This window comes from Thalassococcus lentus (genome assembly GCF_028023555.1).
GTDB lineage: Bacteria > Pseudomonadota > Alphaproteobacteria > Rhodobacterales > Rhodobacteraceae > Thalassococcus_A > Thalassococcus_A lentus.
On record NZ_JAQIOY010000001.1, the window covers coordinates 961177 to 1017158 of the forward strand.

Below are 55982 nucleotides of genomic sequence, written 5' to 3' on the forward strand. Positions count from 1 at the left end.
TCTCGCTCTACGCCGAGATTGAGATCGTCAGCCGGGGTAACGGCAACAAAAACCTGCCGTACTACATCGGCGAGCTGGTCAATAACAACATCGGTGCTGCATCTGCCACGGGCATCTTCGCAGTCATTCTCGCCAACATTGTCGCCATCTTCCTGCTTCGGATGATCGGCAAGACATTGATGGAATAAGGGGGCCACCATGGCTATCGTTGCACAACACACGAAGTTCTCGAAAATTGCCTGGCCGGTTCTGGCTTGGGTGGTGGCGCTGATCTTCTTCTTCCCGATCTTCTATATGGTCCTGACCAGCTTCAAGACTGACGCGGATGCGGTGAAGCCTGAATTCTTGTTCTCGTTCACGCCAACGCTCGAGAACTACGCCAACATGACCGAAAACTATGACTACTGGCGGTTTGCCCGGAATTCGGTGATCACGGCTGTATCGGCTACGATCTTCACGTTGGTTGTCGCCGTGCCCTGCGCCTACGCAATGGCCTTTAACCCGACGCGGGCGACAAAGGACATCCTGATGTGGATGCTGTCCACCAAGATGCTTCCTGCGGCAGCGGTTCTGTACCCGATGATTTTCATGACCAAGGCGGCTGGGCTGTATGACACGCATTTCCTGATCATCATGGTGTTGAGCCTGATCAACCTGCCAATCGTGATCTGGATGCTCTTTACCTACTTCAAGGACATCCCCAAGGACATCATCGAGGCTGGCAAGATGGACGGTCTGAACACCTGGGGTGAAGTGCGCGAGATCTTGATCCCGCTGGCTTGGGGCGGCATCGCATCGACCGCTTTGCTCTGCTTCATCTTTTGTTGGAACGAGGCGTACTGGACTGTTCGACTGACGACAACCGACGCCGCGACATTGTCCAAACTCATCGAAGGCAACCGTGCTCCGGAAGGGCTGTTCTTTGGACGCCTCTCTGCGGTGTCTACCGCCGCTGTTGGCCCCATCGTTGTGCTGGGCTGGTTCTGTCAAAAACAATTGGTCCAAGGCCTGACCTTTGGCGCTGTGAAATAAGGAACGATCATGGGACGCATCGTACTAAAAGACGTAAAAAAGAGCTTTGGCGAAACCAACGTCATTCCGCCACTGAACCTTGAGATCGACGATGGTGAGTTCGTGGTTTTTGTGGGCCCATCGGGCTGCGGGAAATCGACTTTGCTCCGGATGATCGCCGGGTTGGAAGATCTGACCGCAGGTGATGTCGAAATCGACGGCAACGTCGTGACCGAGGTGCCGCCTTCGAAACGTGGGCTTGCCATGGTGTTCCAGTCCTATGCGCTTTACCCGCATATGACGGTCCGCAAGAACATCGCATTTCCTATGCGCATGGCTGGCATTGATGAAGAGACCCAGAAAGCCAAGATCGAGGCAGCGGCCACATCGTTGAACCTGACCGACTATCTGGATCGCAAACCGGGCCAGTTGTCAGGTGGTCAGCGCCAGCGTGTTGCAATTGGCCGTGCGATCGTACGAGAACCTGCGGCGTTCCTTTTTGACGAACCACTGTCGAACCTTGACGCTGCTTTGCGTGTCGGCATGCGTCTTGAGATCATGGAGCTTCATGAAAAACTGAAGACGACCATGATTTATGTGACACACGATCAGGTCGAGGCCATGACAATGGCGGACAAAATCGTTGTCTTGCAGGCCGGTGTGATCGAACAGGTTGGTTCTCCGCTGGATCTCTACCATGCGCCGCGCAACAAGTTTGTGGCTGGTTTCATCGGCTCGCCAAAGATGAACCTGTTCGAAGGCGAAGAAGCGACGAAGCGGAACGCCCACACAATCGGCATCCGGCCCGAGCATATGACCGTTTCCAAGACGGAAGGCCTGTGGGAAGGCACCGTTGGTGTCGCCGAGCATCTGGGCTCAGATACATTCCTTCATATCCATGAAACCGGGTTGATGGACATGATGACGGTTCGGGTGAATGGTGATTTTGCAGCCCGCCATGGCGACAAGATTTTCCTGACACCAGACGAAAACCAGATCCACCGCTTCGATGCAGAAGGAATGCGGATCGAATGAAGAGACTGGACGGCAAAATTGCGTTGATAACCGGTGCCGCGCGCGGCATCGGTCTGGCATTCGCCAAGGCTTATGTGTCCGAAGGCGCGCGTGTCGCGATTGCGGATATCGACATTGCACGCGCCAAGACTGCTGCGGCAGAGCTTGGTGAAAACGCAATTGCCGTCGAATTGGATGTCACGGATCAGTCCAGCATCGATGGCGCCGTGGCTGCGACGATCGCGCAATTTGGCCAGATCGACGTTCTGATCAACAATGCGGCGATCTTCACTGCAGCCCCGATCGCAGAGATTAGCCGCGACGACTACGCACGCGTGTTCGATATCAATGTGTCGGGAACTCTGTTCATGATGCAGGCTGTTGCCAACCACATGATCGAACGTGGTGGTGGTGGAAAGATCATCAATATGGCTTCGCAGGCAGGCCGCCGAGGTGAGCCTTTGGTCGCTGTCTACTGCGCCACCAAAGCCGCTGTGATCAGCCTCACGCAATCGGCAGGTCTGAATCTGATTCAGCATGGAATCAACGTAAATGCGATTTCGCCGGGCGTTGTTGATGGCGAACACTGGGATGGCGTCGACGCTTTCTTTGCGAAGCACGAAGGAAAAGCACCTGGTCAGAAAAAGTCGGAGGTCGCGGCGGGCGTGCCTTTCGGGCGCATGGGAGTGGCCGAAGATCTGACTGGCATGGCCGTGTTTCTGGCAAGCGATGATGCGGAATATGTGGTCGCCCAGACGTACAACGTCGATGGCGGACAATGGATGAGCTGATGGACGACTTTTCCCAAGGACTTATGCCCATGAAACTGAGTGACTCTGCCCTGAGCCGGTTGCCGGATGCCATCGAGTGTCCGCGCTATGATCGCTCTCGTTTGCGTCCTGGGATTGTGCATATCGGATTGGGCAATTTTCACCGGGCCCACCAAGCCTGGTATCTGCATCGTTTGATGCAAAAGGGGCAGGCGTTGGATTGGGCTATCATTGGCGCCGGCGTCCGGCCTTATGATGCCAAGATGCGCGACAAGCTTCTGGAGCAGGATTGCCTGACGACGCTGATCGAACTCGATCCCAAGGGAACCCGTGCCGAAGTGATCGGCTCCATGATTGACTATCTTCCGATTGAAGAGGGCAATGGTCCTTTGATCGCTCAAATGGCGGATGCGTCTATTCGGATCGTTGCTCTTACCGTGACCGAAGGCGGTTATTTCCTCGATGCAGCCACGGGCGATTTTGACGCTGATCACGAAGACATTCGCCATGACGCCCAAAACCCCGAGCAGCCCAGAACCGTCTTTGGTGCAATCGTCGCGGCCCTTCGGTTGCGCCGAGCCAACGGCCTTCCGCCGTTTACAGCGCTGAGCTGTGACAACCTGCAGGGCAATGGCGAAATTTTGCGATCCTGCGTGGTTGGTCTGGCTTCGATGACAGATCCGGAACTGGCCGAATGGATTGACAGCACCGGCGCTTTCCCCAATTCCATGGTGGATTGCATCGTCCCGGCCACCAGTGATGAATTGATCGAACTGGCGCAGGACATGGGGATTGAAGATGCCGCGCCAGTTAGCCACGAGAGCTTTCGTCAGTGGGTTCTGGAGGACGTGTTTTGCAACGGACGCCCAGCATGGGAAGCTGTGGGTGCGACGATAACCGGTGACGTTCATAGCTATGAGACCATGAAAATCCGGGTTCTCAATGGTGGGCATCAGGTCCTTGCGAATGCTGGAGAGATCCTTTCGCTGGACACGATCGCGGACTGCATGCAGGACGAACAACTGCCCGCGTTTTTCCGCAAGATTCAGCAAGACGGAATTCTACCTTACGTGAGTGCGGTGCCTGAAATGGATCCGTCTGACTATTTGACACTGATCGAAGAGCGCTTTGCCAATCCGCGCATTCACGATTCCGTCCGGCGCGTGGCCTTTGACGGATCTTCACGCCACACCGGTTTCATTCTGCCGGTGCTGCGTGACGCAATCGCATCCGGTGCATCGGTTCAGGCGCTTGCACTGGTCGAAGCACTGTGGGCCCGCATGTGCACTGGTCTGCGCGAAGATGGCAGCGAGATCGAACCAAATGATCCCAACTGGGATGCACTGCAAGCGGCAGCACTCAAGGCCAAGACCAATCCGGTTGTCTGGCTGGAGCAATCCGAGATTTATGGCGCGCTGGTTCAGGAAGAAGCCTTTGTTGCAGCCTTTGGCGGTTGGTTGACCAAGCTGCACGACCAGGGATGCCGGGCGACGCTGAGCGAATACCTAAGCTGACGCAGCTGCAGTGAAAGCAAAGAAAAAGGCTTGCACTGGTGCAAGCCTTTTGCCGTTTATTCTGGTGTGTCCAAGGTCGCCCAGGTTTTGTCTTTTGCAGGCGGGGGCGGTGTTTCGCAGGTTTTGTGATGTATCGAAACCTTGGCGATAAAGTTGGCGGAAATGGGTGCTGTGACAAACAGGAACACAACGATCAGCAACTGATGCATTGACCCGTCGCCATAGACCCAAGCGTGCAGAACAGCGGCCAGCAACAAGGACCCGACGCCCAGCGTGCCAACCTTTGTTGGGGCGTGCAGCCGTGTCATGGGGTTGTCGAATTTGACCAGCCCAATCGCACCGACAACGGAAAACAGCGCTCCGAAAAGGAGGCAGGCGATGATGGCAAACTCTCCGATTGATGTCGCGGTCATTCGATGATGTCCCCCCTCAAAACAAACCGGGCGTAGGCCACGGTCGAAACAAAGCCGAGCATCGCGATGATCATGCTCGCTTCGAAATAGATCGACGTGCCTTGTGCGATGCCCAGCAATACGATCAATCCAATGGCGTTCACGGTCAGTGTATCCAAAGCGAGAATGCGGTCCGATGTCGTCGGGCCGATAATCAGTCGGACCAGCGACAGAATTTTGGCAACGGCCACTGCGCCAAAGGCAAAACGGATGGTCCAATCAACAAGCGTGGGATCAGGGGTCATGCAAAGATCTCCTTCAAACGGCGCTCATAGCGGTCTTTGATCTGATCGCGCACTTCATCGGGGCTTTCGGCATCCAGGGCATGCACCAACAGGCTATGGCCTTCGCTGGACAGATCTGCAGTCACCGTTCCGGGGGTCAGGGTGATTGTCCCGGCCAAAATCGCGATTGCTTCTGGTGTCCGCAGTTCGAGAGGAACAACAACCCAACAAGGGCGCAGCTTGGAATTGGGCCGGGTCAGTACGATCCATGCGACCTGAACATTGGCAACGATGATGTCCCAGACGACCAGAAAGAAATACAGTATGAATTTACCCAGCTTGATGCCGCGGGGCCGATCGGGCCACCACGCCGCTGTAACTGCGGGGATGATGATCCCGAGGATCAGCCCGAAAACGGCCATTCCTGCGGAGAAGTCGTTCTGTAGCAATATCCAGACCACGGTCAGAAAAAGGGTCAGGATTGGGTGCGGCAGGATGCGTCCTGCAAGCGTACTCATGTCAGTGATCCTCCTCGCTGCTGTCTTTTGGTTTGCTCAGCTTGCCCGGCGTGTCGAGAACCTTTTCCATATAGGCATCCGGCGCAAACAATTGTGCTGATGTGGCCTGCATGTAGCGTGTCATTGGGCCAGCCAGAACCGTGTGAAGCGCGATCAGAGCCAGTAGCCCCATCACTGCGCCATAGGCCAATGCGCTTGGTGCCTGCTGGTCATCCTCGGATACTTCTTGGCTGTCGTCGTCGTCTTCATCCACCTCGGGGCGCAGGCTTTCGGATTTCCAAAACACAACACTGCCTGCGCGGGCAAATCCAACAACCGAGATCAAACTTGAACCAAGAATGATGGCCCAGATCCACGGCATTGCCCCTTCGCTGAAACCGGCGTTCAGGATGAGCAACTTGCCGACGAAGCCTGACAATGGCGGCAAACCGGCCATGGCAATCGCCGCGGCAAAGAACAACCCAGCCGTTAAGGGCGCGCCTGCGATGGGGGGCTGTGTGGTTAGCTGCAGATCGTTGCGGCTTTGCTCGACCAGATCGACAATCAGGAAAAGAGCGGCGGCGGCGAATGTCGAATGCACGATGTAGTAGAGCGCAGCCGAGATGCCGGCCTCAGAGAACATCGAAATGGCAACCATGACCATGCCCATGGACCCGACGACCGAAAAGGCGACCAGCCTGTCCAGTTTCTTTGCCGCCAGTAGGCCGATCATACCCAACGCCAGCGAAAGCAGCGCAAAGGGCATGAGCCAAGTGTGGTGCAATCCGGCCGTGGCCTCGAGGCTTTCGGGAAAGATCATTGTGTAGACACGGATGATCGCATAGGCGCCGACTTTGGTCATGATCGCAAAGAGTGCGGCAACAACTGGGGGCGCTTCGGCATAGCTGGAGGGCAGCCAGACATGAAGCGGGACCAACGCGGCCTTGATTGCGAATACCAACAACAGCAACACGGCAGCCACACGGATGCCGACAGTTTGCTCCGCGCCGACCATTTGCGCCCTGGCCGCCAGATCCGCCATGTTCAGAGTGCCGGTTTCCGCATAGATCGAACCCAGAGCGAACAGGAACAGTGTTGATCCGATCAGGTTGAAAGACACGTATTGCACGCCAGCCTTGAGCCGGACATTGCCACCACTGTGTATCATCAGGCCGTAGGACGCGATCAGCAGGATTTCGAAGAAAACAAACAGGTTGAAAAGGTCGCCGGTCAAAAAGGCGCCCATGATCCCCATGATCTGGAACTGGAACAGGGCATGAAAATGCCGTCCGCGTTCATCCCATTTCGATCCGATTCCATACAAGAGCACCATGAGTGCCAGAATGGAGGTCAGCAGAACCATCATGGTCGACAGTCGGTCCGCAACCAGTACGATCCCGAAAGGGGCTGCCCAATCGCTGAGCTGATACAGGGTGACTGTCCCGTCAGACGCCTGCCAGACAAGACCTGCCGCGATTGCGATCAGTGCCAAGACACCAGCGACAGAGAACACGCGCTGAATGCCCATATGGTAACGCGCTGCAAGGACGATGAACGGTGCCAGAAAAGCAGGCAGAACGACGGGCGCAATAATCCAGTGGGTCATACTGCATCCTCCGTCTCGGTGGCTTGCTCATCCGGACCATCATCCACGGCATCATCATCGGCGCCCAGGAAGGCACCCAGCGCAATCATCACCACGACCGCTGTCATCCCAAAGGAAATCACAATCGCGGTCAGAACCAGAGCCTGAGGCAATGGGTCGGTGTACCGTGTTACGTCATCCATCAACACCGGCGGCGCGCCGATAGTCAGACGGCCTGAGGCGAACAGGAATACGTTCACAGCATATGTGATCAGCGAAAGCCCGAGGATCACGGGGAATGTCCGCAAGCGCAGGATCAGATAGATCCCTGCTGCGGTCAGAAGGCCAATGGCCGAAGCGACAAGCAGTTCCATATCAGCCTCCTGCCTTCATGATGTTTTCCGGATCGTCGCGTGATGGGTCGATGTCAATCGGATGTTCCGTGTCCGGACGTTCAGACCGGCGCGCCAGTCTCGAATAGCTTTCCAGCGACAGCATGACCGCGCCGACCACAGCCAGAAAAACGCCGAGGTCAAACAACGCAGCGGTCGCCAACTCGAACTTCTCGAATGGCGGTATGCGCACATATGTGAAATCCGAAGTCAGGAAGGGCTTGCCCACGAACCAAGACCCGATACCGGTTAGCCCAGCGATCAGGACACCGGCCCCGATAATGCCGTGATAAGGATACCGCAAACGGGCGGCGGCCCAGTTAAAGCCGCTGGCCATGTACTGCATCACCACGGCAATGGACACGATCAGTCCGGCGATGAACCCGCCGCCGGGTTCGTTGTGGCCGCGCAGGAAGACATAGAAACCAACCATGAGCACAACAGGCATCATCACCCGCGTCAGCACGACCATCATGCCGGGGTGTGCGTCACCTGCCTGTGGCATGTCCGGCTCACGGTTCAGCAAGCGTGCACGAACAGGCCCCCCCAAAAGCGCTTCGGTCAGCGCAAAGATCAGCAGGGCGGCAATGCCCAGAACGATGATTTCGCCGTAGGTGTCGAATCCCCGGAAATCCACAAGGATCACGTTAACGACGTTGGTCCCGCCGCCACCTTTGTAGGAATTGGCCAGATGGAAGGCAGAAATACTCTGATCGACGGCGTCGCGCATGAGGAAGTGATAGGTCAAACCCATGGCTGCCAGACCACCGGCCACAGCGACGACCGTGTCCCGCGACCGGCGCAAGACCGAGCTTTCGATTGGCGACGATTTTGGAAGGAAGTTCAACGCCAGCAACAACAGTACGATCGTGACCACTTCGACTGTGATTTGGGTCATCGCCAGATCAGGCGCGCTGAGGAAAATGAAACCGACCGAAACCATCAGACCGATCACCCCCATGAACACCAGCGCCAGCAGGCGGTTGCGGTGCAGGAAGACCAGACCGATGGTGGCGGCTACCAATGTCGCCCAACCCGCAACAGCGATTGCTGTCACCGGCTGTAGGGTGCGGGTCGCGTCACCAACTGTTCCCGTCGTCCAGGCGTAGTATCCGGCAAGGATGATGAACGACATGGCCAGAGCGGCGTAACGTGAAAACGCGCCGTTGTGGCTGCGCAGGATCAGGCCTTGGGCCAGCTTCACGACGTTTTCGATCAAGGCTTCGAAAATCACCTTGGCCTCGGGGCGCGGCGCGGCGTCCCACAGTCGCAGGGCAGGGCGGTAGACAGCCAACAGGATCAATCCGCCGACAACCGCTGCAATCGACATATAAAGCGCGGGCACAAGCCCATGCCAAATCTTGAAGTACGCCTTGGGCACTTCTGCGGCCTCACCCAAAAGCGATGCCGTCACCATTTTAACGAATGGTTCGGCCAAAAACGGCGCCACACCGATTGCGACGACCAGTACGACAAGGATCACAGGCGGCAACCATAGGCCGGGACCCGGGTCATGAGGCGTGGTTGGATAGTCATCACGCTTGGGCCCGAGAAAGACATGGCCAACATAGCGGAAGGAATATGCTGCCGAGAAAAGCGATCCAAAGACCGCCAGCGCTGGCACCAGCCAAGGAGAGCCGAACAGGACGGTGTGGTTGGCCTCTTCCAGCATCATTTCCTTGGACAGGAACCCGTTCAGGAACGGAATCCCGGCCATGGAAAGGGCTGCCAAGGTCGCAAAGATGAAGGTGATGGGCATTAGGTGGCGCAATCCGCCCAGACGTCGAATGTCGCGTGTGTGCGCTTCGTGGTCGATGATGCCGGCGGACATGAATAGCGCGGCCTTGAAAGTCGCGTGGTTGAGAATGTGAAACACCGCTGCCATGGCACCAAACGCAGTGCCGGTGCCCAGCAGCATGGTGATCAGCCCAAGATGCGAAACAGTCGAGAAGGCCAGCAGCGCTTTGAGGTCGTGCTTGAACAGGGCGATCACTGCGCCCAGAACCATTGTGATCAGTCCGGCTGTTGTGACGATCGCGAACCATTCGGGTGTCCCTGACAGCACCGGCCAAAGACGGGCCATCAGGAAGATGCCAGCCTTAACCATAGTGGCAGAGTGCAGATAGGCAGACACCGGAGTGGGTGCGGCCATGGCGTGCGGGAGCCAGAAGTGGAACGGGAACTGCGCAGACTTGGTAAAACACCCCAGCAGGATCAGCAGCAGCGCAGGCAGGTAGAGCGGGCTGGCCTGAATGGCCTCGCGGCTTTGAAGAATGTCCGAAAGATTGTAGCTGCCAGCGATTTGACCGAGGATCAGCATGCCGCCGATCATGGCCAGTCCGCCCATACCCGTTACGGTCAAAGCCATCCGCGCACCCTGACGGCCTTCGGGCAGGTGTTTCCAAAATCCGATCAGCAGGAACGAAGACAGCGATGTCAGCTCCCAGAACACAAGCAAAAGCAATATGTTATCGCTCATGACGATGCCGACCATGGCTCCTTGGAACAGCAGAAGGTACGTGAAAAATGCCCCCATGTTGTCTTTGCGCGAAAGGTAGTGCCGCGCGTAGGCGATGATCAGCAGGCCAATGCCAAGGATCAAAAAGGCAAAGAAAAACCCAAGCCCGTCCAGCATGAGCGAGAAATTCAAACCGAGCAGGGGAATCCAATCAATGCTGGCTTTGACGGTTTCACCGGCCAGAACGGCAGGCAGGTTGGTCAACAGTCCGATGAACGCGGCCAGCGAGACCACGAAGGTGATCCCGGCGCAGGCCGCGCGTCCAGCTTGGTTCATCAGTCCAGGCAGCAACGCTCCGAGAAATGGCAGGGCGACGACGAGAAAAAGAGACACGGCAGCTCCGCAATTTGTTCACAGTGTTCGCCCGATAGAAAAATGGGCGTTCGGATCAGATCGGCCCGTTTGCAAGCAAAGCAGCTCTGCCGGGGGTGCACGCTGTGCGTCATCCCGATTGTGTCATGGACAAATAGGCCCACGTTGCTGCGATCCCAGAAAAAGACCGGCTTCGGAACGTGGTAAGCCAAGCGGCGTCCGGCAGCAAGCCAAGCGCATGTGGTTTTGTCGTGTGAGTTATCCCCGCCCCGGTTTTGCATCTGCGCTTTGTCATGCGTTTTTCAAGAGCAAAACGGATATCCGGGATATTGATTTTATGGGAATGCCGCGAAAAGCGTCGTTGAACGCGGCCACGCCGTGAATAGGCGCGCATTTCGGCAGAGATTTCGTGATGTGCTGCCGCGAGGATCGGAGCGCCTGTTGGCGCCCCGATATTATTTTGGTCAGGCTGCTTTGGCCTGCGGGCCGAAACGGCCGTAGAAATTTTGGTTCTTGGCGGCCATGTCCCGCAGCAAATCCGGGCATGCAAACCGGTCGCCATGAGCGGCTTGCAACGCGTCGCAGCGTTCGGATGCATAGGGTGCACCCAGCATATCGAGCCAAGAGAGCGGACCACCGGACCAAGGCGCAAAGCCCCAACCCAGGATCGCGCCAACGTCGCCTTCGCGGATATCCATCAGAACGCCTTCTTCCAGCGCGCGGACTGCCTCCAGCGATTGCACAAAGAGCAAACGATGCTGAACTTCGGTCAGATCCGGTTGTTCGTCGGCCTGTGGATACTGCGCCGCAACAGCTGCGGAAAGACCGGTGCGATTTCCCTTTTCGTCGTAGTCGTAGAACCCGGATGCCGATTTGCGGCCAAGACGCCCCTGTTCTTCCATCCAAAAGATCACTTCGTCGACTTCGCCATCCGGATAGGCGTCGCCCATCGCGGCACGGGTCGCGCGGGCGATCTTGGCACCCAGATCGATCGAGGTTTCATCCACGAGCTGCAGCGGTCCCAAAGGCATACCCACCATCTTTGCAGCATTTTCGATCAATGCCGGGGCAACCCCTTCTTTGACCATGCGGATGCCTTCGTTGATGTAGGGAATAATGCAGCGGTTCGCGTAGAAGAAGCGCGCATCGTTGACCACAATTGGCGTTTTCCGAATTTGGCGCACATAGTCCAACGCTTTGGCAACGGCGCGATCACCGGTGCCGCGGCCCTTAATGATCTCGACCAGCATCATCTTTTCAACGGGGCTGAAGAAGTGGATGCCGATGAAGTTCTCGGCATTTTTGGATGCCTTGGACAATTCGGTGATCGGAAGAGTCGATGTGTTGGTTGCAAAGATGCAATCTGCGTCTGTGACTGCATCGACTTGCGCGGTCACTTCGGCCTTGATCTTGGGATCTTCGAAGACAGCTTCGATGATCAGATCACATCCCTTAAGTGCAGCGTAATCTGTGGTTGCCGTGATCCGGCCAGCCATGGTTGCGGCCATCTCTTCGCTGATTTTCTTGCGTTGTACACCTTTGGCAAAATGCGCTTCGGCATAGCCTTTGCCTTTGTCTGCCGCGGCTTGATCGCGATCGAGCAGCACGACTTCGATGCCGGCCTGCGCCGACACGAGCGCGATACCCGCACCCATCATGCCCGCGCCAAGAACGCCAACTTTGCTGACGCGCTGATCCGCAACATCAGCAGGACGCACGGCGCCTTTTTCCAGGGCTTCTTTGTTGATGAACAGCGAACGGATCATATTGGCCGAGCTGGGGTTCATCAGCACGTTGGTAAACCAGCGCGCTTCGATTTTGAGGGCGGTGTCGAATGGAACCAGCGCACCTTCATACACTGCGCTGAGCAAGGCCTTTGCGGCAGGATAAACGCCCTTGGTTTTGCCGTTGACCATAGCGGAGGCACCAACAAACGTCATGAAACCTGCTGGATGATAGGGCGCGCCGCCGGGCATCTTGTAGCCTTTGGCGTCCCATGGCTTCACGATGTCGGCGTCTTTCGCGCTCAGAACCCATTCACAGGCCGCGGCTACCGGATCGGCGGCGATTTCGTCGACGATCCCAGCCTTCTGCGCAGCAACCGGATCCATCAGTTTGCCTTCCAACAGATAGGGGCTGGCGGCCATGGCACCCATCTTGCGAACCAGTCGCGTGGTTCCGCCGGCCCCCGGGAAGATGCCAACCATGATTTCCGGCAGACCAATCTTGGCCTTGGGGTTTGGCGCTGCGAAAATGCGGTGTGTCGAAAGCGGAATTTCCAGACCAATGCCAAGCGCGGTGCCGGGCAGCGCCGTTGCGATTGGCTTGCCGCCTTTGTTGGTCTTTGCATCCATGCCAGCCCGTTCGATTTTGCGCATGATGCGATGGGCGTTCATGATGCCATCAAACAAACCGCGCGCAGGATCGTCGCCAGCCATTTCTTTCATTTTGGCGATGACATTCAGGTCCATGCCGCCTGCAAAACTGTCCTTGCCAGATGTGATGACCACGCCCTTGACGGCATCATCTGCCAAAGCCTGATCCACAAGCCCATCCAGAACGTCCCATGCCTCGAGGGTCATGACATTCATGGATTTTTCTTTGACGTCCCATGTGATGATCGCGACGCCGTCGTCGCGTGTCTGCATGCTAAAATCGGCCATGTCTCTTGGTCCTTTCCAGGTACTGGCTGTGCGCATTCAGCGCTTTTTATGTGATGTTTGCGGGGGCACAGTGGATTCAGTTTGCGCTGAACAAGGCTGTGCCGGTGTTATTGTAGGCTGGCTCGCGTTCATCGTGCCGCATCCCCTGAATTCAGATCGGCCTGCAAATCAGAACCGAGTGGATGCAATGACAGCACTTCGTTTGGCACGGATGAGCGGATGCCATTGGCTTTCCAAGTGCCATCCTCAAGCGTCAAAGCCATTGTGTTTTCATAAGGTGGTACAACGTAACCGCCGCCATTTAGGGCATAGGTTTTATGCACACCTGTGATCGAATGCCGGGCGTGCTTGTCGAACTCGGCACGCAGGCAAATGCGATGGAACTCGGTTGCTCCGTTGCGCTGCAGGCTTTCGTGTTGTGTCCTAAACGTCTCGATCAGTTCTGACTGGGTGCTGACATGGTACGTGCCATTGGGAGAATGGATAGCGCCCGGCAAGACAATTAGACCCGCAAGGTCATCCCACTGCTTGGACCAGAACAGGCGTGTCGCAACGTCCAGATATTGTTGGTAAATCGTATCGGCTGTTGTTTGGGTCATGACAGATCGCTGTGTACCATTTTGTCGAGTGTCATGTGCTCGATCGGATGCATCACCGATGTGATCCGCCAAACCGCGTCCTCGCCCTGTTCCAGAGTCATGGCGCTGTCATAACCTTCAGAAAGCAGAGTTTTCCCACTCAGAAGGTACGTTCGATAGGTTCCCTGCATTCTCTTGGAGCCGATCATATGAACACTTCGGATGGTCCGGATCATGTTCGTGATGCCCTTGATCTTGAACTCTCGCTGGTACTGCTCGAAATCAATCTGCAATCGATGGGCGTCCGGAAATATTTCGGTGCCATGCGCTTTTTGCACCAAGACCGGAAATGAGGTCAGTTCTTCAAACGTGGCGAAGTCTTTTTCCAGATAACTTTTTGTTATCCGGTCCAACAGGTTCTGAAAAACGGCATAGCCCGGCGATTCCAGCCCGCCGGGTATGGATCGTTCATGTTGAGCACCCAAGAGCGCTTCTTCGTGATCCGTTTCGTCGCGCAGTGCGTATTGGGTGTCCGCGATCTTCCATGAGCCATCTAGGTGAATCATTCGGCACAAGCAGGGAAACGGCGGTTGCACAAGCGATCCATCGGCATCGAGCATGCGTGTCAAATAGGAATACCGAATGGCTTCCGGGCCGTCGAAGATCAATCGATCAACGCGGCGGTCCAGCTTGGTTATGCCCAAGTCTTTGATCCGCTTGCACACACGGTCAAATACCTTCCGGATGTCATCGGTGCTTTCGAGCCAAACAATTCCATCCATCGTCGAAAGTGACTGAGGCAGATGGAAAAGCTCCTCAAAAACCGAATGGTTCCCGGTCAACAACGCATCCTCGGTCCTGTCCAAGGCTTCCTGGGCTATCTCGTAAGCGCGTTGTTGATCGATGATGCTGTACATGTGCCGGCCTTACTGTTCAGACCCGCTCGATGATCGTGGCAGCGCCCATACCCGATGCAATGCAAAGAGTGGCGAGGCCGGTGCCTTTTCCGGTGCGCTCCAGCTCATCAAGCAAAGTGCCGATGATGATTGCACCAGTAGCCCCAAGCGGATGTCCCATTGCTATGGAACCACCGTTCACATTGACGCGGTCGGCGTCAACGTCAAAGGCCTGCATAAAACGCAAAACCACAGATGCAAAAGCTTCATTCACCTCAAACAGATCGATATCCGAGATGGACATGCCGTTGTCGGCCAGAATCTTTTCGGTCACCGGGACCGGACCGGTCAGCATAATTGTCGGATCGGTGCCGATCTTTGCAGTCGCTTTGATGCGCGCGCGGGCTTTCAGTCCGTGCTTTTCGCCAAAGGCCTTGTTTCCGATGAGGACCGCAGCCGAGCCATCCACGATGCCCGAACTGTTGCCCGCGTGGTGGATGTGGTTGATGCGCTCGAGATGGGGGTACTTCATAAGTGCGATCTTGTCGAAACCGGGCATGACTTCGCCCATGTCCTTGAAGGAGGGTTTCAGGCTGCCAAGGCTTTGCATGTCGGTGCCGGGGCGCATGTATTCGTCCCGATCCAGAATTGGCAGGCCATTCTGATCCCGCACGGTGATGACCGACTTGTCAAAGCGACCGTCCTCCCATGCCGCGGCAGCGCGCCGCTGGGATTCAACGGCCAGACCATCGGCGTCATCGCGGCTGAAACCGTACTCGGTTGCAATGATGTCTGCGCTGATGCCTTGCGGTACAAAGTAGCTGTCCATGGCAAGGCTGGGGTCGACGGCGATTGCAGCGCCATCGCTGCCCATGGCAACGCGGCCCATCATCTCGACGCCGCCCGCGATATAGGCATCACCCGCACCACCGCGAACCTGATTTGCAGCAAGATTGACCGCTTCCATGCCCGACGCACAGAACCGGTTGATCGCCAGACCGGGGATCGATTCATCCAGATCCGATGCGAGTACTGCTGAACGCGCAAGGCAGCCGCCCTGTTCTCCGACCTGGGTCACGTTCCCCCAGATGACATCCTCAACGGCATGTCCTTCGAGGTTGTTGCGTTCCTTGACGGCATTCATCGTCAGTGCGGACAAGCGCAGGCTGGTCAGCTCGTGCAAGCTGCCATCCTTGCGACCCTTGCCGCGGGGTGTTCGAACGGCGTCATAGATATAGGCTTCGGTCATCGTCGGGTCCTTTGTCGGAACATGTCTTTGATAAAGAGGTGGGGTATCACACCCCACTCGCGCAAGGGTGACGTTGGGGCGTCATACGTAAACTTCGTAACGTCACACCCCCGCATGGCTGTGCTAACCCCGATCAGCCGGACTGCCTGGCATCAGATCGTAGGGGTGTTTCCAGCCATCCAAGTGTTCGATATTGCCAAGCCAACGGTCGATGTTGGCCCATTCCTTGCGCTCGAACCCAAAGGGTTCAGGGTAGAAAAGATAACCGCAGCAAGAAAAGTCAGCGTTGGTGGGACCCGAGCCGACAATCCATTCCCGGCCGTCCAAATGGGCATCAAGTACCTGATAGGCCGCCTTCAAGCGTCCTTGCATAAAACCGATGACGTCAGCAGGGCGTTTGTCTTCTGGCAGAAAGTTCATCAGAAAACGGGTCATGCCAGCTTGTGAGCTTAGCTTGTGATTGTCCCAGAACATCCACCGCATCACTTCTCGGGCGTCCTCGGGAGTCTGTCCGCCGAATTTCCCGGACTTTTCGGCGATATACATCTGAATGACACCAGACTGGCTGATTTTGGTATCGCCATCCAGCAGGACCGGCGCCTCTCCCATGGAATTGACCGTGTCACGATACTCAGCCGTTCGGGTCTCGCCTGCGAAGAAATCGACTTTGACGGCCTCCCACTCGAGCCCGGACAGAGACAAAGGCAGAGCGGCCTTGTAGGCGTTGCCCGATTCACCAAAGCAATAGAGTTTCATGGTCATGTGTTTGCCCCTCCCAAGGCGCGTGTGATCCGGTGAGCCGTGGGGGCCAGCCCCCACACCCCCGGACGTATTTGCACAGAGAAGAAACAGCAAATCGGCTTCTCTGGTAACCGGGCATTAAGGTTAATGCCGCCATTGTGACAACGCGGTACAGGCTGGAGAGCCGATGACCGCCAGAGGAGAAGACCCGATCTCACCAAAGGTCCGGGCAAGACAGGGGGATGCGACGCAGTCCTGCGGTTGGACCCGAGGCGCATCGCCCCTGTTTCTTCTCTGCTGAAATACTCAATTCCAAAGCCCGCGGAATAGCGCTCGTTCACAAGCTGCGCGCAATCAGCTCCTTCATGATTTCATTTGTTCCGCCATAGATGCGCTGCACGCGGGCGTCGGTCCACATCTCACCGATGGCATATTCCTGCATGAAGCCATAACCGCCGTGCAACTGAAGGCATTCGTCCAGCACTTCGCCTTGCGTGTCGCTTAGCCAGTATTTTGCCATGGCCGCCTTTTCCACGGTCAATTTTCCCTGCAAGTGCTCTGCCATGCAGTCGTCCAGAAATGCGCGGGCGACCTTTGCCTTGGTCTGGCATTCCGCAAGTTTGAAGCGGGTGTTCTGGAATTGTGTAAGCGGGCCGCCAAAGGCTTCGCGTTCCTTGCAATAGGCTATAGTTCGTTCAACCGCGCCTTCGATTGCGCCAACCGCGCCGCAGGCAATGATCAGGCGCTCCTGCGGCAGTTGCTGCATCATCTGGTAGAACCCCTGACCTTCTTGCTGGCCCAGAACGTTCTCAGGCGGGACTTCGACATTATCAAAGAACAACTCGGATGTATCCGCTGCATGGCAGCCGATTTTTTCCAGATTGCGCCCGCGTTGGAAGCCTTCGGCGCCATCAGTTTCCACAACAACCAGCGACACACCTTTTGCACCTTCGGATGGGTCGGTCTTGGCGGCGACTACAATCAGGTTTGCATGCTGGCCGTTTGTGATGAAGGTCTTCTGGCCGGACAGCCGGTAGGCGTTGCCCTCGCGCAGGGCGCGGGTCTTGATGGCCTGCACATCTGAGCCGGTCGAGGGCTCGGTCATGGCCAAAGCGCCCACCATTTCGCCTGAAATCATCTTGGGCAACCAGCGTTTTTTCTGGTCTTCGGTTCCATAGGCCAGAATGTAGTGCGCGACGATCCCGGAGTGGATGCCGTGCCCCCAACTGGCGAGATTGGCGCGTGAGGCTTCGATCAGGATCGTGGCTTCATGTCCAAAGTCACCCCCGAGGCCGCCGTATTCTTCTGGAACAGAGGGGCACAAGAGGCCCAGTTCGGCGGCCTGTCCCCAGGTGTCGCGGTCCATCTGCCCCTGTTTGCGCCAGCGTTCAAAATGCGGTTGCCACTGCTCTTCGATGAACTTGGCGGTCATTTCGCCCAGCATGGCGTGTTCTTCGGTCATCCACGTCATTGGATGGGTCTCTCCTTCAGCGCTTGCGCGCTTCCAAATCGGAATTGAACTGCCGCAGTTTGACTGCGAGCACTTCGTCGTCCGTTACACTTTCAAAATTCTCAAAGAGAAAAGACAAAGCCTCTCCCTCATCCAGCCCCGCCTCCGTGGCGAAACGCTTGAGGCCACGATACCCATCTTCGGTCATGGCAACAGGAAAACGCCGCGTCAGACGAAAACGTTTGGGCATAGTGAAACTCCGGGCAGATGGAAAAAGGGCGGGGCATCGGCCCCGCCCAGCAGCTTAGAAGTTTGCCGCTTCCAGCGCCATCACCGGTTCTGCACCCGATTGGATGCGCGACAAGTGTGTCGCAGTCATGGGCAACTGGCGGGCCATGTAATAGCGGCCGGTCGCAATCTTGGTCTGGTAGAAGTCGTCATCGCCACCGCCAGCCTCGAGACGTGCCTTGGCCGCCAGAGCCATCTTGGACCACATCAAGCCAAGGCAAACGTGCCCGAACAGGTGCATGAAGTCGTACGAGCCGGACAAGGCGTTGTTCGGGTTCTTCATGCCGTTCTGCATGAAATACATGCCTGCCGCCTGAAGATCTTTGGACGCATTCTTGAGCGGTTCAATGAACTGGGCGTCAAAATCGGCGTCCTGTCCCTTGTTCTCGGCAATGAAGGTTTTGACCATTTCGAAAAACGCCATCACATGCTTGCCACCATCCTGGCCGAGCTTTCGCCCGACAAGATCAAGCGCCTGCACGCCGTTGGCGCCTTCGTAGATCATCGCGATGCGTGCATCGCGTGCGAACTGCGACATGCCCCATTCTTCGATGTATCCGTGACCACCGTAGACCTGCTGGGCATTGGTCGCCATCTCAAAGCCTTTGTCGGTCAGGAAACCCTTGATGACCGGGGTCATCAACGAAATCAGCCCGTCCGCTGCATCGTCTTCCAGCTTGTGTGCCCGATCAATCAGCGATGCGCCCCAAAACGCGAAGGCGCGGGCGCCTTCTACAAAGCTTTTCTGGTCCATCAGGTTGCGACGAATATCAGGATGCACGATCAGCGGATCGGCAGGTCCCTCCGGGTTTTTGACGCCGGTGACATCGCGGCCCTGCAAACGGTCCTTGGCGTATTCCAGCGCGTTCTGGAACGCCACGTCCGCTTGGGCATAGCCCTGCAGGCCAACGCCGATGCGGGCTTCGTTCATCATCGTGAACATCGCGCGCATGCCCTTGTGTTCCTGACCCAGCAGGTAGCCTGTGGCTTCGTCGTAGTTCATCACGCAGGTCGAATTGCCGTGGATACCCATTTTCTCTTCGATCTTGCCGACAGAAACAGCGTTGCGCTCTCCGACCGAGCCGTCGTCGTTCACGATGAACTTGGGCACGATGAACAGAGAAACGCCTTTGATGCCGTCGGGGCCACCGGGGATTTTGGCAAGGACGAGGTGAATGACGTTGTCCGACATGTCGTGATCGCCGGCAGAGATAAAGATCTTCTGGCCGGTCACTTTGTAGCTGCCATCATCCTGTGGGACGGCCTTGGTGCGCATCAGGCCCAGATCGGTGCCGCAATGCGGTTCGGTCAGGTTCATGGTGCCGGTCCACTCACAGGTCACCATCTTGGGCAGATAGGTTTCCTTCTGGGCGTCCGAGCCGTGCGTATGGATTGCCGAATACGCGCCATGGGTCAGGCCGGGATACATGTTGAAGGCCATGTTCGCCGCAGAGAACTGTTCGCCCACGGCTGTTGCCAGCACGTAAGGCAGGCCCTGACCGCCGTATTCCGGATCACAATCAAGGGCAGTCCAGCCGCCTTCGCGCATCTGGTCAAATGCCGCCTTGAAGCCAGTTGGCGTGCGCACGACGCCGTTTTCAAGCACGCAGCCTTCGGTGTCACCAATAGAGTTCAGCGGAGCCAGAACATCCTGCGCAACCTTGGCAGCTTCGTCCAGAATGGCCTCGGTTGTCTCGCGGTCCAGTTCGTCATAACCGGGAACATCCTGCTCTGCGATCTTCAGCACATCGTGCAAAACAAACATTTGGTCAGTGACCGGGGCCTTGTAACTGGGCATCGAGTAACTCCGTCGGTTCTTTGGCGCGACCTATTCCGCCGCGCGCTTTTGGTTGTTCATCGAGGCGAGCATTTTTTCGCCCCACTTCATTTGTTCACGCAGCTCTTCGATGGCGACGTTCAGCTCATCGCGCTGGCGCAACATGTCGTTCAGCCGCTCCTGAGCAATCGCATAGGTCTGGGCGAGCTGTGTTTGCTGCTGGTCGCCTACATAGTAGAGGTCGAGCAGCTGCCGGATTTCTTCGAGGCTGAAACCAAAGCGTTTGCCACGCAAAATCAGTTTCAACCGTGCTCTGTCTTTCCGTGTGAACAGGCGTTTCTGGCCTTCACGGATCGGGAACAAAAGCTCCTTTTGTTCATAGAAACGCAGTGTGCGCGGCGTCACGTCAAAGGCGTCGCACATTTCACGGATCGTCATTACTCTGTCTTCACTCATCATCTCAGTCCTCACAGATCACGCTCTCATAAAGAGTGAAGTGCGGATTTGAGGCTCATCATACAATGGGAAATTTTGTTGACGTAACTCATACGCCACGTCACTTTCAGGGTGACGTAAGATCAATTTGCGTAAACAGCTGAATTTGGAATTTTCTGTCGCACCGGGTTGGAGCATGGCACGCGGACTCAGATCCCGACTGACTTTCCGGGGCGTCTGATTCTCGGTTTAGCCTACAAAAACAGCGTTTATCTGGATTCCAGATCCTTGGCGGTTTCGTTGCGCAAGTCGCTCAGCTCTTCGATTGCTTGGTCGATCTGACTGCGTTGTTCTGCCAATTCACCCAACTGCCGATCCGCGAGGTCGATCCAAGCACGCATTTGCGCCTCCGACCCTTCTTTTTCGTAGATCAAAAGCCATTGGCGTATGTCTTCGAGAGGAAAGCCCCATTTGCGGCCGCGAAGAATCAGCGTCATCCGGGCCACTTCGCGCGGGCCATAGAACCTTGACCGGCCTTCTCGGTCCGGGCTCAGCAGCTCGATATACTCATAGTAGCGTAACGTGCGCGGCGTTACGTCGAATTTCGCGCACATTTCTTTAAAGCTGAGACGCTGATCCGTCATGCCATCCCCTCCGATGATTGAACTTTAGGCGCTCGGTAAGCCGCTGACAACCACGGCTTGCGCCCTGCTTGGCCGCGCAGCATAAAGCAGGGCAAGGAGTCCAAAAATGACAGCCGACACGACCGAAACGAAAGCCCGCATCGCCCGACAATTCATTCAGACGATTCCACATGCGGAAGCGCTGGGCATGGAAATCACTCAGATTGGTGACGGGCTTGCGGTCATTACAATGCCCTATGACGAACGCCTGATTGGTGATCCTGAAACCGGCGTTGTGCACGGTGGTGCGGTTTCTGCTCTTATGGACACATGCGGCGGCGCCGCCGTCATGTCCCATCCGAAGTCTCCGGCTGGAACTGCAACGATCAATCTGAGGATTGATTACATGCGCGGGGCAACGCCGGGACAGAGCATTACGGCGAAAGCAGAGTGTTATCATGTCACCCGTTCGGTCGCCTTTGTGCGCGCAACCGCCTATGACGAAGACGAAAGCCGACCTGTCGCAACAGCCACCGGTGCCTTCACCGTGGAAGGAGGCTGATCCATGCCACGCAAAAAGCCCGAACCGATTCAGGTTATCAAGCAACGCCGCGATGCTGCGCTTCATGCGCTGGCCGGCGGGGTGCCATACATCCAGTATCTGGGAATCCAGTTTGATCGCCGCGGCGACGAGCTGACCGCAGTTTTGCCTTTTGCAGATCAGTTGATCGGCAATCCCATGCTGCCAGCAATCCACGGAGGCGTCACCGCCGCATTTCTAGAGGTAACGGCGCTTATTTCGCTGAGCTGGTCCTATCTTTGGGACGACATCGAAACCGGTGTTCTGGAAGTCGAAACGCTCGAAGAAGGGCGTTTGCCGCGTCTTCCAAAGACAATTGATTTCACCGTGGATTACCTGCGATCAGGCCTGCCACGTGATGCATATGCACGCGCGCGCATCACCCGGTCAGGCAGACGTTATGCGTCGGTTCAGGCTGAGGCGTGGCAAGACAACCGGGATCGGCCCATGGCGCAGGCGACAGCGCATTTTCTGATGCCGCGCCCCAAAAGCTGATTGCGCCAAAGTCCGGGTTGCATGACCCATGAGGCAAGGCTGGAGCAATTAACCGGCTTATTTGAAAGACGCCATTTGGCATGACCGAAACTGAAACGATCACCCATCGACGCGTGCTTCGCATTGCGATTCCGATTTTGCTGGCCAATGTCACGGTTCCGATCCTTGGCGCTGTTGATACGGCTGTGGTCGGTCAGATACCGCGGCCCGAACCGATTGCCGCGGTTGGCGTCGGTGCGGTCGTAATCTCGGCGGTTTATTGGATATTCGGGTTTCTGCGGATGGGGACGGTCGGCCTGACCGCACAGGCCGCCGGCGAGGGCAAGAGTGGAGAGGTTGCCGCGCTGCTGACCCGCGCGCTGATGATTGGTTTGGCTGGTGGTGTCGGGCTTATCCTGTTGCAGGGCTGGGTTTTCGCCGGGGCCTTTGCCGTCAGCCCCGCCAGCGCAGAGGTCGAAACGCTTGCGCGTGCCTATATGCAGATCAGGATTTGGTCCGCGCCTGCCGCGATTGCAATCTATGGCGTGACGGGGTGGCTCATTGCCCAGGAACGCACCCGCGATGTCTTTGTCCTTCAGCTATGGATGAATGGCGTCAATGTCGCCCTGGATCTGTTGTTTGTTTTGCAGCTGGGCTGGGGCGTCGACGGCGTGGCCTTTGCGACGTTTATCGCCGAATGGTCCGGTCTGGTGCTGGGGCTTTGGCTGTGTCGGTCCGCGTTTTCGGTTCCCGCATGGCGGGATTGGCCACGGGTGTTTGACCGCGAAAAGCTTCGCCGCATGGCGGTGGTCAACGCCGACATCCTCATTCGATCGCTCTTGTTGCAGGTGATTTTCGTGTCGTTCCTGTTGCTCGGCGGGCGGTTCGGAGACGTGACACTGGCTGCCAACCAGGTGCTGCTGCAGTTTTTGCATATCGTCGGCTATGCGCTGGATGGATTTGCCTTTGCTGCCGAGGCATTGGTCGGCAAAGCATTCGGGGCCCGCGCGGTGGCGCGCATCCGGCGCGCGTCTTTGCTATGCAGTCTGTGGTCGTTGGTTTTCGCCGTTGTCATGGCCTTGGCATTTGCGGTGCTCGGGCCATGGTTGATCACCGTCATGGCAAAAGACCCCGCTGTACAGCAGGCCGCACTTGTCTACCTGCCCTGGATGATCGCAGCACCTGTTATGCTGGTCGCCCTGGTGATGTTTGATGGCATCTTTATCGGGGCAACCCGTTCGGCTGACATGCGCAACATGATGGCGCTTTCTGCGCTTGTCTATCTGATGGCGGTCTGGCTGCTGATGGAGCCCTTGGGGAATCATGGGTTGTGGTTGGCGCTGCACATTTCATTCGTTGCGCGCGGGCTCACACTTGCGCTGCGGTATCCAGCGCTGGAACGCGCCGCGCGTCGGGCTTAATGCCGCTATTGTTCTGTCTGGCATTAATTGCCTGTCCGACCCCTTGCCCCAGCGCCAGCATCCCGCTACCTGTGTCCCGCTCAGGATGAAAGGCGCAGCCATGGCAAATGATCTGTTCAATTCCTTCATGAAAGGCCCCGACGAAAAGGGCCGTTTTGGTATCTTTGGCGGGCGCTTTGTGTCCGAAACACTGATGCCATTGATCCTGTCGTTGGAAGAAGAATACGAGAAGGCCAAAACCGACCAGAGTTTCTGGGACGAGATGGATTATCTGTGGAAGCATTATGTGGGCCGTCCGAGCCCGCTCTACTATGCTGAACGCATGACCGAACGCCTTGGCGGCGCGAAGATCTACCTCAAGCGGGACGAGCTGAACCACACAGGCGCGCACAAGATCAACAACGTGCTTGGCCAGATCATTCTGGCGCGCCGCATGGGCAAGACACGCATCATCGCTGAAACCGGTGCTGGCCAACACGGCGTCGCAACCGCGACTGTCTGCGCCAAGTTTGGTTTGAAATGCGTGGTTTACATGGGCGCGCATGATGTTGAACGTCAGGCCCCCAACGTTTTCCGCATGCGTCTTCTGGGCGCCGAGGTTGTCCCTGTGACATCGGGGCGCGGAACGCTGAAGGACGCGATGAACGATGCGCTGCGCGATTGGGTGACCAATGTGCGCGACACCTTCTACTGCATCGGCACGGTCGCCGGACCGCACCCTTACCCGGCCATGGTTCGTGACTTCCAGTCGATCATCGGCAAGGAAGCCAAAGAGCAGATGATGGAAGCCGAGGGCCGCAACCCCGACACCATCATCGCCGCCATCGGTGGCGGCTCGAATGCGATGGGCCTGTTTTACCCGTTCCTTGACGACAAGGACGTGAACATCATCGGTGTCGAAGCGGGTGGCAAGGGCGTCAATGAAAAGATGGAACACTGTGCATCGCTGACTGGTGGCCGCCCGGGCGTTCTGCATGGCAACCGCACCTATCTTCTTCAGGACGACGATGGCCAGATTCTCGAAGGTTTCTCAATCTCGGCCGGTCTCGATTATCCCGGTATCGGGCCGGAGCACAGCTGGCTGCACGAAGTCGGCCGTGCCGAGTATGTTGCGATTACGGACAAGGAAGCACTGGAAGCGTTCCAGCTGTGCTGCGAGACCGAGGGTATCATCCCCGCGCTCGAGCCATCACATGCCTTGGCACATGTCATGAAAATCGCGCCGAAGCTGCCCAAGGATCACATCATCTGCATGAATATGTGTGGCCGTGGCGACAAGGACATCTTCACCGTCGCCAAGCACCTGGGCTTTGACATGTCCGACACCGAAGGACGAACCGCAGACTAGGTTCTCAGACCAGACCTTTTCGTCAGTTGTTGCGCCCAGGTTGCAAACGTTGCTTGGGCGCGGATTTCAAAATGCCGCGTGGTCGTGTCATGACTTGTGGTATTGGCGCGCCTTGTGTGCGGACGGGGCGATATTTAACGGTGCCGCCGTTCAGAGGCTGCTGATATATCCATTTGTAAAGCACGTAGACATAGTAGAGGTCCGGCGGGTTCATGCCGCCAATGACCACGGATCCGGATGTTTGAGTGCTGGTTGTCTGTGTTGTGCTGGTGCCCCAGAGGCATTCCGCCGTCACATTGGCGCTATTCGTTCTTGATGCACAGACCAGCACATGAGCCTGTGCTCCCGTTTCCCGTTCAGGACAACTGGATACGTCAAAGCTGACCGGAACCGACTTGCTCGTTTGGGTTATGGCCGGTTGACCGATGGACCAAGTGCAGTTGGCCATGGCCGCACCGGAAAACAGAACTGAAAAAGTGATCGCCGCAACGGGCGTTGGAAGCGTGGAAATCATGTGGCACCAAAAATAAATTTCAATGCCACCACGATGCATGACAGTGACGGTCAATTCAAGATTGGGGTCGCCTGCCTAGTCCGCGTTTTCTTCGAGAACAGACAACGGAACAATGTCCAGGGCTCGCTTGTGCGTCGCGGCCAGCGCCACCTTCGGCGCGCAGCCTTCCTCGTGCGCTTGCAGGAAACGCGCAGCGCACAGGCACCAACGATCACCGGGCTTCAGGCCAGCAAACCGAAATTCCGGTCGCGGTGTCGAAAGGTCGTTTCCGACGTATTTCGAGAATGCCAAAAACTCGGCTGTCATGACGGCGCATACCGTGTGGCTGCCGCTGTCGGCCTCGCAGGTGTTGCAATGACCATCGCGGAAAAAGCCGGTTACCGGCTCGTTGGAACAGCTTTCCAGGACGCCACCCAGAACGTTGATCGAGGGGTCCTTTACAGTCATCGTTCCTCACTTTTGCGCGGCTATCCGTCGAAACATCTGCAGAGCGTCATCATTGGCGCCGTCTTCGCGGAACTGCCTATCTGCGGCGTTTACAGCGATGACCGTGCCGGTTGCCCGATTGATGTAGATATACTGACCATAGACACCACGGGCAATGATTTCACCTTCGGGTGCATCCTGAGCCATCCACCATTGGTACCCGTATTTCCATTTGCCCGGCTCGGTCTTGGCCGATGGAGTTGTGCTTTCGATGGCCCAGTCCTCCGGCACGATCTGTTTGCCTTGGAATTGGCCATTAAGGCGGAACAGTTCACCCATTCTGGCATAGTCACGCGTGGTCAGGTTCAATCCACCCAGAACGAATGCAACCCCGTATCCATCGGTGACGTAGTGCGGGCTACCATGGGCGCCGAGGGGATCCAGAAGATGCTCTCCCAGAAGATCGGAAACGCTGCGACCGGTTGCGCCCCGCAAAACCATTCCAAGAACATGCGTGTCGATCGATACATAGCGCCATGCATCGCCCGCAGGCTGATCGGTTTCCGTCAGTCCGGCGGCAAACCCATCCATTGATCCACCCAGCGCGAGGATGCGACCCATCTTGTTGATGTCACTCCAGAAATCCAGATAATCTTCGTCAAAGACCACACCAGTGGACATCTGCAGCACATTGCGAATTGATGCGCCATCGTATGCGCTGTCTTTGAGGGAGGGGGCGTATTTGGTGACAGGATCGTCCAGGCTGTCGATCTCGCCCTGCGCTTTTAGAATGCCGAACAGCGCTGACAGGTATGACTTGGCCATGGACCATGAAATGCGCTGATCGTCGGCTTTGGTACCGAGGTGATAGGCCTCGTGAACGACTGCGCCGTCCTGTACCACAACGACCGCTGTCACCGCACGCCTTTGCAACCATTCCTGCCAGTCCGCAGGCAAAGCCATTTCAGAACCCGAGGGGAGGGGGGCGGGGGCTCCTTTGACTGGGATTTCAGCGGTTTGAAATGCGCCGCGCATGTTGCTGAAGTTGCTCACGATCTTTTCTTCGGAAAAGAGAGTGTTGACCGCATGCAGACGCAGCAGCTGTTCTTTCTTCCAGATCGCCAGCCCTCCGATCACAAGAGCCAAAGCAATGACGATCCTAAAGAACCAGCGCATCTTGGTTAATCCTTTCCTAGGCGCTCTAACGCGCCTGTCCATTCGACCCATCGGCCGTGAAAATCGGCGCGACCCAAATCCAGTCGGGTGTTTCCGGGCCACAGTCGCAGTGTAAGTGCCGCGCCGCGTGTCCCGCCGTCGTTTTCCATTCCAAACCACGCCACAGGCGCGTCGTCTGAGGCTTTGTCACCCGCAGCTTCAATCAAAGCAACGCCGCGGGCCTGTGACGTTGCGGAAAAATACTGCCACGCGACGGTGCTGTAGATTAGGTGCAAATGACCGGCTTTGGGATCCAATCGCTCGGCGAGCCAGTCAATCGCATCGCCCTGATCAACAACGTCTTGTTTTTCCGAAATCGCAGCTTTTGTCAGTTCGATCCGGTGGGGTTGATCGGGCCAAAGGTAAGCCAACAGCCGCAAGCGATCCTCGGGATCAGAGGGATCAAGCGGCCCAATGTCAACGCCACGTCTTTGTGCGAGTTGCGGGGCCCCTTCCGGGGGCAGGGCGCCGCTCCAATCCGGGCGCAGCGTCAGGGCCGCATTCTCGGGTCCGTAGGTCTTGGTTTCGATGGCCAGCGCATACCGGTCCCAGCGCAGATTGAGCCCGCCACTGGCGCCCAGTTCAGACGTCACAATCGGCAATCCAAACCGTGCATGCAGCGATTGCCCCAGTGCGATCAAAACGGAGGAACGGCGCACTTCGTTTGTTTGTGGCGCGTTGTTCAGCCAGTCATCGAGAAAAACCGCCTCGCGATGCATCGCGTTCTCAATGGCGCTCCACAGCGCGTCGTCGCTCGTTTCATGCGGAGGATAGACATCCGCCAATCCGGCACGGTCCAAAAGACGCAACGCGTGAAACCCTCCGCATAGGCGTAGCGGCACGCTTTGGCCTTTGGGTCCTATGTCACCTGTCCAGTCGAACAACCGATCTGTGAGTGGGGTTCCGGGGCGTAGCCTGCGGGCCAGCAAAAGGCACAAGCGTTCCATGAATGGGCTGCCCAGTGCTGCGCAATGGCCAGCCTGTTCTGTCAGTGCTTGGGCCAGTGCGCTCATTTGAATTTATCGACCAGCTTTTGCAAAGGACTGCGTGTGTCTGATTGTTCAGGCTGCGCTGTCTTGACGGGTTCAGGGGCTGATTTTGCGGGTTTTGTGGGCTGCTTTTGGGCCTTTGGCTCTCTGGGTTTGCTGGTGCCCCCTGACGACCGTGGCGGGTTGACCCGCAAGGCAACAGCGTTCTGGAACTTGCCGGGATCGCCAGCTGCCAGCGCTGCGGCACCGTCGGAAATCCCGCGCAGCAGGTCGTCGAGCCAATCCTGATCAGCCTTGTGGAAATCATGCAGCACATAGGCTGCCACCAGTTCTTTGCGCCCCGGATGCCCAACACCCAATCGGACCCGTTGGTAATCGGGCCCGATGTGCTGATGGATAGAGCGCAGACCGTTGTGCCCCGCATGGCCGCCACCCATTTTTACGCGACATTTGGACGGCGCGAGGTCCAGCTCATCATGGAAAACAGTCACGTCTTCGGAGGTTAGCTTGAAAAACCGCATGGCTTCGCCAACGGCCTGACCGGACAGGTTCATAAAGGTTTCAGGTTTGAGCAGCATGACCTTTTCGCTGCCAAGCCGTCCTTCGCACAGCTGCGCCTGAAACTTCGACTTCCACGGTGAAAACCCGTGATCATCTGCGATGCGGTCCAGTGCCATGAACCCGATGTTATGACGATTTGCGGCATACTTACCGCCGGGGTTGCCGAGGCCAACAAATAGCTGCAAGGGTGCTCTCCATGGATTGGCATTGCGCCTTACTTAGGCTGTATCAGGCGCAATTCACAAGGGAGTGGCACCGCGTTGTATCTGACAATGAACCGTTTCAAAGTCACCAAATCCGAAGCCGATGCCTTTGAGGCGCTTTGGAAGAACCGTGACAGCCATCTCAATTCTGTCGAGGGCTTTCGAAGTTTTGCTTTGCTCAAGGGCCCCGAGGCGGAAGATCATATTGTGTACGCGTCGCACACCGTCTGGGCGGACGAAGCGAGTTTTCTGAACTGGACGAAATCCGAAGCGTTCCGCGCGGCGCATGGTGGCGCAAAGTCCTCTGGGCATATGTACCTCGGCCCGCCGGAACTGGAACTGTTCGAAGCTGTACAAGTTCTGGAGTGAACCCAGAGCAAATACTCAGAAAACAAAAAAGCCGGGCAAAAGCCCGGCTTTTTCGACAGAAGCCTTCTATCAGGCTTTGTTGTCTTCTTCTTCGTCGTCGTCGTTGCCACCTTCAGGCAGGTTGAAGAAACTGTCCGCGTCAGCAAAATCGCTGTCTGTCCGAGTGTCTTCTTCTTCATCGTCACCACGGGGATCGGACAGGCTGAAGTTTTCAAGGCCTTCGATGGAGGTCGGCATGCGCGGTTCCGCATCCATGCCAAGGCTCTGCTCGGTCGAAACAAGCTTGCGACGTTCATCATCAGACATGACCGCGTCCACCTTTTTGGCGGCCTTGGCCACGGCAGCGTCCAGTTCGGATTGTTTGCACAGGCCCAAGGCAACCGGGTCAATCGGCTGCATGTTGTTGATGTTCCAATGTTCGCGGTTGCGGATCGATTGGATCGTCGGCTTGGTTGTGCCAACCAGCTTGGAAATCTGACCGTCTGTCAATTCGGGGTGGAACTTGACCAGCCACAGGATCGCGTTGGGGCGGTCCTGACGCTTTGACAATGGCGTATAGCGTGGGCCACGGCGCACGTCTTCGTCGCGGGCCGCCGCGTTAAACTTGAGCTTCATCTTGTAGAGCGGATCTTTTTCCGCCTTGTCGATTTCAGCCTGTTCCAACTGGTTGTTGGCGATGGGGTCAAACCCTTTGACACCTGTGGCGACGTCACCGTCAGCGATGCCCTGAATCTCGAGTTCGTGGAAACCGGTAAAGTCGGCGACCTGCTTAAAAGTCAGTGTGGTGTTATCCACCAGCCAGACGGCAGTTGCCTTTGGGTGCAGCAGCTTGGCCATTGGGTCGTCTCCTATGCATATCTTCTTCGCTTGCCCGGGCCTTTGGGGGCCTGAGCCGCTCTGGCGGGGCAGAGCAAGTTGCCGTTGTCGGGAAACCTTGCGCGTATATAGTCACCGCGAAGCAAAGAGGAAAGAGAAAATGCGCGTGCTTTTTAGCCTGCTTTTTAGCCTGATCCTGACCCCACACGTGGCGCAGGCAGAAGGTGAGCGGCCCGGTGATTTTGATTATTATGTACTCGCGCTCAGCTGGTCGCCAACGTGGTGTGCGCTCGAAGGGGATGATCGTGAGTCGCCCCAATGCGATGCCAGTGCGGATTTCGGATGGGTGATGCATGGCCTTTGGCCACAGTTCCATCAAGGTTGGCCGTCGTTCTGCCAAAGCGCCGAGCGGCCACCGTCACGGTCGATGACGGCTGGAATGGCGGACATCATGGGGACGTCGGGATTGGCTTGGTACCAATGGCGCAAGCATGGCAGTTGTTCCGGTCTTTCGCCGCGTGACTACTATGCTCTGGCGCGTCGTGCCTATGAAGGCATCAATCGTCCGGCGGTTTTCCGCAAATTGGACAAGGCAGTGAAACTGCCGGCCAGTTTGGTCGAAGAAGCGTTTCTGAAGGACAATCCGCAGCTTGAGCCAGACATGTTGACCATCACGTGCAAGGCCGGGCGCATTCAGGAAGCCCGGGTTTGTCTGTCCAAAGATCTTGAGCCGGTTCCATGCGGACGAGACGTGGTGCGGGATTGTTCAATGAAAGACGCGCTCTTCGATCCAATCCGGTAAAGCGGCGACACCGTGGCCACTGCTCTGTGTCGCTTGTTTCGCAAATCGGTGTCCGTTGGCAGCCAGATTGCCGGATGCATGCCCGCGTGGTACGGTTAGACAATAAAGAGGCAGAGCAGCCCCATGATTGCAGCGCATGACCGCACTTAAGGAATTTGACCGACTTGAAAGCACCGGGCTCTGGCGCGCCAAGCCCGAGGATCAACGTCGTGAAGTGATCGTGTCACTGGGTGAGGCGACACTGACCTTGTCGGATACAACGGGCCTGCCTTTGGCCCACTGGTCGCTGGGGGCCGTCGTCCGGGCCAACGGCACCAAGATGCCCGCAATTTTTCATCCCGACGGTGATCCCGGTGAGACACTGGAACTGGGCGAAGACAGCGCTGAGATGGCGCAGGGAATCGACAAATTGCTGCGAGCGATCGAAAAACGCCGCCCCCGGCCCGGGTATTTGCGGCTTGTTCTGGGGCTCGGGTTTGTTCTGGCGATTGCCGCAATCGGTATATTCTGGTTGCCGGGCGCGCTGGAGCGCTACACGGTTAACGTCGTCCCGCCAGTCAAACGGGCCGAAATTGGACATGCGTTGCTGGATCGCCTGACCCGTGTCAGCGGTCAGCCCTGTTCCCAGCCAGACGCCCAACGATCTCTTGCGCGACTGTCACAGCGGATCTTGGGGCCGACACGCGCGGACTCCGTGGTTGTTTTGCCCGGAGGGGTCAGCGAAAGCGCGCATTTGCCGGGCAACTTGATCCTGCTGGCCCGCAGCGTTGTGGAAGATCACGAAGATCCGGACGTGGCAGCCGGATATGTGCTGGCTGAGCATGTGCGCGCATCCGAGCACGACCCGTTGACCGATTTGTTGGACCACGCGGGTCTTTTGGCCAGCCTTCGTCTGTTGACGACAGGCATATTGCCGCCCGAAGCCCTGGATGCCTACGCCGAACATATGTTGTTGCGACCCACGGCCGAGCCAGAGATCGACACGCTGCTGGTTGCCTTTGAAACGGCCGAATTGCGCAGCACGCCCTATGCCTTTGCCCGTGACATCACAGGCGAAAGCACATTGGCGTTGATCGAGGCCGACCCTTTGGCCGGGCGGGCCAGCCGAGAGGTGCTGAGCGATGGCGATTGGGTCAGGTTGCAGGGTATTTGCGGCAACTGACACAAGGTCAACTGGTCAAGGGATGCGCTTGTCCAGCTTGGTAAGGGGTCGCTGTTCCGGGCAACGTCCGTTCGAGAAAGATATCTTCGTTTCGCAACTGCCGCCAAAGGACCGGCAGGACTTCCTTGTAGGCATCAATCATTGACGGGTTTGGCGCAGGCAAATCATGCCCGATTTCTGCGTGCAGCGCGGGCAGTTTGTGAAAGGGCACCATTGGAAACATGTGATGTTCGATGTGGTAGTTCATGTTCCAATAGATGAAGCGGCTAATCGGGTTTATATAGACCGTCCGGGTGTTCATGCGATGGTCCAGAACATTGTCGGCTAAAGCGGCGTGCTGAAGAACGCCGGTCAGCATGTGATGCCATGCGCCGTAGAGCCGGGGCAGGCCGATCACCATGAGTGGCAGGATTGAGCCGATCACCAGTGCCAAAAGAAGTGTAGCCGCATAGATCGCGGTCCAGATGCGTGCGACGCGGATCACTTCGGCGTGTCGGTGTGGCGGAATGTATGTGGCCTCTTCCGGATCCAGTCGCCCCGATGCATTCAAGAGCATTCTTTGCCAGCCATTGAGGGCATCAAGGATACCCAGAAAATTTAGCCCTATCCTCAGCAGATCAGGCGGTCGCATGGCTTGTATTTCAGGATCGCGCCCGACGATGATGGTGTCGCTGTGATGGCGTGAGTGGCTATAGCGCCATGTGACCGGGTTCCGAACCATGCAAAAGCTGGCGACCTGATAAACGGCGTTGTTCATCCAGCTGGTCTTGAAGGCAGTGCCGTGTCCACATTCATGCCAGCGACTGTCCATGGCCGATCCATACAGCACACCATAGGCCAGCCAGAAAGGAGCGGACCAAAGGCTGGGCCACAGGCTTACGCCAATCAGTGCGAACGCGAACATGGCTGAAAACAGGATCACGGTATCTCGAATAGCAGGCTGATCACTGCGCTGCATGAGTGCCTGCATCTTGTCGCGTGGAATTGGGGTTCGGTACCACGACTGGCCAGCCAGAGCCGAGTCCTTGGGTTTTTGTCCATCGGGCCCACACAGGGAATAGTCGCGACTGGCCATGGCAGATCCTCCTGTCGCTATTGCTAGCAAGGGATCTGTGCCCACGCCTAGAGCTAACCGAAATTTCAGCTCTTGATGTATCATGAATGAGATGCATGATTGATACCTTTGTATCAGGAGCGTGTCATGGCCCGTCGACCAACTTTGCGTGATGTCGCCCGAGAGGCGGGTGTCAGTATTGCGACCGTGAACCGGGTTGTCGGCGGTGGTTCGGTGGTGCGCGAAGAAACCGTAAAACGCGTGACCGAAGCGGCGGCGCGAGTGGGCTACCATGGTCGTCGCTTGCTGGTTCGCGAGACGCGGGATGATCGCCCCAAAGTGCGGCTTGGGTTTGTTTTGCACAAACAGAAGCAAGCCTTTTATCAGAATGTGGTTCGGGCGATCGAACATGCCGCCCAAGCGCACCAGACGGCGAACGTCGAAGCCGAGATTGTCTTTTCGCCATCGCAGGCGCCATCGGATGTCGCGGCGCATCTTGCGGAACTGGGCCAGCGGGTAGATTGCATCGCCGCTACCGCAGTCAACCATCATGTTGTAACGGACCAAGTGAAAGCACTGGCTGAAAATGGCGTTGAGTGCATTTCGCTGTTTTCTGATTTCGCGCAGGGTTTAAGACGTTGTTATTTAGGTATGAATAATCTCAAGATCGGGCGCGGAGCGGCGCAGATGTTGATGACTTCGATCAAACAGCCGGGCAAGATCGCCTTGTTTGTTGGCGGCCATCGGTGGCATGGGCACGAGTTGCGGGAAACTGGGTTTCGCACTCAGTTTCGTGAAACCGACACGCGGTTTGAGCTGCTGGACACATTGGTCAATCTCGAAACACGCCAATTGACTTACGAAGCGACGCTGGAGCTTTTGGACCGGCAACCCGACTTGCGCGGCATCTATCTCGCCGGTGGCGGAATGGAAGGCGCGATCGCCGCACTCAGGGAAGAGCGGCCTCCCGGAAAGATCAACATGGTGGTCAATGAACTCACGCCGGAATCGCGTGCAGCGCTGGAGGATGGGTATGTTTCGTTGGTTATCGGAACCCCACTCGATACGATCTGTCGTCGTATGGTCGCCATTATGGCGCAGGTCTCTGCGGACCCTGACAGTGGCCCGCGTGGGCAGTTGTTTCTGGATCCGCGACTGCATTTGCCGGAATTCCTTTGATACAAAAGTATCAGTTCTGACCGGCGGAATCTTTCGGGCGTGACGTAAAAATCTCAGCCTTGATTGACCAGAATCGCCAGCCAACCCCAACTGAACGGCAGTGACGCGCTTTAGACGCCGCAAAGGTGCCGCGCCAAATGGGGGGACGAAAAGGCATGGTGCCTTTCGCAATCAATCATATGTCGGTGCCTTCCCTGCGTTGGCAGGACGTGCTCGATCTTGCCAAGTCGCTTGGCTGCGCGGGCGTCGAGTTCCGCAATGATCTTGGGCGCCCTTTGTTTGATGGCTCTTCCTTTCGCGATGTCGCAACGCGTGCCGAGGAAATGGGACTGCGCGTCTTGGGGCTGAGCCAGATTTACCCTTTCAACGTTTGGTCCGATGCGATGGCCGCTGAAGTGCGCGCATTGATCAAGATCGCCAAGGCAATCGGCGCCGAAACAATCAGCCTGATCCCTCGCAATGACGGATCGGGTCAGGGCAACGGCGAACGGCAGGCCAATCTTCGTATCGCGCTCAGAGAAATTCGTCCGCTGCTTGAGGAAGCAGAGATGACGGCGTTGGTCGAACCTTTGGGGTTCCCACGTTCGTCGCTGCGTTTCAAAACCGAAGCGGTGGATGCAATCGAAGCTGTTGGCGGCACGGACCACTTTGGAATTGTGCACGACACTTTCCACCACTTTCTGGCCGAAGAGGACCAGTTTTTTCCGCAGCATACGAAGCTAGTTCATATCTCGGGTGTGACAGATCACGTGGTGCCGGCAGACCTGCTGGAAGACGAAAATCGCGTTTTGGTGGATGCCAAAGACCGGCTCGGCAATATCCAGCAAATCACGGCTCTGATTGATGGCGGCTATACCGGACCAATCTCGGTCGAGGCGTTTGCACCCAGCATTCATACCCTGAGCGATCCAGAAAAATCACTGGCCGCTTCATTCGATTTCATCCGCAACTCTCTGAAGGTCAATGCTTTCTGAGAGGGGCTTTCAACCCGCCCCTGTGGGGGCATCCGGCATGTGTACAAGGGTGAGCCGGCACCCGATTGGGAGGACTACCATGAAGAAAATTCTTGTCGCTGCAGGCCTGAGCGCCTTGATGGGCACAACTGCAATGGCGGAAACCATTGGGGTTTCGATTGCGCGTTTTGACGACAACTTTCTGACCGTCATGCGCAACGGCATGACAGATCACGCCGCGTCCCTCGATGGTGTTGATCTGCAGGTCGAAGATGCCCAGGACGACGTTGCCAAGCAGCTGGACCAGATCAACAACTTCGTTGCATCCGGTGTGGACGCGATCATCGTCAACGCTGTTGATACATCGGCCACGCAGGCGATGACCGCCGCAGCAGAAGCAGCCGGTGTTCCGCTGGTTTACGTCAACCGTGAGCCAATCAACGTTAACGAACTGCCAGACAATCAGGCTTTCGTTGCATCCAACGAAATCGAATCCGGCACACTGGAAAGCTTCCAGATCTGCCGCAATCTGCGTGCCGCAGGCAAAGCGGGCGGCGCCAAGGGCTACATCCTGATGGGCCAGCTTTCCAACCAGGCTGCAGTCCAGCGTACCAAGGACATCGACGACGTGATCGGCATGGACATGTGTAACTTCATGACCATCATCGACCGTCAGACTGCCGAATGGTCCCGCGACAAGGCGCAGGATTTGATGACCAACTGGCTGTCGTCCGGCGAAGACTTTGATTTCGTCATCGCCAACAACGACGAAATGGCGATCGGTGCAATTCAGGCGATGAAGGCTTCGGGCATCGATATGGCTGATGTCGAGGTCGGCGGTGTTGACGCAACGCAGGACGCGCTGGTTGCGATGCAGGCGGGTGATCTGGACGTGACCGTGTTCCAGGACGCATTCGGTCAGGGTTCCGGCTCTGTTGATGCGGCACTGGCGCTGTCGCGTGGCGAAGAGCTGGACCAGAAAGTCTACATTCCGTTCAAGTTGGTAACACCCGGCAACGTTGCGGATTTCCTCAACAAGAACTGAGCTGAGTTCTGAAAAATCGGGCGGAGCGGTTTTGACCGCTCTGCCTTTTTGATCAACGCGGACATGCCCTGACGCAAGGAGTGCAAATATGTCCAATCATTCCGACGGCATCGGTGGATTGAAATATGACAAATCCAAAAAAGCCTGGCCAAACGAACTAAACATCTTCTTTGCGCTGATCATCATCGTGTTGGTCTTCGAAGCGCTCGGACAGCTTTTGCCCTACATGAAGGGCCAGTCGATGCTGTTCGATTTCAACACAAAGCGGGATGGTACAATCCTGAACATTGCGCGCATCAAGATCATTATCTTGCAGGTCTCAATCATCGGGATCATCGCGCTGGGCGTAACGCAGGTCATCATTTCGGGCGGGATCGATCTGTCATCCGGGCCTTTGGTCGGCGCCGCGGCGATGATCGTTATGTCGTTTGCCCAAACGGAATTGGTGAATGGAAACCCGAATCCAAAAGCGGTGTTCGGGGCCTGGGCCTTCGATCTGCCTGTTCTGGTTCCCATATTAGTCGGGCTTTTATTCGGGGCCTTTATCGGGCTCATAAACGGCTCGCTCATCGCATTCACCGGGATTCCACCGTTCATTGCGACGCTGGGCATGTTCCTGATTTGCCGCGGTATCGCGCAGTGGTGGACACGTGGCCAGCCTGTTTCATTTCCGACCGATCAGTTTGCCTGGCTCGGATCTGGCATGATGCCGGTCTTCTGGTTCCTGCTGTTGGCGCTGCTGTTCCACGTTGTTCTGAAATATACGGTTTATGGCAAACACACCTATGCCATCGGTTCCAACGAGGCTGCGGCGCGTATGTCGGGGATCAACGTCAAACGCCACAAGGTCATGGTCTACATGATCGCGTCCATGCTGGCGGCCTTTGCGGCGATCATCCTGAGTTCGAAGAACCTGACGGCACAGACAGGCATGGGACAGTTCTATGAATTGTTCGCCATTGCCATGGCCGTCATTGGCGGCGTGAGCCTGACCGGCGGCCGTGGGTCGATCATCGGTACGGTGCTGGGGGCGATGGTCTTTGGCGTGATCCAGTCCGGTTTTACCTATATCAAGCTCGATGCTTTCTATCAGCTTATGGCCATGGGTGGGATCATCATCGGCGCGGTTGTACTTGACCAATGGCGTCAGCGTAGCGCTTCGGCGCGATCATAGAGGGGCAAAAGATCATGAGTGAAGATATCATTCTCGAAACCCGTGGGCTGACCAAGCACTACGGCGGCGTGCATGCCTTGGAAGATGCCAACTTTGTCCTGCGCAAGGGCGAGCATGTGGCGATCATGGGGGACAATGGCGCAGGTAAATCCACCTTTGTCCGCCAGATCACAGGCGTGGAACAACGCACACGCGGTGAGGTCATTTTTGATGGCCAGCCCGTCAACTTTGCCGGACCGCTTGATGCACGCGAAGCAGGCATCGAGGCAGTGTTCCAGACGCTTGCATTGGCAGACCATCTGGATGTTCCCGACAACCTGTTTCTTGGCCGTGAGAAAACCAAATGGAACTGGTTGGGGCCGTTTCGCTTTCTCGACTACAAGGCGATGCGGCAGGACACATTGGATGCGTTGCAAAAGACAGGGGTAAAGATCCCCAACATCCGCAACACGATCCAATATATGTCAGGTGGGCAACGGCAGTGTGTGGCCATTGCGCGTACGGCGTCCTTCCACTCAAAGCTGACGATCATGGATGAGCCGACAGCGGCGTTGGGTGTGCAGGAAACTGCGCAGGTGGAAAACATCGTTCGCCAGCTCAAGGCGGACGGAGAGCCGCTGATCCTGATCAGCCACAACATGCGTCAGGTTTTTGACTTGGTGGATCGGGTTGTCGTGTTCCGCCGTGGCCGCATTTGCGCCAATCTTGATATCAAGAACGAAGATGTCACGGGCGAAGACGTGGTGGCCTATATCACGGGTGCCAAGACACAAGAAGGCTACGAAGACGCGGCCTGAGCAAGAACAGCACCAAGTTTAGCAAAGCCGGGCGCTGCAAGGTGTCCGGCTTTTTCCATGCGCTTCTGATCGGGACGAAACACAGCCCTTTACGATCAGGGTCTTTTCTATTTGGTGATCCGCCAGCCGTCCGAGAATCCGAACTGTTGGGCAGCCATATCCGCGAGTTCTGGTTTGGCACGCACGAGTTTTGCAGCCTCACGGGCGATGTATCGCCGGAGCGCGGCAGGCGCTGTTTTGTACTGGATGGCCAAAGCTTCGAGCAGTTTTGCCTGAACCGGACTAGGCAAAGCGTCGTTTTGAAGGTGGCGGGCGATGATGTCGTTCACCGCGGATTTGCCTTCAAGCTCGATCAAGGCGGTTGCGTAAGCGCCGAGATAGGCCTTGTCCTTTGCAATAGCCTTGTCCAACCCATCCAACAGCAAGGGCGTGAAACTGCGATCGCCTGATAGACCTGCAAGCAAAATGCGAATGGGCCTCAGGTCTGCGTTGCCGTTTTGCAGATCTTGGCGCAGTGTTTTGATTTTTGGGACACGTACCTGATCGAGCGATCCATAGGGTGCACGGTCAAGTTCCCGCAATGCGAGGCGGCGTATTCCGGGGCTGGGATCGTTGACACGCTTGGCAAAGGTCGCGAGGCGGGCTTTTTCGTCGCCATAAAGCCATGCTGATTGCCTTTGCATGATCAATTCGATCAAGGCGCGATAGCGGTCGTCCAGAACGGCAACTTCTAGCCACGGGCCGTAGGCGCCGTCGCGCGCCAACAACACACTGGCGTCCGGGCGTCCGACCACCTGCAGCAAAAATCCCTGGCTGGGCGGGATCGGAAGCTCGGATACACTGGGTCCGGACAGTGTTGTTACTGGTCTGTAGACATTGGGATTGGCGGCATCCGGAACAGCAATCACAGCCTGTTCGGTTGCCAACAGGATATCAACCAACGTCGGATTTGGGGTATAGCCATGGAACGCGCAGGCCTCGGCACTCGGGGGCGAGACCCAGATCAGGGCGCCTGCCACAATCAAGCCAAGACAATGAGATTTGCTGCGCATCCTGCCACTTCGCTGAGTTACAGCGTCGACTATAGCGACCACCAGCGTACAGCGTAAGGCGGATTCCATTGAGGGGGAGGTCAGGGCTCAGGCAGATTTTTGCCGGGATAAAACCGGCACCAAAACAAGCGGGATGATCAGTACGAGCGCGCCAACGGCTGCAAAGGACATATGCAGGCCAAAGGCTTCGGACAGGCCGCCCATCATGGGCGGGCCAACGAAGAACCCGGCATATCCGAGAACCGCGATCCGGCTGATTGCGAGCGCCTTGCGGTCTTCTGGCACCAGACGACCGACCCATGAAAAAGCCATCGGCGCGACCACGGAAACGCCCAAGCCCAGCATGGCAAAACCGAGGTATGCCACTAGCAAACCGCTAGCAAACGCCGCGATGAAGGCACCGGCGGCACATAGTGCAGAAGCAAGACCAATCACAATTGCTTCGGAAACGCGGTGCGCAACGACGTGGCCGGAAAGCCGGCCAATCGCCATCGTGATACCCAGAATAGCCGGTCCCAACGCACCTTGTGCCGCGCCTGCACCCAAGCCGCGTTCGAGATGCAGGGCGGACCAGCCTTCGGTACCCTGTTCGGCCAGAAACGCGATCAGGATGATCAGCCCTCCCGGGATCAACAAAAGCGGGGACAGCCGCGCCGGAGGCGGGGCGTCGCTGTCCGCCGGGGCATCTTGCACAGGCGCGGCGACCATCTGGATCATCAGGGCAAGGGTCGCAAGGCCAAGCGTGGCAAAGACTGCGAAGGGCGTCCAGCCGGCTTCTCTGGCCAATCCGGTGGCAAGGGCCGAGCAGGCATAGGCGACGGAAAAGACGCCATGGTTCAGGTTCATCAATGAAACGCCCAGCCGCCCTTCGAGGATAGACAGGCGCGCATTCATGGAAACATCCAACGTGCCAGATGCCATGGCCGCAAGCGTCATCGCGATGGCAAAGGTAACGCCGTTCCAACTCAGACCGGGTGTCAGAAAGGCAAGCAGCATGGCGAAGGCCAGCACCGGCAAAACTCTGATCCCAAGCGCGCGTTCAACCCGGGGCGCCAGCCACATGGCCAACAGAGCGCCGAAGGTGGACACCAACATGGCCAGCCCGAAAGCGCCATCGCTCAGCCCGACCTGCGGCTTGAGATCCGGGACCAGCGCGCCGAACGCACCCCAGTATAGCCCAACCGAAGCAAAGGCCGCCGCAGGCCCGCGGCTTGTGTAAAGATCACGCAGCATCGTCATGGGTGCCGAGTGCCACGCATTGGGGTTCCGGTCCAGCCAAATTGCGCGAATCTGCTTGCCATCTGGGCCAATCCGGTCTACGCGCACGGCTTCACGCGGGGTGACAGCCTTGGAGGCACCCCGACAGACAAATTGGAGATATATCATGGCTGGTGAGATTCCTGATCTCGAAGCTACGGAACGGACGGGGACAGGCAAGGGCGCCGCTCGTCAAGCACGCCGCGACGGCATGGTTCCTGGCATTGTATTTGGTGGCGACGCAGACCCGCTTCCCATCAACATCCCGTTCAACACGCTGTTCAAGCGCCTGAAGGCCGGACGGTTCAAGTCCACGCTCTTCAACCTCAAGGTTGAGGGCCACGAAGACGTGCGCGTGATCTGCCGCGATGTTCAGCGCGATGTCGTAAAAGACTTGCCAACGCACCTCGACCTGATGCGCCTGCGCCGCACGACGAAGGTTAACCTCTTCATTCCGGTTGAGTTCCTGAACGAGGAAACGGCACCTGGCATCAAAAAGGGCGGCGTTCTGACCATCGTGCGTCCAGAAGTCGAGCTGCGCGTTACTGCCGGTGACATCCCCGAGAAGATCGAAGTCGATCTGACTGGTCTGGAAGTTGGCGACACTGTAACGATCTCGTCGGTAGATCTGCCCAGTGGCGCGAAGCCGACCATCGATCGTGATTTTGTGATTGCGAACATCTCGGCACCGTCCGGCCTGCGTTCTGCTGAGAACGAAGAAGAGGACGAGGCAGAAGCCGAAGAGGCAGCACCCGCAGCCGAAGAATAATCAGTTCGCCAATCGGCAACCTGATGGAAACCCCTGCCAGCCGGCAGGGGTTTTTCTTTGTCTTCTCGATTGAGTGGTGTGGATCTGTGGCCAAAGCCTTAGCAGGTGCAGTGCCGCACAGTTAGTTTACGCCGTATCAGACAAATCGTTCTGTGTGGCCGTCCACGGCCATGGCCTGACCGGTGATGGACGATGCGCCGGGAGAAGCGAGAAAGAGCGCCATGGCCGCGACGTCTTCGGCGGTTACAAAGCGCCGCAGGGCTGCACCTTCGGAAAAGCCTCGGCGCACGTCGTCTCGATCAACGCCCCGTGCCTGTGCTTCCATTTCGATGACGCGATCCATGCGCGGGCCTTCGACAGCGCCGGGACAAATCGCGTTCACGCGCACGCCGGCAGGACCCAATTCAGATGCCAGCGCCTTGGTCATCCCCACGATCCCCCATTTGGCAGCGACATAGGGTGAGCGTTGCGGAAACCCGAAAAGGCCGGATGTCGAACTGGTCAGAAGCAACAAACCGTGTCCTTGGGCGCGCATCACCCGCGCGGCCCAGCGGCAAGTCAGAAAAGCCCCATCGAGGTTGACTGAAACGCAGCGGCGCCAATCTTCAAAGTCCAGATCCTCGATATGCCCTGCGGGCCCGCCAATTCCGGCGTTCGAGCAAACAACATCTGCTCCGCCCCAGTCGTCTTCGAGCCCGGCAAAGAACGCGTCCATCGCGGTTTTGTCCGTAACATCCGCGACCACTGCACGAATTTCGGGGATGTCTTGGGCTATTGCTGTCACCGCATCGGGGTCGGCGTCGCAAACTGCGACTTTGTCCCCGGCGCGCAGAAAGGCTTCGGCCATGGCTCTGCCCAGCCCAGAGGCTCCGGCGGTTATAATGACGCGTCTGTTTTCTGTCATACCGATGTCAAAAGGCCTTTCGCGCGTTCAAAGCCGCCGTGATGGTTCCGTCGTCCAGATAGTCCAACTCGCCACCAATCGGCACACCCTGCGCGAGGGACGTCACCGAAACAGCGCCGCCCAGTTCGTCAGCGATATAGTGGGCGGTTGTCTGGCCATCGATTGTCGCGTTCAGGGCGAGGATCACCTCTGTTATCCCCTCGCTGGCCAAGCGGGATTTGAGTTGCGGGATTCGCAGGTCGTCTGGTCCGACACCATCCAGGGCAGACAAGGTTCCTCCCAAAACATGATAGCGCCCTCGAAAGACACCGGACCGTTCCATGGCCCAAAGGTCTGCAACGTCCTCGACGACGCACAAAAGGCCGGTTGCCCGAGCCTCGCTCTCGCAAATCTCGCAGATGTCAGAAGTGCCCACGTTGCCGCAATTCAAACATTCGCGGGCAGACCGTGCGACTGCCTGCATGGCATCGGCCAGGGGTTGCAGCAATGCGCCGCGTTTTCGAATGAGATGCAGAACAACCCGCCGCGCGGATCGTGGGCCCAATCCGGGAAGTCGAGCCATCAGATCAATCAGGGCTGCGATGGGGTCGTTTCTGCTCATGGCTCACCGCTCTTTGGGGCTGTGCTGGCCGCGCCGTTCAAAGGCCTTGTGACAGTATGTAGTCAATAAAGGCAGGCAGCAATGCCAAGATCACAACGCCAGCGGCTGTCGTGAAAGAGTATTCGCCATTTGGCGGAAAGGTCGACATGTTTCGAACAGTTTCGCGGTAGGCCAGCAGACCATCGACCCGGGATTGTACCTGATCGCCTTTGCCTTGCAGATCGTCCGCGTGTTGGGCCTGAAAACAATGCGCAAGTTCTTCTTCGATCTCACCCAGAAGGTCATGTTTGGAAAGGTGCAACCGCGTCGACAGGCTGAACAGAGGGACGACATAGGTTGCGCCGACCAACATCAGCGAGACCACCGAAAAGACGATAATAGCCAGATCGGGTTGCAAGACAGAAACGCGCAGGCCCAGAAAGGTGGAGCAGGCGATCACCGCGGCGGTCACGGTGGTTGTCGTGTTGATCATGGTGTAGCGGACGAGCTTTTTGCGCGGCAAAGGGAAGATCCGCAGATCTTCGCCGGTCCACGCGCGATAGGCTTCCCACCAATAGTGAACGAGCGCCCCGACAGCGAGCCCGATCGGAACGTTCACAAGCAAGAGCAGGATAACCAGTGGGCCGTCCAATCCCGGCTTGGCGTAGGCTTCGGCCGACCATGGCGCGATGGACCAGACTGATCCGGCGATCAGCAAGGTCAGGATTGCCGCGATCACGAGGTTTCCGCGCTGATTGAAAATGCGGTCCAGTACCGGCCCGCCGCTGCCGGGCGACATCATTTCGAAAAAGCCGCCAACCTGTCGCCCCAAAGCGCCAGCCAAAAACAGGGCCGCAGCGGAATTGGCGATCAACGTGCCGACAAAGAAGGCTTCTTGTGTTGATCGCTCAGGCGCAATGTTTCCGACCCGGACCAGGTAGAAAACCGCTGCGACCAAGGCCAGCAACAGCGCAATGGGCCCAACACGGAAAAAGCCCTTGGATCCGGGAAGAAACATCATGATCGAATTAGAATGGCAGCTTCATGTCCGGCGGCAGACCCATTGAATCTGTCAGTTTTCGCATCTCTTCCTGACTGCGATCCTGGGCCTTGGTCTGCGCGTCCTTGATGGCAGCAAGGATGAGGTCTTCCACGACTTCCTTGTCGTCACCGTTGAAAATGGAAGGATCAATATCGAGGCCCTTCAATTCACCCTTGGCTGTTGCAGTTGCCTTGACGAGGCCCGCTCCGGATTCACCGACGACCATCATTTCGGCGAGGTCTTCCTGCAGTTGCATCATCTTGCCCTGCATTTCCTGTGCCGATTTCATCATCTTGGCCATGTCGCCAAGATTTCCCAGACCTTTCAGCATCGTCTACTCCTGTTTGTATCAAAGCCGCTTTTCGCGGCGGAATGTGTAAGTCACGGCTGCAAGACATATTGCAGTCGAAGCCGCGATGAACAAGGTCGGAGGCGCAACGCATCCTTCGTTCACGGCTGCCGCGCGGATGGGATCATCAAGCCCCATGACCAAAGCGGTGATAAAGAACGACCAGAGCAGCGCTACGATTGCGGTTCCCATGGCGTGCCGGAAGACCAGTGCCATTGCCATGGCGGCGCACAAGAACAGCCCTGCCGGAGACAGGAACAGGCCAATTGCTTCGGAGATCATGCTTTGCGGGGTTCCGTCCCAGTCCGGGCGTGTCTTGTCGCAAACCTCTGCAGCCGCCGCCCCAGGAAGCAGGATCAAACCAGCCGAAAGGGATGCTGCGCGCCGCTCGGCTGCGCCGTCGCCCCGCCCACCATCCCGCTGGCAAATCAAACCCATCATTCCTCGAATGGATCCCATTCGTCCTCCACCTCGGGCAGAGCTTCGGCCTCGGCTTCGTTGGCAAGGTCCTGTGCGGTCCTGATTTCCTTGATCTGTGCCTTGGGGAACGCCTGCATCGCAGCCTTTACCAGTGGATGTTCAGCGGCCTCGGCATGCAGTGCGTTTTTTTCGGCATCGCGCACTTCGGCGATCGTCGGGGCATTACAATCGCCCACAACTGAAATACCCCAGCGATTGCCGGTCCACCTTTGCAGAGCAGAGCCGAGGCGCTGGGCGAGATCGGCGGCTGCATTTTCGGTAGGCGTGAATTCGATGCGCCCGGGTTGATAGGCCGCAAGCCTCAGTCCGGTTTCCACCTCGACCAGCAGCTTGACGTCCCGGCCTGCCCGGATCAGGTCGATCACGTGCTCGAAGGTCGGGTAACGGGCGAGGGCCTGATCTGTGGCAATGGCGGTCGCGGCTTGTGCTCCGGAGACGGCTGTGGGGCCGGAGGGAGCCGTATGTGTCGGAGCGGGCAGGGTGCTGCTGGTCGCCTGTACGCCGGAGTGACCGCCCTGCGAAAGGCCGCCACCAGATGGGCCGGGACCGGCGGGCGGCTGGCTGTCCTTGAGTTTGCGCACCAATTCCTCGGGTGAGGGTAGTTCGGCCACATGGGTCAAGCGGATGACAGCCATTTCCGCGGCCATCATCGCGCTGGGCGCTGCGCTGACTTCTTCGATGGCCTTGAGCAGCATTTGCCACATGCGGCTGAGGGGCCTCATACCAAGGCCGCTTGCGAAGGCCAGACCGCGGTCGCGTTCTTCGGGGCCGATCGTCGGGTCTTCGGCGGCGTCAGGCGTGATTTTGACCACCGAAATCCAATGTGTCAGTTCGGCAAGATCGCGCAAGACAGCGAGAGGATCTGCACCATCGGCGTATTGCGACGAAAGCTCGCTCAGCGCTGTGGCGGCATCGCCGCGCATGATATGCTCGAACAGGTCCATGACCCGCCCCCGGTCGGCAAGGCCTAACATGGCACGGATCTGGTCTGCCCCGGTTTCTCCGGCGCCATGGCTGATCGCCTGATCCAGCAGTGAGGTCGCATCGCGAGCGGACCCTTCGGCGGCGCGGGTGATTAGCGCCAATGCCTCGTCCGAAATTTCAGCGCCTTCGGCCGTTGCGATGCGGCGCAACATGGCGATTTGGTCTTCGGGCTCGATACGGCGCAAATCAAAACGCTGGCATCGCGACAGGACAGTGACCGGCACTTTGCGAATTTCGGTCGTGGCAAAGATGAACTTGACGTGCGCGGGGGGTTCTTCGAGCGTTTTGAGCAATGCGTTGAACGCGCTGGTCGAAAGCATATGCACTTCGTCGATGATGTAAATCTTGTACCGTGCTGAGGCCGCCCTGTAGTGCACGCTGTCGATAATTTCGCGGATGTCATTCACGCCGGTTCGGGACGCGGCATCCATTTCCATCACGTCGACATGGCGGCCTTCCATGATGGCGACGCAATGTTCGCATTGACCGCAAGGATCCGTTGTCGGCCCGCCGGTACCATCTGCGCCGATGCAGTTCATGCCCTTGGCAATGATCCGCGCTGTTGTCGTTTTACCGGTGCCCCGGATGCCTGTCATCACAAAGGCCTGCGCAATGCGGTCAGCCTTGAAGGCGTTGCGCAGGGTGCGCACCATTGCTTCTTGTCCGACCAGATCGGCAAAGGTTTCCGGGCGATATTTGCGCGCGAGAACCTGATATTGAGGACTGTCGGTCATGCGATGCCTTTGCGAGTCAGAACCCACATAGCCTACGCCGGGGGGCAAGACGCGTCCACCGCCCAAAGCGATCACCAAGTCGGGTTGCGGCCCTTTTTTGCGAAGAAGATCGCCTGTACGGGCGCTTGTTCCGTAGGCCAGCGTTTGCTACGCTGGCCTAGCCCAATGCAGGGGGCTGCCTGGTCCGTGGAAAGCGTGGATACGCACCTGCCTGAAGTCCGAACGATTATCATATTCGGCTTTCCTGCCTGGTTTAACGGACCATCGGGCTTGCGAGGAGAGATCCGAATGACCCAATCCCAATCAACTGAACAATTGCGCCGTGATGCCAAGCGTTTGAAAAAGGCGTTTGATACCGGTGAAGCCGCCGCCCGACACCGAGTGGAAAGCCATCTCGGAGCGAGGGCAGAGATCAAGCTGGCAGATGCGTTGCATGTTGTAGCCCGTGAAACGCTTTTCGAAAGCTGGCCTGCCTTGGTAAAGGCCTCAGAGACACTTGGGCTGGATCGCGCCGCTGCGCAACAACGGCTGAAGTTTGCGCTATACCACGGTCAGAACGAAAAGGTTTCGGCGCTGCTGGATCAGTATCCAGATCTGAACAAGGGGGCCTTTGGCCTGTCGTGCGCTTTGTACGATCAGAGCGAAGTGGCGCGGATGCTGGCGGATGATCCGGGTTACGCGACGCGGCAGATCGGACCAAGGCGGCCAATTTTGCATCTGGCTTTCTCGCGGTGGCACAAAGCGCGGCCAGATCTGCAGGAAAGCATGGTTTCGGTGGCCGATATGCTTTTGGCAAATGGCGCGGACGTCAACGACGGATATCCGTTCCAACAAGGCGATGATCATCTGCTGTCAGCGCTCTACGGTGCCATCGGGCACGCGGACAATATGGTTTTGGGACGTTGGTTGCTGGACAACGGTGCGGACCCAAATGATGGGGAATCCCTGTATCATGCTACGGAGCTTGGGCATCATGATGGTTTGCGCATGCTTCTTGAGGCGGGGGCAAACCCGCATGGAACCAACGCGCTTTTGCGGGCGATGGATTTCCACGATCACACCGCGGTTGAGATGCTGATCGCGCATGGTGCCCAAGCGGATGATTTCAACGATGCCGAAATCGGAGGGGAGCAACCATGGGTATGCCCTGCGCTGCATCAGGCCGCTCGGCGGTCATCTGATGCCCGAATGACTGACCTGTTAATACAGGCGGGGGCGGATCCAAACCGCGTCTATCGCGGCGCCAACGCTTATGGTTTCGCGCGGGTTCATGGCAATCGCGCAGTTTCCCGAGCGATCGAGGCGATGGGTGCAACGGCCGAACTGACGCCGGAAGAGGTATTGCTTGCCCGGGCTGCGGATGGCCTTGAAAGTCCGGGTCAGTTTATCGATCCAGCCAAGCTGCCAGAGGCATACCGGCATCTGATCCGGGAAATTCTGCATCTGCCCGGGCGTCTGGGCCATGTCAAAAGGCTGGTGGCGCTGGGTTTGCCATTTGATGCGCCTGATTCCGAAGGGCTGACGCCTTTGCATGTCGCAGGCTGGGAAGGTTTGCCCGAGGTCATGCAATACTTCATCAATCTGCAGGCTGATCTGTCCCATGTGAACGGTTATGGCGGCACGTTGCTTTCGACGATCATTCATGGCTCGGAAAACAATCCCAGCAGGCAGGGCCGCGACTATCTGGAATGTCTGCGTCTGGCCCTGACGGCGGGCGTGGCCTTGCCCCGGCGAACGGCACTGAACGCCGGTCGGGCCGATATTTCAGAGTTCCTGCGCGACTGGGCCATGAAATATCCGGGGCAGGTTGTCTGAACCAAGCAATCGGTGAAAGTGGCGAATCGTTGGCCTTTGCGCCGTGATGTGTATCCTTTCCTCCGGACCATCTGGGAGGGACCAATGAAACTGCGTGGTTTGCGCGGTAGCCGTAATATTGAGGACCGCCGCCGTTCGAATGGCGGAGGCGGTGCCAAAATCGGTGGGGTGGGTTTGTTGCTCGTTCTGGCTGTCGGTTATTTTGCCGGCATTGATGTTACGCCACTGCTTCAACAGGGTTTGCCACAAGACCAGACGTCTGCGGGGCCTTTGACCGCGGAAGAAGAGCGCGCTGCGGAATTCACGTCACGGGTTTTGGGCACGACCGAACAGGTATGGGGACAGGTTTTTCCGGATCAACTCGGCCGTCCTTATGAGCCACCGGTGCTGGTTTTGTTTTCTGGTCAGACCTCGTCGCCATGTGGGGGTGCATCCGGGGCCACCGGTCCGTTTTACTGCCCAGCCGATGAGAAAGCTTATCTCGACACAGAGTTTTTCGCGACGTTGTCGCAAAACCTTGGCGCACGCGGCGACTTTGCGGCGGCTTACGTGATTGCGCACGAGGTGGCCCACCATGTGCAGAACGAAGTCGGTATTCTGGGTGAGGTAAACCGCATGCGCCAGCAGGTTTCCAAGGTGGAGGCCAATGCGTTGACGGTCCGCCTGGAATTGCAGGCGGATTGTTTGTCCGGGGTTTGGGCCCGGAACGTGAGCGGCCTTCTGGAGCCGGGCGATCTGGAGGAAGCGCTGAACGCGGCCCGCAAGATTGGAGACGACCATTTGCAGCGGCGCGCCGGGCGCTTCCCGCAGCCGCATACATTTACGCATGGCACATCTGAGCAACGGTCCAGATGGTTCGCCAGAGGCTATGAATTGGGGGATATGAATGCTTGTGACACATTCCGAGCCCGTCAGCTCTAGTCTGTCCGGCGATGCCACAACGATTGTAATTCATGCGCTGCCGGTGGGCGGTGGCATTCTGGCGCTTTCACCTTTGCCCGGCTGTGGCGGTGATTTTTCCGGGGATCTGGAGCATATTTCCAGCTGGACACCGGCTTGTGTCATTTCGCTTGTGACACAGGTCGAACTGGTCGCTGTCGGCGCGCAGGATTTGGGTCAGCATATTCAGGACAAGGGCACGCGCTGGGCGCATCTGCCCATTGAGGATTACGGCGTGCCGGGGCCGGAGTTCGAAGAACAATGGCCCGAGATCAGTGATCGGGCGCGGCGTGCCATGCTGGGCGGTGGACGTGTTCTGGTGCATTGCCGGGGCGGGTGTGGTCGGTCGGGAATGGTTGCCCTGCGCCTGATGATCGAAGCCGGTGAGGCACCTGATGAGGCGCTGGACCGTCTTCGCAGTGTTCGGCCCTGCGCTATTGAAACCGACGCACAGATGGAATGGGCACTCAAGGCCGAACGGCAGCCAGCGGTGTTTGTGCGACACAATGAGATCTCTTCGTAGCGGTTGAATGACCCCTGGCAAAAGCTGAGATCCCAAGACTGAAGTTCTAGAAACCTCACTTGAAATACAAACAAGTCGGCTCGAGCCGGGCAAGTCGTCTTTTGCGATAGGTTGATCTTTACAATGAACGAACGATCGTTCATTTTTCTTGTGATTTGTTTTGTCGGAGATTCGAGATGCTTGTGAAACGCAGAACCGTGATTGGTGGCGCCGCCAGCTCAGCGTTTGCTGGATTTTCAGCTTGGCCTGCGTTGTCACAAAGTCAAAAATATCCACAGCCCGTCGGCTATCTGAGAACGAACTGGAGCCGCGACCCCTATTCATTTGGATCGTATTCTCATTTGGCGCGCGGGGCCTGGAGTAAACACCATAGGCACTTGGGCACGCCAGTATCCGACAGAGTATTTTTTGCAGGCGAAGCGGTGAACCCAGATCGCAACAGTTCAGTGCATGCGGCGCTTGAATCGGGTCGTCAGGTTGCGGCCAAGTTGCTGGATCACACCCACAGGAAGATTGGCATCATTGGTGCCGGTATTGCAGGGCTTGTAGCCGCTCAGCTTCTGAGCGAGGCAGGGCGCGACGTTGAGGTTCTTGAGGCCCGAAACAGGATTGGGGGTCGAATTCATACCGACCGTAAACTAGGATTTTCTGCCGATCTTGGCGCAAGTTGGTTGCATGGCTCCGATGGCAATCCGCTTGTGCCCGAGATTGAACGTGCCGGCATGCACCGCGCGATATCGCTAGAAGACTCTTTGGCTATACGGCGCGATGGGGCGCTCCTGAACGCCGATGAGTTGCCAGACTGGTTCGAGGAGATCGCTCTTTTCAACAATCATGCGGGAACCGGAGCGGGGTCGTTAAACACTTGGGGTTATTTGCTCAGATCAGACTATTCGGGTGACGAATATCTGTTCCCTGATGGGTACGATCAAGTCCTGCAAAATTATGAAGGTGACTACGTTACGTCGCTAAAGGAAGTGGTTACGAATATCGACTACAGCGGTACTGATGTGCGGGTCGCCTCGACACGAGGCAATTCGGCCTTCGATGCGGTGGTTGTCACCGTACCGCTTGGTGTTCTGAAGTCCGATCACATTCAATTCACGCCTGCTCTGCCAACACGTCACCAAACAGCGATTTCAAAACTTGGATTTGGTACGCTGGATAAGATCTATCTACAGTTCGAAGACGATTTTTGGGATCGTGACGCTCATTTTCTTGTCACGCCATTTAACGACTTGCCACCGGGGTATTTCAATACGTGGGTGAATCTGTATCCGATCGCGAAAATTCCGGTTTTGGTTGCGTTTAACGGCGGACCGGTCGCGCTCGAACTGTCGTCGGAAACGGATGAGGCTGTTGTTGAGAAGGCGCTTCATACACTCTTGAAAGCATATGGTATTGCCGGATAACCAAGAAGAATGGATAGCCCTCTGAACAATCGCGAAATCGCATCTCGAAAGCGCCGCGAGCAGGTCTTGGATGCGGCTGCAGCCTGCTTTGTTGAAAGAGGCTTTCATCAGACGGGCATGCGAGAGATTGCCAAACGCGCAAGCGTCAGTTTGGGAAATCTCTACAATCACTTTCCTAGCAAACATGACATGTTGATTGGTCTGGCCGAGTTGGAACTGTCATCTGTTGACCCGTTTGTCGAAATGCTGATGCGAAATGTGCGGCCTTCAGTTTGTCTGCGGGAATTCACCCGGGCATATTTTCAACACTGTTCGGATCATGACGCGGCAATCTTGTACCTAGATATCGCGGCAGAAGCGATGCGAGAGCCCGATATCGCAGAGCGTTTTCTACAGGCGCGCTCTACACTTGCCGAGGCGCTGACATCCTTGCTCTTCAAGGGCGTCGAGAGCAAGGATTTTGGACCTTCCATTGTCGATACGAGCACCGCCGACCTCATTCTTGACTTGATAGAAGGCGCTGCTGCAAGAGGGTCGATCGACGCCAGCAAGCCGGACATGCTGATGGCAAGCATTGAGGCAATGGTATTTGCCGCCCTGAGGCATTGATCTGGAAGGTGCTCAGCCCAATCGCACAAAATGTCTACACGGGCTGTTTCTCTTGTTTCGCTACTCCCGCACTCCGGCAAAGCGCTCTTGCCACTCTGCGCGTTCGTCATCGGTGATCTTTCTGAAAGTTACCTCGGGCACGGCAAAGGCATGGCCAGCGGGCAAAGCAGCCAGTGCGCTCGGAACGTCATCGGGCCAGTTGCGGTCATCAGTTTGCATGGCGTCCAGCAATTGCTTGGACGCATCGGGGATGAAGGGCGCAGAAACCACAGCGTAGAGGCGGATCAGGTTAAGGGCGAGGCGGATTTGCGCTGCGGCCTTGTCCGGATCTGTCTTGAAGGTGGTCCACGGCGCGACTTCCTGCAGGTATTCGTTTCCAAGCACCCAAGCCGCGCGCAACGCAGCGGCGGATTTGCGAACCTCGATGGCTTCCATGTGCTGTTCGTATTCGCGCAGCTTGTCCGTCAGGGCGGCAATCAGCCGATCTTCGTCGGGACCATAAGTGCCAGCCTCTGGCACGGCTTCTGAAAATTTGGAGCGGCAGAACTTGGTCACACGGCTGGCAAAATTGCCCAGCACGTCGGCAAGATCCTTGTTCACGGAGATTTGGAAATTCTCCCAGGTGAATTCACTGTCCGAGCTTTCCGGCGCATGGCTGAGTAGCCACCAGCGCCAGTAATCGGCAGGCAGAATTTCAAGCGCCTGATCCATAAAGACGCCCCGTCCGCGCGAGGTGCTGAACTGGCCGCCGTCATAGTTCAGGTAGTTGAACGATTTGATGTAATCGACCAGCTTCCACGGCTCGCCCGAGCCAAGAATGGTCACCGGGAAGCTGAGCGTGTGGAACGGCACGTTGTCCTTGCCCATGAACTGCGTATACCGCACGTCGTCTGCGCCCTTGTCGGTACGCCACCAACGGGCCCAGTCGTCACCCTTGCCCGCTTCGACCCATTCCTGTGAACAGGCGATGTATTCGATGGGCGCGTCGAACCAGACATAGAAAACCTTGCCCTCCATGCCGGGCCAGGGTTCGTCGCCTCGCTGTACCGGAACACCCCAATCAAGGTCGCGCGTGATGCCACGGTCTTGAAGCCCGTCGCCATCGTTCAGCCATTTCTTGGCAATCGAGGTCGTCAGAACCGGCCAGCCTTCGCGGGTGTCGATCCATTCCTCGAGTTGGTCTTTCATTTCGGACTGTCGCAGATAGAGATGCTTTGTCTCGCGCATTTCCAGATCGGTGCTGCCGGAAATGGTCGAATGCGGGTTGATGAGATCAACCGGGTCCAACTGCTTGGTGCAGTTGTCACACTGATCGCCGCGGGCACTGTCAAAGCCACAGTTCGGGCAGGTGCCTTCAATGTAACGGTCGGGCAGATAACGACCGTCGGCCTTGGAATACATCTGCGTTTCCGAAACTTCGCGGATCAATCCCTGATCGGCCAGGACACCTGCGAAATGCTGGGTCAGCTTATGGTTTTGCGTGCTCGATGATCGCCCAAAGTGATCAAAAGAGAGGCGAAAGCCATCGGCAAGCTTGGCTTGCACTTCCCACATCTCGGCGCAGTATTCCGCAACAGGCTTGCCGGCCTTTGCGGCCGCCAGTTCTGCGGGCGTGCCGTGTTCGTCGGTTGCGCAAAGGAACAGAACCTCGTGACCGCGGGCGCGCAAGTAGCGGGCATACAGGTCGGCGGGCAACTGGCTGCCGACGAGGTTTCCGAGGTGTTTGATCCCGTTGATGTAAGGGATTGCCGAAGTAATTAGATGCCGTGCCATTTGCGTCGCCTTGAAGGGTCGTCTTTTCAGGTTTGATCACCCGATTACCGGAAGGGACGGGCGAGGGGAACCTTGGATTTTGCATGATGGGCCAGTTGCCCGGTTTCAAAGGGCGCCAACGGCCTTTCGAACCATGTCGCAATAGGTTGCGCTGACCTCGTCTGCCGACAATCGGCCGCCATCCCTGTACCACGTGGTAATCCCGGTCAGCATTGCGATGATTGCCATCGTGGTCAGCTTTGTGTCGTGAACCGAAAACACACCAGCAGCGACCCCATCGCGAAGGATTGTCTCAAGCCGGTTTTCATAAGCGCGGCGCAGGGACTCGATCACTTCGAAATTCTCGGCCGTCAGGTTGCGCAGTTCCATGTAGGAGATGAAAACAGCCTCATGCCTCTGCAGGTGAAACTCGATGTGAAACTTCACAAATGTCTCTAGCCGGTCCTGCGGAGATGCGGTGGTTTGATCCGGAGCGGCGGAAAGCAGCTCATCCATATGGCCCTTGAGAAGCGAAAAAAGCAGGGCCTGTTTGTCCGGCGTGTAATTATACAAAGCACCGGCCTGAACGCCGACCTTTGCCGCGATCTGGCGCATGGAAACCGCGGCAAACCCATGTTCCGCAAACAGATGAAGTGCCGCCTCGCGAATGCGCGGGCCGGTAATCTGAGCGTGACTGCCTTGTGTTCTTGCCATGAGCGGATCGTAACTGAACATGCGTTCAGATCAAGCGCAATGCTTGCCCCCGCGCGACGCTTGCGGCACAAGACCATCATGTTGTGTGTCCGCCGTCCGCATTGGGTTCCGATTGCCGCCTTGGTCTTGGCCAGCGCGTTTTCGGGATGCACCCAGTTTCCAGAACTGGATGCCGTTCAGACCCCGGGTCTGGAGGATGCGCCTTATCCCAAGCTATTGCCGATGGATGAGCTGCTGAAGGGACCGGAGCCGCGGGCCACCATCGAACAAATTGGACAGGTTACCGGGCGTGTGGCCGGCTTGCGCGCACGCGCTGCACGGCTTCAGGCACAGAGTGTCGGGCCAGTGGGCATTGATCAAAGAATAAAGCGTCTGCGCCAAAAGGCGGCTGCCCTGCGCGAACAATAATTCGGCAAACAGTTTCAGCAGCGACACCGCAGCAAGGCAAAGTGCGCAGCGCGCGCGCCTTGGCGTTGCACGGCCGCCGCATTCCCGATAACGGATGCACGATCAGAATTTGCGCCAAAGGAGCCGCGCCATGCCCAACCAGAACCCCAGCCCCCTGCGCCTCGGAATTGCCGGTCTGGGTACAGTGGGCGCCGGAGTGGTCAAAATCGTCCGTCAAAAGGCTGCTTTGCTGACCGAGCGGACGGGGCGATCCATCGAAATTTCCGCCGTATCGGCGCGGAGCCGCGACAAGGATCGCGGTGTCAATCTTGATGCCTATGCCTGGGAAGACGATCCTGTCGCACTCGCCAAGCGCGACGACGTGGACATCTTTGTGGAATTGATGGGCGGCAGTGATGGCCCTGCCAAAGCGGCGACCGAAGCCGCGCTGCGCGCGGGCAAGGATGTGGTAACCGCAAACAAGGCCCTGCTGGCACATCATGGGCAAGCTCTGGCGGAGCTGGCCGAGGCAAATGGCGCTGTTCTGCGCTTTGAAGCGGCCGTCGCGGGTGGGATCCCTGTGATCAAGGCGTTGACCGAAGGTCTGGCCGGGAATGAAATCGATCGCGTCATGGGCGTGATGAACGGGACATGCAATTACATCCTGACCCGCATGGAAGACGCAGGCCTGAGCTATGATGAAGCTTTTGCCGAAGCGGATGGCCTTGGATATCTGGAAGCTGATCCAAACCTTGATGTGGGCGGCATTGATGCTGGGCACAAACTGTCTTTGCTGGCTTCGATTGCCTACGGAACGCAGGTGAACTTCGACGCGGTAGAACTGGAAGGCATTGGCCGCGTCAGCATCGAGGATATTCGTCAGGCGGCGGATATGGGTTTCCGGATCAAACTGCTTGGCGTGTCGCGTCTGACGGGCCGCGGGCTCGAACAAAGTATGGCCCCTTGTCTTGTTCCGGCGACCTCGCCTTTGGGCCAGTTGGTTGGTGGAACCAACATGGTTGTCATCGAAGGCGATCAGGTTGGGCAAATCGTATTGCGCGGCGCTGGTGCTGGTGAAGGGCCGACAGCCAGTGCTGTTTTGGGCGACATCCTCGACATCGCGCGCGGCACGCGCCTGACCACGTTCGGACAGCCGGCAGGCACTTTGAAATCCGTCCCGGCAGCCAAGGCAACCACGCCTGCCCCCTATTATCTGCGGCTTGCCCTGTTCGACAAACCCGGTGCATTGGCCAAGGTCGCAAGCGTCCTGGGTGAAGCTGGCGTTTCGATCAACCGTATGCGCCAGTATGATCATAGCGACGATACCGCTCCGGTCTTGATCGTGACGCACAAAACGACCCGTGCCGCGCTGGAGCAGGCACTTGTCGGAATGACACAGACCGGAGTTGTTGACGGCGACCCTGTGGCGCTTCGGATCGAGCAAGTGTGAAACCCGCCATTTGCCTGGGCGCACGACGAAACATGCCGTTTGGCCATAATCCCTGATCGTTTGTCTGCGTGCCCTTGCCGTGATGGCTAGGGTCACGTTAAACCGCAGCCAAGCTTATTTACCTCGCAAGGACCCCTGACATGACCTCGCCAATCGATT

59 protein-coding genes (2 of these 59 only partly in view) are annotated in these 55982 nt (G+C 57.3%); 26 read left to right on the plus strand and 33 right to left on the minus strand.

The genetic code is table 11. The features are described 5' to 3' along the window. The 5 genes in view from PFY00_RS04700 to PFY00_RS04720 are tightly spaced (at most 29 nt apart) and all read left to right on the plus strand, a layout consistent with a single transcriptional unit that may run on beyond the window. Positions 1–188, plus strand: the 3' portion of a protein-coding gene (locus tag PFY00_RS04700; protein ID WP_271431342.1) for a carbohydrate ABC transporter permease. The gene continues 751 nt to the left of window position 1, outside the view; 188 of the gene's 939 nt are visible here — the last part of the coding sequence; its start codon lies beyond the left edge, outside the window; the stop codon is at positions 186–188. Positions 189–198: 10 nt separating this feature from the next. Then, positions 199–1032, plus strand: a complete 834-nt coding sequence (locus PFY00_RS04705) for a carbohydrate ABC transporter permease (protein ID WP_271431343.1) — start codon at positions 199–201, stop codon at positions 1030–1032. A gap of 9 nt (positions 1033–1041) precedes the next feature. Then, positions 1042–2046: an ABC transporter ATP-binding protein gene (locus PFY00_RS04710; RefSeq protein WP_271431344.1), complete on the plus strand. Its 1005-nt coding sequence runs from the start codon at positions 1042–1044 to the stop codon at positions 2044–2046. Then, entirely contained in the window at positions 2043–2816 is a 774-nt protein-coding gene (locus tag PFY00_RS04715) for an L-iditol 2-dehydrogenase (RefSeq protein WP_271431345.1), read from the plus strand. The genes PFY00_RS04710 and PFY00_RS04715 overlap by 4 nt, the downstream gene beginning before the upstream one ends. Before the next feature lie 29 nt (positions 2817–2845). Then, positions 2846–4309: a mannitol dehydrogenase family protein gene (locus tag PFY00_RS04720; RefSeq protein WP_271431346.1), complete on the plus strand. Its 1464-nt coding sequence runs from the start codon at positions 2846–2848 to the stop codon at positions 4307–4309. 56 nt (positions 4310–4365) lie between these two features. Here PFY00_RS04720 and mnhG read toward each other — a convergent pair whose 3' ends face one another. From mnhG to PFY00_RS04800, 16 genes are all read right to left on the minus strand, one after another. After that, positions 4366–4722 carry a monovalent cation/H(+) antiporter subunit G gene (mnhG, locus tag PFY00_RS04725; protein ID WP_271431347.1) on the minus strand — a complete coding sequence of 119 codons (357 nt, stop codon included), beginning with the start codon at positions 4720–4722 and terminating at the stop codon, positions 4366–4368. Beyond that, positions 4719–5006 carry a K+/H+ antiporter subunit F gene (locus PFY00_RS04730; protein ID WP_271431348.1) on the minus strand — a complete coding sequence of 96 codons (288 nt, stop codon included), beginning with the start codon at positions 5004–5006 and terminating at the stop codon, positions 4719–4721. The genes mnhG and PFY00_RS04730 overlap by 4 nt, the downstream gene beginning before the upstream one ends. Beyond that, positions 5003–5503, minus strand: coding sequence for a Na+/H+ antiporter subunit E (locus PFY00_RS04735; RefSeq protein ID WP_271431349.1), 501 nt, complete (start codon positions 5501–5503; stop codon positions 5003–5005). Before PFY00_RS04735 ends, PFY00_RS04730 begins: the two co-directional genes overlap by 4 nt. Before the next feature lies 1 nt (position 5504). After that, positions 5505–7088, minus strand: coding sequence for a monovalent cation/H+ antiporter subunit D (locus tag PFY00_RS04740; protein ID WP_271431350.1), 1584 nt, complete (start codon positions 7086–7088; stop codon positions 5505–5507). Continuing rightward, positions 7085–7441: a Na+/H+ antiporter subunit C gene (locus tag PFY00_RS04745; protein WP_271431351.1), complete on the minus strand. Its 357-nt coding sequence runs from the start codon at positions 7439–7441 to the stop codon at positions 7085–7087. Before PFY00_RS04745 ends, PFY00_RS04740 begins: the two co-directional genes overlap by 4 nt. A 1-nt stretch (position 7442) precedes the next feature. Then, a complete protein-coding gene (locus PFY00_RS04750) occupies positions 7443–10310 on the minus strand; it encodes a monovalent cation/H+ antiporter subunit A (protein WP_271431352.1) in 2868 nt (955 codons plus the stop codon). Positions 10311–10753: 443 nt separating this feature from the next. Beyond that, on the minus strand, positions 10754–12952 hold the full coding sequence (locus PFY00_RS04755) for a 3-hydroxyacyl-CoA dehydrogenase NAD-binding domain-containing protein (protein WP_271431353.1): 2199 nt from the start codon (positions 12950–12952) through the stop codon (positions 10754–10756). 128 nt (positions 12953–13080) lie between these two features. Beyond that, on the minus strand, positions 13081–13551 hold the full coding sequence (locus PFY00_RS04760) for a hypothetical protein (RefSeq protein ID WP_271431354.1): 471 nt from the start codon (positions 13549–13551) through the stop codon (positions 13081–13083). Continuing rightward, positions 13548–14447 (minus strand): hypothetical protein, encoded by a 900-nt coding sequence (locus tag PFY00_RS04765; RefSeq protein WP_271431355.1) that lies wholly within the window; start codon positions 14445–14447, stop codon positions 13548–13550. The genes PFY00_RS04760 and PFY00_RS04765 overlap by 4 nt, the downstream gene beginning before the upstream one ends. 16 nt (positions 14448–14463) lie before the next feature. Continuing rightward, complete coding sequence (locus PFY00_RS04770; RefSeq protein WP_271431356.1) at positions 14464–15675, minus strand: acetyl-CoA C-acetyltransferase; 1212 nt, start codon at positions 15673–15675, stop codon at positions 14464–14466. A 123-nt stretch (positions 15676–15798) separates the two neighbouring features. Continuing rightward, positions 15799–16437 (minus strand): glutathione S-transferase family protein, encoded by a 639-nt coding sequence (locus PFY00_RS04775; protein WP_271431357.1) that lies wholly within the window; start codon positions 16435–16437, stop codon positions 15799–15801. 316 nt (positions 16438–16753) lie between these two features. Next, positions 16754–17887 (minus strand): acyl-CoA dehydrogenase family protein, encoded by a 1134-nt coding sequence (locus tag PFY00_RS04780; RefSeq protein ID WP_271431358.1) that lies wholly within the window; start codon positions 17885–17887, stop codon positions 16754–16756. Between the two features lie 16 nt (positions 17888–17903). Then, a complete protein-coding gene (locus PFY00_RS04785) occupies positions 17904–18116 on the minus strand; it encodes a hypothetical protein (protein WP_271431359.1) in 213 nt (70 codons plus the stop codon). 54 nt (positions 18117–18170) lie between these two features. Continuing rightward, the gene (locus tag PFY00_RS04790) at positions 18171–19952 is read right to left on the minus strand and encodes an acyl-CoA dehydrogenase C-terminal domain-containing protein (protein ID WP_271431360.1); all 1782 of its coding nucleotides are present in this window, start codon (positions 19950–19952) and stop codon (positions 18171–18173) included. A gap of 30 nt (positions 19953–19982) precedes the next feature. Continuing rightward, on the minus strand, positions 19983–20387 hold the full coding sequence (locus PFY00_RS04795; protein ID WP_271431361.1) for a MerR family transcriptional regulator: 405 nt from the start codon (positions 20385–20387) through the stop codon (positions 19983–19985). Between the two features lie 248 nt (positions 20388–20635). Further along, the gene (locus tag PFY00_RS04800) at positions 20636–21010 is read right to left on the minus strand and encodes a MerR family transcriptional regulator (RefSeq protein WP_271431362.1); all 375 of its coding nucleotides are present in this window, start codon (positions 21008–21010) and stop codon (positions 20636–20638) included. Between the two features lie 106 nt (positions 21011–21116). Here PFY00_RS04800 and PFY00_RS04805 point away from each other — a divergent pair, with 106 nt between their 5' ends. The 4 genes from PFY00_RS04805 to trpB all read left to right on the plus strand — a co-directional run bounded on the left by PFY00_RS04805 (position 21117) and on the right by trpB (position 24812). Continuing rightward, a complete protein-coding gene (locus tag PFY00_RS04805) occupies positions 21117–21551 on the plus strand; it encodes a PaaI family thioesterase (protein ID WP_271431363.1) in 435 nt (144 codons plus the stop codon). Positions 21552–21554: 3 nt separating this feature from the next. After that, positions 21555–22064, plus strand: a complete 510-nt coding sequence (locus PFY00_RS04810) for a PaaI family thioesterase (protein ID WP_271431364.1) — start codon at positions 21555–21557, stop codon at positions 22062–22064. Between the two features lie 80 nt (positions 22065–22144). Continuing rightward, entirely contained in the window at positions 22145–23464 is a 1320-nt protein-coding gene (locus tag PFY00_RS04815; RefSeq protein WP_271431365.1) for an MATE family efflux transporter, read from the plus strand. Between the two features lie 100 nt (positions 23465–23564). Continuing rightward, positions 23565–24812, plus strand: a complete 1248-nt coding sequence (trpB, locus tag PFY00_RS04820; protein ID WP_271431366.1) for a tryptophan synthase subunit beta — start codon at positions 23565–23567, stop codon at positions 24810–24812. 22 nt (positions 24813–24834) lie between these two features. Here trpB and PFY00_RS04825 read toward each other — a convergent pair whose 3' ends face one another. From PFY00_RS04825 to pth, 5 genes are all read right to left on the minus strand, one after another. Next, positions 24835–25326, minus strand: a complete 492-nt coding sequence (locus PFY00_RS04825) for a hypothetical protein (RefSeq protein ID WP_271431367.1) — start codon at positions 25324–25326, stop codon at positions 24835–24837. Positions 25327–25401: 75 nt separating this feature from the next. Continuing rightward, positions 25402–25773 (minus strand): DUF2237 family protein, encoded by a 372-nt coding sequence (locus tag PFY00_RS04830; RefSeq protein WP_271431368.1) that lies wholly within the window; start codon positions 25771–25773, stop codon positions 25402–25404. A 6-nt stretch (positions 25774–25779) separates the two neighbouring features. After that, a complete protein-coding gene (locus PFY00_RS04835) occupies positions 25780–26928 on the minus strand; it encodes a serine hydrolase domain-containing protein (protein ID WP_271431369.1) in 1149 nt (382 codons plus the stop codon). Positions 26929–26933: 5 nt separating this feature from the next. Continuing rightward, the gene (locus tag PFY00_RS04840; RefSeq protein ID WP_271431370.1) at positions 26934–27980 is read right to left on the minus strand and encodes a DUF2332 domain-containing protein; all 1047 of its coding nucleotides are present in this window, start codon (positions 27978–27980) and stop codon (positions 26934–26936) included. After that, positions 27977–28702 carry an aminoacyl-tRNA hydrolase gene (pth, locus tag PFY00_RS04845; RefSeq protein ID WP_271431371.1) on the minus strand — a complete coding sequence of 242 codons (726 nt, stop codon included), beginning with the start codon at positions 28700–28702 and terminating at the stop codon, positions 27977–27979. Before pth ends, PFY00_RS04840 begins: the two co-directional genes overlap by 4 nt. 75 nt (positions 28703–28777) lie before the next feature. Here pth and PFY00_RS04850 point away from each other — a divergent pair, with 75 nt between their 5' ends. Then, the gene (locus PFY00_RS04850) at positions 28778–29089 is read left to right on the plus strand and encodes an antibiotic biosynthesis monooxygenase family protein (RefSeq protein WP_271431372.1); all 312 of its coding nucleotides are present in this window, start codon (positions 28778–28780) and stop codon (positions 29087–29089) included. 69 nt (positions 29090–29158) lie between these two features. On the opposite strand, the gene PFY00_RS04855 is transcribed toward PFY00_RS04850, so the two are convergent. Further along, the gene (locus tag PFY00_RS04855) at positions 29159–29926 is read right to left on the minus strand and encodes a DUF1013 domain-containing protein (RefSeq protein ID WP_271431373.1); all 768 of its coding nucleotides are present in this window, start codon (positions 29924–29926) and stop codon (positions 29159–29161) included. 139 nt (positions 29927–30065) lie between these two features. Between PFY00_RS04855 and PFY00_RS04860 the strand changes: the two genes are divergently transcribed. Together PFY00_RS04860 and PFY00_RS04865 are read left to right on the plus strand one after the other, a co-directional pair. Continuing rightward, positions 30066–30707 carry a ribonuclease T2 gene (locus PFY00_RS04860; protein ID WP_271431374.1) on the plus strand — a complete coding sequence of 214 codons (642 nt, stop codon included), beginning with the start codon at positions 30066–30068 and terminating at the stop codon, positions 30705–30707. Positions 30708–30843: 136 nt separating this feature from the next. After that, a complete protein-coding gene (locus tag PFY00_RS04865; protein ID WP_271431375.1) occupies positions 30844–31869 on the plus strand; it encodes a hypothetical protein in 1026 nt (341 codons plus the stop codon). A gap of 7 nt (positions 31870–31876) precedes the next feature. Here the strand turns inward: PFY00_RS04865 and PFY00_RS04870 are convergent, their stop codons facing one another. Continuing rightward, entirely contained in the window at positions 31877–32944 is a 1068-nt protein-coding gene (locus tag PFY00_RS04870; protein ID WP_271431376.1) for a fatty acid desaturase family protein, read from the minus strand. Between the two features lie 126 nt (positions 32945–33070). Here PFY00_RS04870 and PFY00_RS04875 point away from each other — a divergent pair, with 126 nt between their 5' ends. The 5 genes from PFY00_RS04875 (at position 33071) to PFY00_RS04895 (ending at position 38071) form a co-directional block, all read left to right on the plus strand. After that, a complete protein-coding gene (locus PFY00_RS04875) occupies positions 33071–34102 on the plus strand; it encodes a LacI family DNA-binding transcriptional regulator (RefSeq protein WP_271431377.1) in 1032 nt (343 codons plus the stop codon). A 137-nt stretch (positions 34103–34239) separates the two neighbouring features. Continuing rightward, on the plus strand, positions 34240–35076 hold the full coding sequence (locus PFY00_RS04880; protein ID WP_271431378.1) for a TIM barrel protein: 837 nt from the start codon (positions 34240–34242) through the stop codon (positions 35074–35076). 79 nt (positions 35077–35155) lie between these two features. Next, complete coding sequence (locus PFY00_RS04885; protein WP_271431379.1) at positions 35156–36100, plus strand: substrate-binding domain-containing protein; 945 nt, start codon at positions 35156–35158, stop codon at positions 36098–36100. Positions 36101–36188: 88 nt separating this feature from the next. Beyond that, complete coding sequence (locus PFY00_RS04890; protein WP_271431380.1) at positions 36189–37274, plus strand: ABC transporter permease; 1086 nt, start codon at positions 36189–36191, stop codon at positions 37272–37274. A gap of 14 nt (positions 37275–37288) precedes the next feature. After that, positions 37289–38071, plus strand: a complete 783-nt coding sequence (locus PFY00_RS04895; protein WP_271431381.1) for an ATP-binding cassette domain-containing protein — start codon at positions 37289–37291, stop codon at positions 38069–38071. A gap of 107 nt (positions 38072–38178) precedes the next feature. Here the strand turns inward: PFY00_RS04895 and PFY00_RS04900 are convergent, their stop codons facing one another. Both PFY00_RS04900 and PFY00_RS04905 read right to left on the minus strand, forming a co-directional pair. Beyond that, positions 38179–39123, minus strand: coding sequence for a hypothetical protein (locus tag PFY00_RS04900; RefSeq protein ID WP_271431382.1), 945 nt, complete (start codon positions 39121–39123; stop codon positions 38179–38181). Between the two features lie 87 nt (positions 39124–39210). Beyond that, positions 39211–40509 (minus strand): MFS transporter, encoded by a 1299-nt coding sequence (locus PFY00_RS04905; RefSeq protein WP_271431383.1) that lies wholly within the window; start codon positions 40507–40509, stop codon positions 39211–39213. Between PFY00_RS04905 and PFY00_RS04910 the strand changes: the two genes are divergently transcribed. Beyond that, entirely contained in the window at positions 40508–41149 is a 642-nt protein-coding gene (locus tag PFY00_RS04910) for a 50S ribosomal protein L25/general stress protein Ctc (protein WP_271431384.1), read from the plus strand. The two genes, PFY00_RS04905 and PFY00_RS04910, sit on opposite strands and share 2 nt — an antisense overlap. 136 nt (positions 41150–41285) lie before the next feature. On the opposite strand, the gene PFY00_RS04915 is transcribed toward PFY00_RS04910, so the two are convergent. The 6 genes from PFY00_RS04915 to PFY00_RS04940 are packed head-to-tail and all read right to left on the minus strand — an operon-like array spanning position 41286 to position 46222. Beyond that, positions 41286–42053, minus strand: coding sequence for an SDR family oxidoreductase (locus tag PFY00_RS04915; RefSeq protein WP_271431385.1), 768 nt, complete (start codon positions 42051–42053; stop codon positions 41286–41288). Between the two features lie 7 nt (positions 42054–42060). After that, positions 42061–42654, minus strand: coding sequence for a recombination mediator RecR (gene recR / locus PFY00_RS04920; RefSeq protein ID WP_271431386.1), 594 nt, complete (start codon positions 42652–42654; stop codon positions 42061–42063). A 37-nt stretch (positions 42655–42691) separates the two neighbouring features. Next, positions 42692–43654 carry a hypothetical protein gene (locus PFY00_RS04925; protein ID WP_271431387.1) on the minus strand — a complete coding sequence of 321 codons (963 nt, stop codon included), beginning with the start codon at positions 43652–43654 and terminating at the stop codon, positions 42692–42694. A 7-nt stretch (positions 43655–43661) separates the two neighbouring features. Continuing rightward, positions 43662–44006: a YbaB/EbfC family nucleoid-associated protein gene (locus PFY00_RS04930; protein WP_271431388.1), complete on the minus strand. Its 345-nt coding sequence runs from the start codon at positions 44004–44006 to the stop codon at positions 43662–43664. Positions 44007–44024: 18 nt separating this feature from the next. Beyond that, positions 44025–44483: a hypothetical protein gene (locus PFY00_RS04935; protein ID WP_271431389.1), complete on the minus strand. Its 459-nt coding sequence runs from the start codon at positions 44481–44483 to the stop codon at positions 44025–44027. Next, positions 44462–46222: a DNA polymerase III subunit gamma/tau gene (locus PFY00_RS04940; RefSeq protein WP_271431390.1), complete on the minus strand. Its 1761-nt coding sequence runs from the start codon at positions 46220–46222 to the stop codon at positions 44462–44464. The genes PFY00_RS04935 and PFY00_RS04940 overlap by 22 nt, the downstream gene beginning before the upstream one ends. Positions 46223–46510: 288 nt before the next feature. Between PFY00_RS04940 and PFY00_RS04945 the strand changes: the two genes are divergently transcribed. From PFY00_RS04945 to PFY00_RS04965, 5 genes are all read left to right on the plus strand, one after another. Further along, complete coding sequence (locus PFY00_RS04945; protein ID WP_271431391.1) at positions 46511–48037, plus strand: ankyrin repeat domain-containing protein; 1527 nt, start codon at positions 46511–46513, stop codon at positions 48035–48037. A gap of 84 nt (positions 48038–48121) precedes the next feature. Continuing rightward, positions 48122–48958, plus strand: coding sequence for a KPN_02809 family neutral zinc metallopeptidase (gene ypfJ, locus PFY00_RS04950; RefSeq protein WP_271431392.1), 837 nt, complete (start codon positions 48122–48124; stop codon positions 48956–48958). Further along, on the plus strand, positions 48924–49499 hold the full coding sequence (locus PFY00_RS04955) for a phosphatase domain-containing protein (RefSeq protein ID WP_271431393.1): 576 nt from the start codon (positions 48924–48926) through the stop codon (positions 49497–49499). Before ypfJ ends, PFY00_RS04955 begins: the two co-directional genes overlap by 35 nt. Positions 49500–49675: 176 nt before the next feature. Next, positions 49676–50911: a flavin monoamine oxidase family protein gene (locus PFY00_RS04960; RefSeq protein ID WP_271431394.1), complete on the plus strand. Its 1236-nt coding sequence runs from the start codon at positions 49676–49678 to the stop codon at positions 50909–50911. Positions 50912–50920: 9 nt separating this feature from the next. Continuing rightward, on the plus strand, positions 50921–51520 hold the full coding sequence (locus PFY00_RS04965; RefSeq protein WP_271431395.1) for a TetR/AcrR family transcriptional regulator: 600 nt from the start codon (positions 50921–50923) through the stop codon (positions 51518–51520). A 60-nt stretch (positions 51521–51580) separates the two neighbouring features. On the opposite strand, the gene metG is transcribed toward PFY00_RS04965, so the two are convergent. Both metG and PFY00_RS04975 read right to left on the minus strand, forming a co-directional pair. After that, a complete protein-coding gene (gene metG, locus PFY00_RS04970; RefSeq protein WP_271431396.1) occupies positions 51581–53293 on the minus strand; it encodes a methionine--tRNA ligase in 1713 nt (570 codons plus the stop codon). A gap of 105 nt (positions 53294–53398) precedes the next feature. Next, positions 53399–53986 carry a TetR/AcrR family transcriptional regulator gene (locus PFY00_RS04975; protein WP_271431397.1) on the minus strand — a complete coding sequence of 196 codons (588 nt, stop codon included), beginning with the start codon at positions 53984–53986 and terminating at the stop codon, positions 53399–53401. A 78-nt stretch (positions 53987–54064) separates the two neighbouring features. On the opposite strand from PFY00_RS04975, the gene PFY00_RS04980 reads away from it, so the two are divergent. The 3 genes from PFY00_RS04980 to glpX form a co-directional block, all read left to right on the plus strand. Beyond that, complete coding sequence (locus tag PFY00_RS04980; RefSeq protein WP_271431398.1) at positions 54065–54394, plus strand: hypothetical protein; 330 nt, start codon at positions 54065–54067, stop codon at positions 54392–54394. A 130-nt stretch (positions 54395–54524) separates the two neighbouring features. Further along, positions 54525–55823 (plus strand): homoserine dehydrogenase, encoded by a 1299-nt coding sequence (locus PFY00_RS04985; protein ID WP_271431399.1) that lies wholly within the window; start codon positions 54525–54527, stop codon positions 55821–55823. A gap of 140 nt (positions 55824–55963) precedes the next feature. Continuing rightward, on the plus strand, positions 55964–55982 hold the 5' end (the start) of the coding sequence (glpX, locus tag PFY00_RS04990) for a class II fructose-bisphosphatase (protein ID WP_271431400.1). Its footprint extends 947 nt past the window's final position; only the first 19 of its 966 coding nucleotides appear in the window; the start codon lies at positions 55964–55966; its stop codon lies beyond the right edge, outside the window.

Bases quoted from the DNA above. Each gene is read 5' to 3' on its own strand.
- PFY00_RS04705 (WP_271431343.1), top strand. From the start codon at position 199: ATGGCTATCGTTGCACAACACACGAAGTTCTCGAAAATTGCCTGGCCG.
- PFY00_RS04710 (WP_271431344.1), top strand. From the start codon at position 1,042: ATGGGACGCATCGTACTAAAAGACGTAAAAAAGAGCTTTGGCGAAACC.
- PFY00_RS04715 (WP_271431345.1), top strand. From the start codon at position 2,043: ATGAAGAGACTGGACGGCAAAATTGCGTTGATAACCGGTGCCGCGCGC.
- PFY00_RS04720 (WP_271431346.1), top strand. From the start codon at position 2,846: ATGAAACTGAGTGACTCTGCCCTGAGCCGGTTGCCGGATGCCATCGAG.
- mnhG (WP_271431347.1), bottom strand. From the start codon at position 4,722: ATGACCGCGACATCAATCGGAGAGTTTGCCATCATCGCCTGCCTCCTT.
- PFY00_RS04730 (WP_271431348.1), bottom strand. From the start codon at position 5,006: ATGACCCCTGATCCCACGCTTGTTGATTGGACCATCCGTTTTGCCTTT.
- PFY00_RS04735 (WP_271431349.1), bottom strand. From the start codon at position 5,503: ATGAGTACGCTTGCAGGACGCATCCTGCCGCACCCAATCCTGACCCTT.
- PFY00_RS04740 (WP_271431350.1), bottom strand. From the start codon at position 7,088: ATGACCCACTGGATTATTGCGCCCGTCGTTCTGCCTGCTTTTCTGGCA.
- PFY00_RS04745 (WP_271431351.1), bottom strand. From the start codon at position 7,441: ATGGAACTGCTTGTCGCTTCGGCCATTGGCCTTCTGACCGCAGCAGGG.
- PFY00_RS04755 (WP_271431353.1), bottom strand. From the start codon at position 12,952: ATGGCCGATTTTAGCATGCAGACACGCGACGACGGCGTCGCGATCATC.
- PFY00_RS04760 (WP_271431354.1), bottom strand. From the start codon at position 13,551: ATGACCCAAACAACAGCCGATACGATTTACCAACAATATCTGGACGTT.
- PFY00_RS04765 (WP_271431355.1), bottom strand. From the start codon at position 14,447: ATGTACAGCATCATCGATCAACAACGCGCTTACGAGATAGCCCAGGAA.
- PFY00_RS04770 (WP_271431356.1), bottom strand. From the start codon at position 15,675: ATGACCGAAGCCTATATCTATGACGCCGTTCGAACACCCCGCGGCAAG.
- PFY00_RS04775 (WP_271431357.1), bottom strand. From the start codon at position 16,437: ATGACCATGAAACTCTATTGCTTTGGTGAATCGGGCAACGCCTACAAG.
- PFY00_RS04780 (WP_271431358.1), bottom strand. From the start codon at position 17,887: ATGACGTGGATGACCGAAGAACACGCCATGCTGGGCGAAATGACCGCC.
- PFY00_RS04785 (WP_271431359.1), bottom strand. From the start codon at position 18,116: ATGCCCAAACGTTTTCGTCTGACGCGGCGTTTTCCTGTTGCCATGACC.
- PFY00_RS04790 (WP_271431360.1), bottom strand. From the start codon at position 19,952: ATGCCCAGTTACAAGGCCCCGGTCACTGACCAAATGTTTGTTTTGCAC.
- PFY00_RS04795 (WP_271431361.1), bottom strand. From the start codon at position 20,387: ATGAGTGAAGACAGAGTAATGACGATCCGTGAAATGTGCGACGCCTTT.
- PFY00_RS04800 (WP_271431362.1), bottom strand. From the start codon at position 21,010: ATGACGGATCAGCGTCTCAGCTTTAAAGAAATGTGCGCGAAATTCGAC.
- PFY00_RS04805 (WP_271431363.1), top strand. From the start codon at position 21,117: ATGACAGCCGACACGACCGAAACGAAAGCCCGCATCGCCCGACAATTC.
- PFY00_RS04810 (WP_271431364.1), top strand. From the start codon at position 21,555: ATGCCACGCAAAAAGCCCGAACCGATTCAGGTTATCAAGCAACGCCGC.
- PFY00_RS04815 (WP_271431365.1), top strand. From the start codon at position 22,145: ATGACCGAAACTGAAACGATCACCCATCGACGCGTGCTTCGCATTGCG.
- trpB (WP_271431366.1), top strand. From the start codon at position 23,565: ATGGCAAATGATCTGTTCAATTCCTTCATGAAAGGCCCCGACGAAAAG.
- PFY00_RS04825 (WP_271431367.1), bottom strand. From the start codon at position 25,326: ATGATTTCCACGCTTCCAACGCCCGTTGCGGCGATCACTTTTTCAGTT.
- PFY00_RS04830 (WP_271431368.1), bottom strand. From the start codon at position 25,773: ATGACTGTAAAGGACCCCTCGATCAACGTTCTGGGTGGCGTCCTGGAA.
- PFY00_RS04835 (WP_271431369.1), bottom strand. From the start codon at position 26,928: ATGCGCTGGTTCTTTAGGATCGTCATTGCTTTGGCTCTTGTGATCGGA.
- PFY00_RS04840 (WP_271431370.1), bottom strand. From the start codon at position 27,980: ATGAGCGCACTGGCCCAAGCACTGACAGAACAGGCTGGCCATTGCGCA.
- PFY00_RS04855 (WP_271431373.1), bottom strand. From the start codon at position 29,926: ATGGCCAAGCTGCTGCACCCAAAGGCAACTGCCGTCTGGCTGGTGGAT.
- PFY00_RS04860 (WP_271431374.1), top strand. From the start codon at position 30,066: ATGCGCGTGCTTTTTAGCCTGCTTTTTAGCCTGATCCTGACCCCACAC.
- PFY00_RS04865 (WP_271431375.1), top strand. From the start codon at position 30,844: ATGACCGCACTTAAGGAATTTGACCGACTTGAAAGCACCGGGCTCTGG.
- PFY00_RS04870 (WP_271431376.1), bottom strand. From the start codon at position 32,944: ATGGCCAGTCGCGACTATTCCCTGTGTGGGCCCGATGGACAAAAACCC.
- PFY00_RS04875 (WP_271431377.1), top strand. From the start codon at position 33,071: ATGGCCCGTCGACCAACTTTGCGTGATGTCGCCCGAGAGGCGGGTGTC.
- PFY00_RS04880 (WP_271431378.1), top strand. From the start codon at position 34,240: ATGGGGGGACGAAAAGGCATGGTGCCTTTCGCAATCAATCATATGTCG.
- PFY00_RS04885 (WP_271431379.1), top strand. From the start codon at position 35,156: ATGAAGAAAATTCTTGTCGCTGCAGGCCTGAGCGCCTTGATGGGCACA.
- PFY00_RS04890 (WP_271431380.1), top strand. From the start codon at position 36,189: ATGTCCAATCATTCCGACGGCATCGGTGGATTGAAATATGACAAATCC.
- PFY00_RS04895 (WP_271431381.1), top strand. From the start codon at position 37,289: ATGAGTGAAGATATCATTCTCGAAACCCGTGGGCTGACCAAGCACTAC.
- PFY00_RS04900 (WP_271431382.1), bottom strand. From the start codon at position 39,123: ATGCGCAGCAAATCTCATTGTCTTGGCTTGATTGTGGCAGGCGCCCTG.
- PFY00_RS04910 (WP_271431384.1), top strand. From the start codon at position 40,508: ATGGCTGGTGAGATTCCTGATCTCGAAGCTACGGAACGGACGGGGACA.
- PFY00_RS04905 (WP_271431383.1), bottom strand. From the start codon at position 40,509: ATGATATATCTCCAATTTGTCTGTCGGGGTGCCTCCAAGGCTGTCACC.
- PFY00_RS04915 (WP_271431385.1), bottom strand. From the start codon at position 42,053: ATGACAGAAAACAGACGCGTCATTATAACCGCCGGAGCCTCTGGGCTG.
- recR (WP_271431386.1), bottom strand. From the start codon at position 42,654: ATGAGCAGAAACGACCCCATCGCAGCCCTGATTGATCTGATGGCTCGA.
- PFY00_RS04925 (WP_271431387.1), bottom strand. From the start codon at position 43,654: ATGATGTTTCTTCCCGGATCCAAGGGCTTTTTCCGTGTTGGGCCCATT.
- PFY00_RS04930 (WP_271431388.1), bottom strand. From the start codon at position 44,006: ATGCTGAAAGGTCTGGGAAATCTTGGCGACATGGCCAAGATGATGAAA.
- PFY00_RS04935 (WP_271431389.1), bottom strand. From the start codon at position 44,483: ATGGGATCCATTCGAGGAATGATGGGTTTGATTTGCCAGCGGGATGGT.
- PFY00_RS04940 (WP_271431390.1), bottom strand. From the start codon at position 46,222: ATGACCGACAGTCCTCAATATCAGGTTCTCGCGCGCAAATATCGCCCG.
- PFY00_RS04945 (WP_271431391.1), top strand. From the start codon at position 46,511: ATGACCCAATCCCAATCAACTGAACAATTGCGCCGTGATGCCAAGCGT.
- ypfJ (WP_271431392.1), top strand. From the start codon at position 48,122: ATGAAACTGCGTGGTTTGCGCGGTAGCCGTAATATTGAGGACCGCCGC.
- PFY00_RS04955 (WP_271431393.1), top strand. From the start codon at position 48,924: ATGCTTGTGACACATTCCGAGCCCGTCAGCTCTAGTCTGTCCGGCGAT.
- PFY00_RS04960 (WP_271431394.1), top strand. From the start codon at position 49,676: ATGCTTGTGAAACGCAGAACCGTGATTGGTGGCGCCGCCAGCTCAGCG.
- PFY00_RS04965 (WP_271431395.1), top strand. From the start codon at position 50,921: ATGGATAGCCCTCTGAACAATCGCGAAATCGCATCTCGAAAGCGCCGC.
- metG (WP_271431396.1), bottom strand. From the start codon at position 53,293: ATGGCACGGCATCTAATTACTTCGGCAATCCCTTACATCAACGGGATC.
- PFY00_RS04975 (WP_271431397.1), bottom strand. From the start codon at position 53,986: ATGGCAAGAACACAAGGCAGTCACGCTCAGATTACCGGCCCGCGCATT.
- PFY00_RS04980 (WP_271431398.1), top strand. From the start codon at position 54,065: ATGTTGTGTGTCCGCCGTCCGCATTGGGTTCCGATTGCCGCCTTGGTC.
- PFY00_RS04985 (WP_271431399.1), top strand. From the start codon at position 54,525: ATGCCCAACCAGAACCCCAGCCCCCTGCGCCTCGGAATTGCCGGTCTG.